This is a genomic window from Bacillus sp. D7-8 (genome assembly GCF_052055895.1).
Classification (GTDB): Bacteria; Bacillota; Bacilli; order Bacillales; family Bacillaceae; genus Bacillus; species Bacillus velezensis.
This window is the reverse complement of sequence record NZ_CP179922.1, coordinates 2024505-2079941: the sequence shown is the minus strand read 5'-3', so window position 1 is coordinate 2079941 and position 55437 is coordinate 2024505. Positions and strand designations below refer to the sequence as shown.

Genomic DNA, 55437 nt, shown 5'->3' with positions numbered 1-55437 from the left:
GGCACGTGCACATAATAAAGTTGGTCGAACAATCAGTTTGGGAATTGGTTACAGTAAAGATGAGCTTGGCGGTGGATTTCACCGATCTAAAACAATTGATCTTCCCACGAATATAACAATGGACATTTATCGATACTGCTTGATTTTGTTTGATAAGTTCTATACAGGAAAAACAGTAAGAAGTATTTCAGTTACTTTATCCAATATTGAAGACGATGTGAATCAGCAATTAAGTCTGTTTGAAAAGGATAATGAGAAGAGAAGGAAGCTTGGATTTGTTATGGACGGGATAAGAAATAAATACGGATCTAAAGCGATCTTACGAGCTGTTTCATATACACCTGGTGGAACAGCATTGCATAGAGCAGGTTTGACTGGTGGACATAAGTCATAAAAAATACCCCATAAGGGGGTACCAAAACATTTATGCGGTTTGCCCTCTACGTTCCACTGAGAAGTCACTATGGTGATCAAGAGCAATTTGGACACTGGCTGTGTGGCCTCTTCGAGCTTCCTTTAAAACCTTGTGGTCGTCAAGAAAGTGATGTCCAACAATGCCAAGTAAGATAACTAAAAAGATAAAAGCTGATGCAAATTTAAATTTCATAAAGACAATCCCCTCTCTGAATTTGTTTTCGGGCATAAAGCACTTTCTCATAAAAGGCGGTAGCTACTTTATGGTCTTCATTTACATTATAATACATTGCTGCATCAGTCGCTAGGTCTTCCACATCTGAAAGCATAGCTTTTGATTCTAAGTAATCTAAGATTTTAAAAAGTCGGTCTTTGTCATTCTCAACGAATAAACCCATAAGAAAATCAAACATTTTTCCTAATACGTCATCGTTCAACGCCTTTGATAGCGTGAGACCTTGTTTACAAACCTGTTTTCCCTCAACCGTGTTGAACAATTTAAAGTGCGTTTTTGCCAACATTAGAAGTATGTCTAGTAGTCGGCTAGAATTGTGAAGAGAATTACTTTGATAAATTGAGACGCCTTCTTTAAAATACTCCAATGCTTTCTCCATATTTCCTGTTGTAAATGAGCATAAACCGAGATTGTACAAAGAAGAACCTATTAACCGTGGCATATCAATTTCTTGTGCTTGTTTTAATGCATTCATGAAATGCGGTATTGCTTTTTCTGGATACTCCATGTCTAAATAATTCAGACCGATGACGAATGAACATTGGATTACTCTTATTGAGTACGTTTCGTGCGCTTTGTAGGTTTCTATTGCTTGAACGATATGATGCATAGACATGTGGGTTTGCTTCATGTGATAGTACACTTCAGCTACCTTATAGTGAAATTCAGCTCGCTCTATTTCATCGGGGACAACGGCTAACTTCTTTTCAGCTCGGTTGTAAAAACTTATTGCCTTAAGATATTCGTATTGTTCAAATTCATACATCCCATGAAAAAAGTTAAAATAATATTCAAGAATTCCTTTTAGATCACTTTGTTTACTTTCGATCTTTTCTAATAAGTCTGAAACTTTTGGGCGTTCTTCATTCATGGTTTTTGGTTCAAGATAATCAAGCATTAATTGATGTCTAAAACACATGAGCGAATAGTACAACAATAAGTCTTGATCTTCTTCCATATGCTCTATTTCTTGTTCAACTTCATCCTTTAGAATTTCTGCATCTGCAACACTGAACAATCTTATGTATTTGTACCATTCATTGATTTTTAAGCCAACTTTTGAAGAAGAGATCAATTGCTCCAAAAAAATCACCCTCCTAGCATTTCGTCTGATTATGTAATATTTTATCATAATGTAATATGTTGGGAAGGGTGTTTTTTCTTAATTTCTCAATTCGGTATGGAATGCGATAGAATCCTCCTTGTTAGAGAAGGGTACGTGATCAGTTTGCTGTTGCTTTTGGTGAAGCTAGCCATTCATCTAATGTTCCTGAGAAAACTTGTTGAAAGCTAACCATTCAAAAGTGATGAATATTCAAGGCGGGAGTAAGGGAAATTAACAAAAAAACTTAGATGAAACGATTTATCTTGGTTATACCGTTATTGTCTGCTGTTATTGCCTCTCCAACTCAAATGAAAGCAAGTCCAATGCCTTGTAGTGCAGTACTCGAACCGGTGAATCAAAAACTGAAAAATGCGAAGGGTGCGGCACTAATCTATAAAGTGCAGTTATACCCGCCAAGTGCTGCAAGAACGAATATGAGTATTCTTGCTGTCCACCTTCCTCAGCCATCTTCTTATGGAAGCTACGACGGTTATGAAGGATTTGCCTCCAAAACAGGAGAGGTCAGTTGGCGATTTAAACTATATCCGACTCCCGAGGAAGAGAGCCCTAATTGGGCTGGAAGGGTTGATTCCATATCAGCTGAAATGACAAATGTTAAAGTGCAAGTGCGCCTTTCAAATTCTAAGACGCAAAAGTTGGGGCCAAGTGTATTAACAAACAATGTTCAATCTTGCTATTAGAAATGTAGAGCTCTTATCAAAGAGAGCAATGCGACTGGATCTTTTGTAAATTGTCAAAAAGGTAATTGATCGAGAAATTCTGGTGAAAAATGAAGAAGAGTCCATTAAGATGGAATGTCTGGAGTCAATTCATCATTTGATAGAAGAGAGCCGGCAAAAGTCGATATTGCGTTTGATTTTGTACATAGAAAGACGGCATAAAAAGAAATGGTTAGCTAAAAAAAGGCAAAGAGTCAACGCTCTTTACCATCAGGTGTTTTCCTTAAGCGGTCTGCAATATGCTTAATTAAATTCAGCGCAGCAGTCACTAATCCAATAACTAAAACAATTTCAAGTAAGAGGATAAATCCAAAATTTAAACCGCGACTTTCAAAGTAATCATCGGTAAAAAAGAGCAATTGATAAATTCCAAGCATTAGCACAATAAAGGAAGCGCCTATAATCGCCAGAGACTTTTTAGAGAACTCCTTAGTATGGTTGAAATTATAAACCAATAAGAACAAAAATAGACAAGCCATGGCGATCTTATGAGTCAATGAATCACTTGCTGAGAACCCTTGCACAAGTAAGGAGATAATTAATCCGGTCATTCCGATTATTTTGTTCAATATATCACCTGCTTTGTATAAGTATGACCTTAGATGTCAGCTTACCAATTAAAGGTGATATTCTCAACATAATGCAGTTTAAACTTAACTTAAAATCGTAATTTTAAGAACAAATTTAGAGTGGATCATGACATGCTGTTTATTATGCTGTAAACAAACGCAACAATAAATAATGGATAAGAGATAACAGCAATTAGTTTTAAAGATTTGCTCTTTTTTTCAAATGTGTATATCAGTGCAAATCCTAAAAAGAATATTGTGACAAACCAAGAAGAATAGGATGGGTACAATGCAATAAGTAAGACAATAAGAGTGGATAACGCAAAAGAAGAGTCAAGTGTTATTTTCTGATTGTTTTTCAAACCCTTACACATATCCCCCCCATATAAAAACACTTAAACATTATATTAAGTCAGCATGATTAAATGATAAACATTTTACGTCAAGAACAAGATAAAGCAATCCGGCATTTCAAGGACAAGCTGAACATGTCTGAAAAACTGTACATACCCTTAGTTAATGTAAACTGCTTATAGATAAGCAAAATGTTTAAGCGGAAAGGCTGTATAGACTTATAGGACCTTATAATATAAACATTAGATCGCTTAAAGAAGGTGATGTGGTTGATCAGTCAATTGAATATTTCATGATGCAATTGTGCGGTTCTATAATGGTGAAGACCTCGCCGTGTTCCATTTGTCTAGGGGGGAATTTGTTTAAATTCATAAACATGAGGCGTTTTAGTCTGTCATTTCCTAAAACAGTGTTTTATTCTTGTTACAAATATGCAAGAAGGGCGGTTTGAACTTGTATAGAGTGTTTATAATGCTGTTAATTTTGTTATGTATAACATTAGGGTGTCAAAACCAACATAACAAACATTTTATGGAGGCTAAGCAAACTATGGTCGGCTATGTCATTTTAAAAAGAGAGAATCAAGCAATTCTCATACCTAATGAAAAAGCTGATGCTAAAGACTTTAAAAATCTTAGTGAAAAAGAGATTATTGAGAAGTATAGATCGGATATAGTTTTACTGGGACTTAGTCAACTTAACAATAAAGATGACTTGAGCAAAGGACAAAAAATTCGTATTTGGTATAAAAAATTAAATGAATCTTCACCGCCAAAAACAAACATCTCAAAGTTTGAAAGTATTTAGTACATATTCTGTAATTCCTAGGAATACCGCTGAAAAAACTGAAGCGGCATATTGAACAGAAATAATGTCTTCTAACCTTACCTCATTCGCGGTGGCTTATTCCTACCCCGGGATTTATTTGACGATTGTTGACTCAGGTGCAGAGAAGGCACATGCCAAGAACACATTTTTGAATTACTGGGCACCTTGAATAAAACCAGCATTCCCGTATTCATATGCGAAGAGATCGGTACTGAACGCTGGATAAAGAAAAAAGTTAACCATACATTTGAACAAGCTTGCGAGGCTTTGATAAAGAAGAACAGTCAAGAGACGAACCATTACATACATATAATACTCCTGTGAAAGCGGGGGTGTAGTTTTGGAACCTTACCAACGTTATGAGGAATTGAAGAAGAAAACAATAAAGGTTGTCCATAAAGATAATTACAGTATCCGCTATATAGAACAGGATGAAGCCAGTAATGACTTAGATGAATTTTATAAACAATTTGCTCAGCATTTATTGGAGGCTGCTTTGGAAAGGAGTGCAGAGTAAGCTTCTTTTTTTGATTTGTTTGTAGTAAGTATCTTAATAAACGGCTTTATCGGTACTGATATTAATCACATGCGTCACCTCTTGCAGCAAAGCGGCTTCTGCGACATTTTGTCCGCCGATAAGGTTGGTTTGAATGGCTTCAAAGGGATTATCCTCACATGTCGGAACCTGCTTCAGCGCAGCTGTGTGAAAGACAATATCAACACCTTTCATCACTTGGTTGACTCTTCTGTAGTCACGAACATCGCCGAGCACAAACGACAGTCTTTGTTCATCCGCGTATTTTTGTTTCATCACATATTGTTTGCTGTCATCTTTGCTGAACACAATGACTTCTTTAGGGGTTAAGAGCAAAAGGCGTTTTACTATTTGGCTTCCGATTGATCCTGTCCCGCCTGTGACGAGAACAGTTTTATCGTGAAAAAACGGTTGTAGCTCTACTGCTTGCTGTTTAGGCATGGCTTATCCTCCAACTCTCGTTTCTCTACCATGCATCATATGTTGAACAATTTCAGCGAGTTAATGAAAGAAACCAATAAATCAAAAATTAGAGAAAAACATTAATCTGATGCGCTTTCATATCGCTTTACCCGATTAATAGAATAGAAATCACAAATAAAACATTGTACTAAATGTTCATTTTAAATATTTGCTCACGTCAATTCTTTCTCTTCATAAATTCTCACATGCGGACAATCTTCACAAAAACTTAACACTGACATTCCTGTATGTATTTTACAATTAAAGTACACTTTCATAAAAGGAGGAAGGAAAATGAATCATTCAAAAACACTTTTGTTAACCGCGGCAGCCGGATTGATGCTCACATGCGGTGCGGTTTCTTCCCAGGCCAAGCATAAGCTGTCTGATCCTTATCATTTTACCGTGAATGCGGCGGCGGAAACGGAACCGGTTGATACAGCAGGTGATGCAGCTGATGATCCTGCGATTTGGCTGGACCCCAAGAATCCTCTGAACAGCAAATTGATCACAACCAATAAAAAATCAGGCTTAGTCGTGTACAGCCTAGAGGGAAAGATGCTTCATTCCTATCCTACCGGGAAGCTGAACAATGTTGATATCCGCTATGATTTTCCGTTGAACGGAAAAAAAGTCGATATTGCGGCGGCATCCAATCGGTCTGAAGGAAAGAATACCATTGAGATTTACGCCATTGACGGGAAAAACGGCACATTACAAAGCATTACGAACCCAGACCGCCCGATTGCGTCAGCAATTGATGAAGTATACGGTTTCAGCTTGTACCACAGTCAAAAAACAGGAAAATATTACGCGATGGTGACAGGGAAAGAAGGCGAACTTGAACAATACGAATTAAATGCTGATAAAAATGGATACATATCCGGCAAAAAGGTAAGGGCGTTTAAAATGAATTCTCAGACAGAAGGGATGGCAGCAGACGATGAATACGGCAGTCTTTATATCGCAGAAGAAGATGAGGCCATCTGGAAGTTCAGCGCTGAGCCGGACGGCGGCAGTAACGGAACGGTTATCGATCGTGCCGACGGCAGGCATTTAACCCCTGATATTGAAGGACTGACGATTTACTACGCTGCTGACGGGAAAGGTTATTTGCTTGCATCAAGCCAGGGTAACAGCAGCTACGCGATTTATGAAAGACAGGGACAGAACAAATATGTTGCGGACTTTCAGATAACAGACGGGCCTGAGACAGACGGCACAAGCGATACAGACGGAATTGACGTTCTGGGTTTCGGGCTGGGACCTGAATATCCGTTCGGCCTTTTTGTCGCACAGGACGGAGAAAATATAGATCACGGCCAAAAGGCCAATCAAAATTTTAAAATGGTGCCTTGGGAAAGAATCGCTGATAAAATCGGCTTTCACCCGCAGGTCAATAAACAGGTTGACCCGAGAAAACTGACTGACAGAAGCGGAAAATAAACATAAAAAAAGCAGCTTATCCAAGCTGCTTTTTGATGTGAAGAGCGTTTCATGAGAAAGTCTTGGAACGGATAGCCGAAAGCACAGCCGGCAGCCGGTCATACGTGTACGCCGGTACTGTCTCTTGGTAATTAAGCGCCGCGATTTGTTTACGTTCACCCGGGTTTGTCATATAAAAATGGATCTTATCCGCAAAATCCGCAAGGCCGCTGTAAGAAACAAAGGATGAAAATGGGGGCGCGGGAGAAAGGTCTGTCAGCTGAAAGGCCTGACAAGCCGCAATGTCTAAGCTTCTCGTATTTAAACTGATATTTTCGATGCCGCGTCCGTTCTGATTGAGCGCAAACCGATAAGAACGGTGAGGGTTTAAGACCACGTCTGCGCTGTTGTAATATAATGCGGCACGTTCGGGTGCAATCCATTCATCCATTACGAGCACATTTTGCTGCCTGGCGATTTTTTTAGGCAGATGTCTGCGCCATCCCTTCCCGATGATACGAAGCGTATACGGAAGCTTCGCCGCTGCTTTCACCAGTTCAACGCGGTTCGGGTACGGGTATCCGATCAGAAGCAGATTTGTGTGAAGAGAAGCTTCAGCAGGTTGTTTCTTAAAAAGCCGCTGATTAACGGGGATCGGGACATAATATACGTGCTGTAAGCCCATTTGCCGGTAAGCATCAAGCGCGTTTTGTTCTATCGTTAAAACGGCATCGGCGAAAGGGGCGATTGACATGCTCACATCGAAATAAAAAGGATCTTCCGTCATCCATAGATAAACGGGAATCTGTTCTGTCTTCAGCCATTGAAGCCATTCAGACGGAATACGGTCTCCCGTCATCATCAGACTGATGTCTGGTTTGAATGCCCGTATACTGCGGATGGTATCTTCCTCAAACTCAGAAACAGAAAAAAAGCGGACGGAAGACTGTAAAAAGCCTTCCTCGATCCAGCGGTCAAAATACGTGTATATGCCTTTATATCCTGAACGGATATATAAAACGTTCATATGCTGTTACGAAGTGAACGTGACACTTTCAACTTTGTCGACGTCAAGCAATGTTGTAGCAGAGCCTGCCGGTGTAACGGAATTTTCCTGCGTAACAAAAACGATTCCGTGAATTTCGTCAAAGGCAACAAATTGAACCGGGCCGATCATGTCTCCTGAATCCATCACAATGCTGATGACAGTGCCGGGCTGAATTCTTGCAAAAATCCATCTCGCCGCTAATGAAATACCGCTTCCCAATACAGATTGTGCGCTGAGACTGTCTTTCACCGCTGCTTCATCTACTTTTGCATCAATTGCCGCTTCCAATAATTCTTTTACGCTGTTTTTCACGTTATCTCCTCCATCTGTACCGCCAGATAAAGCGCTGTTGTCAAATACAGGGGCTAAAAGAGTTTTCAATAAGTTCTTTTTAAGCTCCAAACGATCTTCGCTCATGCGGACATACACCTCCTTTAACAATTTCAACCTCACGTTTATTCATATTCCTGATTGAAGAGATTGGTATAAGTCGAATGCCGTTTTGCTTGTGTTTTTTTCAATATTTAATCAAACAGCTGAATTTTCGAATCAGGCTTTGTTTGCCTATGCGGATTGTAAGAGTATGACATACGTTGTATAGATTAAAAGATGAAGGAGAGGAATACTTTGGATTCAGAAGAAACTGTAAAACACGGGGGTTTTGAGGAGGAATTTCAGCTCGTACTGCTTCTTCTTCTTTTGTTATCCCGTCAGCCGTCCGGAGATCATTCAGATTTGCGGCGTCAGCTTGTAATGGCAAAAGAGCTTGGGGTTCCTGTATCACGCGTCAATCTGATTAACGGCAGCACACTGCAAAACGTAATTGTCAAAGAAGTGCTGTCAGATTTGGCCGTTTTTCAAAATCCGCTCAATCATACGAGATCAAACGTCGCGATTTCAAGCATCGTCAGCTGGGGTGCTTTTTAATAACGGATATCAGGCTCTGTCTCTTTCGGAGCCGTTTTTTATGTTTTACAGAAGGGGTGATGGGATGGAAAAGAAGATCTCAATTATCTTAACGAGTTACAACAAACCGGATCTTGTGAAACAGGCGATTGAAAGTGTTTTGCATCAGACCTACAGAAATTGGGAGCTGTTTGTAATGGATGATCATTCAAATGAAGAAACCTCGGCTGCCATCAGTACGTATATAAAAGATCCTCGCATATATTATGACAACAGTTTTATCAATCCTGCCGAACGGCTGAAGTCGACCCGGTATGCCGTTTTGATTAATGATGCGCTTTCACGGGCTAAAGGCGAATACATCACTTATTTGACAGACGACACCGTATTTCATCCGGATAGGCTCAGCCGCATGGCGGAAGCGCTTAATCAATACAGCGAGTTTGATGCCGTCTATTCCAGCCAGAAGGTGATACATGTAAACGGGCGCGGAACAGAACAATTCCACTTCTATCGTTTTGCTGAAGAGGTGCTAGATCAGGCCGCTTTTCTCGTTGATCACTGTTCAGTGATGCACCGGAGATCATTGCTTGAGCGTGTGAAAGAGAAGTTCGGCAGCTTTTGGGACGAAGATGTTATGCATTGGAATCACGGAGACTCTGTTTTTTGGAGCAGGATCAACACATTTACATCATTTCTGCCGATAAAAGAAGTGTTGGATACGACCTATAAAACACCCCACTCATTTCAGAACACGTATCAATCGCTTCCGTCTGTCCTGATCGACGGATCCTTTGTAAAGGGGACGGATCAGAAAGTATATCAGCTTGACCGAAATAAAAGGAAGCCTGTAAACGAGCGCTGGCATACGTTATATGAAGGGCGAACCGTCGTCATTCCGGATCCGTTTTTATTTCAATATGAGGAAGAGAACTCCGTCAGTATTCCGAATTTTCAGCTCGTCAGGGATCAGTTTCATGTTTATTTTATAGAAGACGGGGAGAAAAGGCTGGTTGATCATAGCGCATTTCGCTTTTACCGATTTAAACGGCATGACATCCCGGCATTAGAACGGGACGAAATACAAGCGCTTCCGGACGGTCCGCCGATCAGCAGGGGGACATCGGGGTGTATTCAACATCTGCCCGGGAGAATGCTGTTTCGCATTGAACAGGAATTTTATGTTTATTTGAGAGGGGTTCTCCATCCGATCAGTCATGACGTAGCGAAACGCTTTTTTGCGAATCAGAAGGCGATACCCATTTCCTTTCAGCAAATTAAACAATTACCAATTGGAATGCCGTTCTATCCGGTGTACGATGAAATTATGAGAAATCTCAATATAACAAAAGGTTGAGAGATGCAGTTGGATGTGTAAGGAAAAGGAGAGCTTTTATGACCGATCAATTTGATAAAACCGAGAAGCAGTATATAGAGCTTACTTCCGGCATTCAGAGGTTCGAGCATTTCAGTGTATATACGGACCCTTTTTTGCCGCAGATTTTTTCGCATAACTTTGTTCAGCTGCACCGTACATTTCCGTTAGACAAACTCCTGCCGTTTTTTTCGTCCGTTCCGGGCATGCTTCAAGCCAATTATATTCATGTGAAAGCGGCTCCGGAGCATGCGTTTCCGCTTCTTCTGAAACAAACTCTGGTAAAGCAGGGCTGCGTAGTGGAAGATGAGCTGTTTTTTGCAAGGAAACTGGAAAATGGGGACCTGCAGGCCGGACACCCGCTCACTGCTTGGGGGACGGAAAAAAGCCTCGCCGACGGGGCGTCTATTATGAACATCTATGATGCCCTTTACATTGGCGAGGCGGCGGCCGAACAAAAGCTTGAGCGGAAATATCCTTTGTATAAGGACGGAACGATTATGCTTGTCGTGTGCTACAGCGACGCCTCGCAAACGATTCCGATCGGCTGCGGAGAGCTTTTCATCAACAAAGCAGATAAAACCGCAAAAATAGAAGAAGTCGCAATTCTGGATCAATTCCAACGAAAAGGCTACGGATCGATATTGATGAATGAGCTGATGGCGGCGGCAAAGCTGAACGGCATGGATACCGTATACCTTGTGACGTCCGGGATGGACGGTGTAAACCGCTTTTATGAAAAACTCGGCTTCAAAAGATTTCGGCGCGTGCATACAATTTTTCATTATTTTCTTACATAGTTGGGCATTCGCATAAACCAATTGGGAGTTGGCCCGCATACAATGCCGTATATCGTAAGAAGAAAGGATGATTTGCGTATGTACGGATACGGATATGGCTACGGTTGCGGCAGTTTTGGCTATGGTTACGGGCACGGCGGCTGCGGAGGCGGAACCAGCACTTTTGTGCTGATCGTGGTATTGTTTATTTTATTAATCATCGTCGGTGCGGCTTTTATTTGTTAGACTGAAAAAAATCCTATAATGAAAATCAGCCTGCAGAGAACATCACTTTCTGCAGGCTTTTTGTTATTTCCATGCTGAAAAATCAGCTTGAAAAACATTTTAATACATACTACCTTTCTGGAGAAGGGGGCGAAAATGTGAACATAACGATTGAAGAATTACCTGAATCAAAAATTGCTTATTTCCGAAACATCGGAGAGTATGGCGGAAAGCAAAACAAAGAACTGATGGAGGTCATTTAAAAACTGGGCGCAATTGAATGGTCTGCTTTGTCATTCTGTCATTTTAGGAATTCCGCAAGATCATCCGAATCGTACTCCTAAAGAGAAATGCCGCTAGGATGTTTGTCTTGTTATCAATCAAGACCATGTGCCTGAACCAGCCCGGATCGGTACATTTTCCGGAGGGAAGTACGCTGTTTTCTTGCTTGATCATACAAAAGAGGCAGTCAGTGGATTTTGGAACACTGTTTTTTCTGAGATCGAAAAAAATAATTTATCAATCAGAGAACAGCCCATTATCGAAAGGTATACTTTACAAAAGGTGAATCATCATTTGTGTGAAAAATTGATTCCCATACAGTAAAGAAGACGGGAATTTTCCGCCTTCTGCTTATACTGATTCAGATCAAAAATGATGTGATGATGAGCTGAGCAAAGAATAAAATCAACAATAGGAATAGAATTCCAGAACGCTCTTCAGGCTGTCGGGACATCTCCGGCAGCCTGTTTTACAGAAAAGTATTTTCTGCAAAAAACTTTCTGAAGGATAAGAATGCGGTTATTCATCTGTTCATACAATGAAGCAAATGGGTTTTAGAGGTGGAAAGATATGGGGAGCTATTTAATCAAACCGGAGCTTGACGGGAATTATCCGTCAGTCAGTCATGGAAAGGGATCATATGTGTATGATCAGGAGGGGAACAAGTATCTTGACGGAGCATCGGGGGCGGTCACTTGCAATATCGGCCACGGCACGGAGGATATTATACAAGCTTTAAAAGAGCAGCTTGACTCCGTTTCGTTTGTGTATCGCTCGCAATTCACCAGTACTCCGGCAGAAGAACTGGCTTTATTTCTGGCCGATCATCTGCCGGGCGGGCTGAATTGGTCATTTTTTGTAAACAGCGGCTCAGAGGCAGTCGAAACAGCGATGAAAATAGCCGTTCAATATTGGCAGGAAAAAGGGCAATACCAAAAATCCGTCTTCCTATCAAGATGGGGCAGTTACCACGGCATTACTTTGGGAGCGCTTTCATTATCGGGGTTTTACGAACGGAGATACCGCTTCACCCAGTTGCTCGAACGGTTTCCGGCCGTTTCAGCTCCTAATATGTATCGTTCAGAGCTGCAGGGAGAGGAATTTGTGAAAGCTGCGGCGGCTGAACTGGAAACGGCTGTTCAACGGATCGGTTCCTCATTTATCGCGGGATTTGTCGCAGAACCGATTGTCGGAGCAGCCGGGGCGGCCATCACTCCGCCGGCAGGTTATTATGAAGCGCTTGAGGATGTCTGCCGCCGGCACGGTATTTTGTTTATCGCGGATGAAGTCATGACGGGGCTCGGGAGAACAGGGCGGATGCTTGCTTCTGAGCATTGGGGGATCGCACCTGATATCGCGGTGCTCGGAAAAGGGTTAGGCGCCGGTTACGCTCCGATTGCGGCAGCCGTTGCGTCTGATGACATCATTGAAACGATCAAGCGGGGCTCCGGGGTCATTATGAGCGGACATACGTACAGTGCCAACCCATACTGTGCAAGAGCGGCGCTTGAAGTGCTTCGCTATGTTAAGAAACACGAGCTGCTCCGGCAGTCAGAGGAGAAAGGCGTAATGCTGAAGCGGAAATTAGAAGAAATCAAAGAGCGCAGCGGGGTGATTGGGGATGTCCGCGGTAAAGGCCTCCTGATCGGGGTTGAATTCGTTAAGGATAAAACGACGAAGGACGTTTTTTCGAAAAAACAGGCCTTCACCGAAAAAATCATTAAAGCGGCAAAAAAACGGGGCCTGCTTATTTACCCTGCAAAGCCCGGCATTGACAGCGGAGAAGGAGACGCCGTCATCATCGCCCCGCCGTTCACGATCTCATATGCCGAGCTGGATGAGCTGTCAGATCTATTTTCCCAGGCCGCAGAAGAAGTTGAAAAAATGATGAAGAAGGATTGAGCTGATATGTCTATTTTTCATAAAAAAATCGATATTCATGAAGCAATTGCCGATGTCAAGGACGAATCTGTCATCATGTTCGGCGGTTTTGGGGGAGTGGGTTCACCTCCGTCATTAATAGAAGCGATTTTGGAAAGCGGCGTTAAAGAGCTGACCGTCATCTGCAATGATGCCGGATTTCCGGAAATCGGCATCGGCCCGCTTATCGTTCATAAACGGGTAAAAAGGCTGATCGCTTCCCATATCGGCTCAAATCCTGTCGCGGGCAGACAAATGACTGACGGAGCGCTTGAGGTGGAATTTTCGCCGCAAGGGACGCTTGCTGAACGGATTCGCGCAGGCGGAGCGGGGCTAGGCGGTATTTTAACTGATATCGGCATTGATAACGCAACCGTTTGTGAAAACAAAGAAACCGTAACGATTGACGGAAAGTCCTATTTAGTTGAAAAAGCGCTGACTGCTGATTTCGCTTTTGTGTCTGCACATACTGCTGATGAATTCGGGAATCTGACGTTTGACAAAACGGCGCGCAACATGAACCCTCTGATGGCTGCGGCGGCCGAAAGAACATTTGCTGAGGCAGCAGAGATTGTGCCTGCCGGCGAACTTGACAGCGAGCATATTGTAACGCCGGGCGTTTTCGTGGAGGGTGTCGTGCAAAGTGAAGGAGTGAAGTGGAGATGGGCTTGGGAATAGCGGAAAGAGAGAGTATCGCGAGGCGGGCCGCCAGTGAAGTTACCTCAGGTATGATTGTCAACCTGGGGATCGGCATTCCTTCTTTAGTGCCGAACTTTCTGCCTGCCGGCATGGAGGTCATGCTGCAGGCGGAAAACGGCGTCCTCGGGATCGGCGGCAGTCCGGAGCGCGGAGAGGAGGATGAGCTTTTATGCAATGCGGCCGGGTTTCCTGTCAGTACAGTTAAGGGTGCTTCCTATTTTGATTCAGCTCTGTCTTTTGCCATGATCAGAAAAGGGCTGATAGATATTACCATTTTAGGCGCGCTCCAAGTCAGCAGGACAGGTGATCTCGCCAATTGGCTCGTGCCGGGAAAAAAAGTGCCCGGAATGGGCGGGGCGATGGAGCTTGCCCAAGGCGCGAAAAAAGTAGTTGTCGTCATGAGCCACACCGATCAGAAAGGCCGGCCGAAGCTGGTCGAAAGCTGTTCATTGCCGCTTACAGCAGCGGGCTGTGCAGATCTCATCATTACAGAGAAAGCCGTCATCAGCATAGATGATGGGGCTTTTGTTCTTGAGGAACTGCTGAATGGCACGACCATAGACGATGTCATTCAAACAACGGATGCCGAAATCAGATTGGGAGAATGTTTTCTTAAAAGGGGGTCTGTCCATGGATCAATTAGAAGAGAAAGTCACTGAGTGGGCGGAAGAAAACACAGCAAAAGCGGTAAGCTTGCTGAAACGGCTGATCGGGGAAAAAAGCACGTTCGGCCATGAATTTAACGCACAGGCAGTCGTTTTAGAAAAACTGAGACAGTTTGACATGGATATTGATGTATGGGAGCCGAGTGTCAAACATTTGAAAGAGCATCCTTATTTCGTATCTGAACGCGAAGACTTCCATGAAAGCCCGAATATCACAGCCGTAAAGAAAGGGGCCGGGGGCGGAAGATCACTGATACTGAACGGACATATTGATGTTGTCCCGGAAGGAAATCCCGCCGCATGGACGTATGAACCGTTTACCGCTGTTGAAAAGGACGGCAAAGTTTACGGCCGCGGGTCAACGGATATGAAAGGCGGCAATACAGCCCTCTTGTTTGCGTTAGAAGCGCTTGAAGCCTGCGGGATTACGTTAAAAGGAGATGTCCTGTTTCAAAGTGTCGTAGATGAAGAGTGCGGCGGCGCGGGAACGCTGTCGGCTGTTATGAGGGGCTACAAGGCTGACGGGGCGCTTATTCCCGAACCGACTAATCTAAAGCTGTTTGTTAAGCAGCAAGGCTCTATGTGGTTCCGCATTACGGTAAGGGGATTGTCCGCACACGGCGGCACCCGCTATGAAGGGGTGAGCGCCATTGAAAAAAGCCTGCATGTCATCACAGCCCTTAAAGAGCTTGAACACGTCCGCAACGCCCGTATCACAGACCCGCTTTATCGGGACGTTCCGATCCCGGTTCCCATTAATATCGGCACCGTCCAAGGGGGAACGTGGCCATCATCGGTAGCTGACCGTGTGGTGATAGAAGGCAGGTGCGGAATAGCTCCGGATGAAACGCCCGAAGCAGTAAAAGAAGAGCTCGCAAGCTGGCTGAAAGATTTGGAGTACCGGGATGAGTGGTTTAAACACCACCCGGCGGAAATAGAATGGTTTGGCGCTCAGTGGCTTCCGAATGATCTCCCGGATGAGCATCCGCTGATTTCCGCTCTGGAATCTTCTTTTGAGAAAATGAAAGGGGCAAAACCGGTTCGTGAAGCGTCCCCGTGGGGAACGGACGGAGGGCTTTTGCAGCACGCGGGACAGACGCCGGTCATCGTCTTCGGGCCGGGAGAAGTCAAGGCGGCGCATCAGGCGAATGAATACATTGAAATCCGGGCGTTAATCGATGCCGTCAAAATCATTTCTCTTTTTATCATGGAATGGTGCGGGGTGGCAGATGGGGGTGACGGAGCTGATAAAGGAACTGAGGGCTGAAAAGGGAGCGGCCGAGATTGATGCAGACCGTTTCAATGAGCGGCTCAGAGTCATTCGTTATGACGGACAGATCACGGCGCTTATTCCGGCCGTTTTGGCAGAAGCAAAGCAAGAAGGAGCCCAAAAGGTAATTTTCTTTGCCAAGCGCGGCGATGAGCCGGAATTTGTCAAGCATCTTTTTATTGTTGAGGGTGTCATAGACGGGTATTACAACGGGCATGAGGCTGTTGTGATGGTGCGCTATTTATCAGAGGAACGGAGACGGTCAGATTCATATGTATCAGAAGATTCGACTGTTGACCGTTTATATGAGACACCGCGGCGGGGACTGACTCAGACAGAAAACACGCTGATGTTCAGAAAAGCGGACGAAGATGATGCAGACCGTTTAACGCACTTATATAAACATGTTTTTCTTACCTATCCGACTCCTGTCTTTAATCCCCTTTATATTAAAAAAACAATGAGAGAAAACACCATCTATTATGCCGCATTCGATCAGGATCTTCTCATTGGGGCGGCAAGCGCAGATATCAATCCGGTATTGGGGCACGCTGAAATGACCGATTGCGCGGTTCTGTCAGATTACAGGGGGAACTCCGTAACGGCACACTTGTTTAAAGCGTTGGAGCAGGAACTCGCGGGCCGGGGAATCATCCATCTTTTTTCCTTGGCCCGTGCAGCGTCTTACGGGATGAATGCCGTTTTGTATCATGCCGGATACGGCTACAGAGGCAGGCTTGTGAACAACTGCCGCATTTCAGAAGGGCTCGAAAATATGAATATATGGTGCAAGACTTTACGTTTGGCCATTCATAAGGAGGAATTCGTTTGACAAACAAATGGTTTCAGCCGAAGCGTCATTGGAAGGAGATTGAATTGTGGAAAGATGTGCCGGAAGACAAGTGGAATGATTGGCTGTGGCAGCTCACCCATACTGTAAGAACCGTCGATGACCTGAAAAAAGTCATTCATTTGACCGAAGAGGAAGAAGAAGGCGTCAGGATGTCTGTAAAAACCATTCCCCTGAACATTACGCCTTATTATGCTTCTTTAATGGATCCCGATAACCCGAGATGTCCGATCCGCATGCAGTCCGTGCCGCTGTCAGAAGAAATGCACAAAACGAAATATGACCTTGAAGATCCGCTGTTTGAAGATGAAGATTCACCGGTTCCCGGTCTTACGCACCGATATCCCGACCGCGTTCTTTTTCTGGTGACAAATCAATGCTCGATGTATTGCCGATATTGCACCAGAAGGCGTTTTTCCGGACAGATCGGAATGGGGGTGCCGAAAAAACAGCTCGATGCGGCAATCGCTTACATCCGGGAAACGCCGGAAATCCGTGACTGCCTGATTTCCGGCGGAGACGGGCTTTTAATCAACGATCAGATTCTGGAATATATTTTGAAAAACCTGCGTGACATTCCCCATCTTGAAATTATCCGGATCGGAACGAGAGCGCCCGTTGTATTTCCGCAGCGGATAACGGATAACCTTTGTGAGATTTTGAAAAAATATCATCCGGTCTGGCTGAACACTCATTTTAATACGAGCATCGAACTGACGGAAGAATCGGTTGCGGCGTGTGAAAAGCTCGTTAACGCAGGTGTTCCGGTCGGTAACCAGGCCGTTATTTTAGCAGGCATTAACGATTCGGTGCCGATTATGAAAAAACTCATGCATGATTTAGTGAAAATCCGTGTGCGTCCGTATTATATTTATCAATGTGATTTGTCAGAGGGAATCGGCCATTTCAGAGCGCCTGTGTCAAAAGGGCTGGAAATCATTGAAGGACTGAGGGGCCACACAACGGGCTTTGCCGTGCCGACCTTTGTCGTCGACGCCCCGGGCGGAGGCGGTAAAATCGCCCTGCAGCCGAACTACTTGCTCTCCCAAAGTCCGGAGAAAGTTGTGATCAGAAACTTCGAAGGGGTGATTACATCTTATCCCGAGCCGGAAAACTATATCCCGAATCAAGCCGACGACTATTTTGAATCTGTTTTTCCGGGAACGATGGCCAAACGCGAGCCGGTCGGACTGAGCGCCATTTTCGCGGACAAAGAGGTTTCGTTCACACCGGAAAATGTATCGAGGATCGACAGGAGGAAAACGTTTACATCAAACCCTGATCATGAAACGCTGAAAGACCGCAGGGAAAAGAGAGATGAATTGAAAGAAAAGAAATTTATTGCACAGCAAAAGAAAGAGCAAAAAGCAGGATCGGAAGTCGGAGGTGAGTCGCCGTGAAGCCATGCGAGTGGTGCGGCAATCAGAAGGCATCAGCTTGTCAGGCGGCTGTGTACTGGGAGCTTCCTGACGGTACGAGGGCCATAGAAATTACAGAAACACCCGCATTCGCCTGTTCCTCCTGCGGCATGACTTATCAGGAGGAAGCGGTCATAGCGGAAATCGAAAATCAGCTTTTTTTAGTCAATGCAAAAAAATTACCGGAAACACTCACATATCAAGAGCTGATGGAGACAGAACGGATCTTGAAACGGAATTATTTTGACTTCTCCTAGTCTTCTTTTGTTGTAATTTCACACTTGAATTGTATAATAGTACAACAAAAGACAGTCATCAGGAGGGGAAACCCATGAAATCCTTTTATCACTATTTGATGAAATACAGGCATCCCAAGCCGCAGGACGCAATCAGCCAGTTTGCGAATCAGGCATACGAAGATCACGGCTTTCCGAAAACGTCAAGCGATTATCACGAGCTCAGTTCTTATTTAGAACTGAGCGCCGACTATTTAGAAACGATGGCGACATTTGATGAAGCTTGGGAAAAATATGAGACCGAGGTGCATCACGCCTGACGAAAAACCGCACATTGTGCGGTTTTTTTCTGTTGAAATGACTCGCTTATGAGGTGCCGTATGATCAAATCCCGCAACGCCGTCCGTTTTGATCAGCACGTAAACACATCTTCCTGACGGCACGTATCATAAGGCAGTAGAATGTATAGCTGCAGAGTTCACCGGATCAGGCCTGCTGCCGGCGGGGTCCCGTGTAAGGAACCGCTTTTCACGGAGAAATAATCAAACATTTAAATGAAGTGAGGGGAATCAAATGATCCATCAGGTAAGCCTGATGAGGCACTGACGTTTGGACGGAAAAGGGGATTTTATGTGACAAGGTTGAAGCGGATTGAAGTTGTGCCTTCATTGAAAGCCGAAACGAGTTTGGTTGTTCATGATAAACAAGCCATTGCAAATATGCAGCCGGAATTGGATCTCCCTACACCTTCGATGATTTGTTTCACGGCAAATCTTGAACATCACGGCGGTGATATTGTCAACATGCCTTCGGGCCGGGTATTTACCTTTGCGTCATAGAGAAAAAAACAAAGACTCATAAAAAATAGAAGCTTTTTGTCTCAGCATTGTTACTGCTCATTCGATCGAGAGCGGAATGTCTTCGGACGCTTCTGTTACGGTAAGTGAAAAAACGCACAAGCATGTTGCGGTTTTTGCCATTTTGAACAGGTACAGAAATAGATATTTCCTGTGGTTTTCATGCCCATGCGAAATGATGGCGGCCGGCATACGATAGCGTATGACAGTCCGCGGCAAGGGGGAGACAGCATGAAGCCAGATAAACCGAAATTTCAAGTGGGAGACATCGTGGTCGTCGTGATGTACGGAACCGTCGGCACCATTACGAAGGTTCATCAAATTGATAAACATTATCTTTACGAAGTCAATCATAATGAAGTGCTTTATTTTGAATCGTCCATCCAGCTTTATAAAGATTATGAGGGCGTGATCGTCGATATGGAAAAATTGGATATTGAATATGAATTTCTGATCGGCGACGTCGTATATGTAAAGGACTACGGAAAGGAATTATTCCGTGTCATCGGCCACAGAACTGAAATATGGAGATATTTAGAGGATGGCTGGGAGGATATTATTTATGAGCTGACTCGGCTGAAAGACGGAGAGTGGCTTGAAACGGAGGAAGAGGATCTCACGCTGGTTCTGAGAAAATATGAAATGGATCAGTTTGTGCATCAGCTGCTGTTTGTCCACTATGTTGGGGAAGCATCTCATGAGATCGGCGAGGATACCGTCGCGTCTGCTCTTCTTCAGTTTGAAGGCGATGCTGATGATCCCGATGCCCTGCATGTGCTGGCGGTATCGATTGTAGATGAGCTGCTTGATATTTATAACGATTATAAGATTCTTTATCATTTGTTCGGTGACGAAGAATATAAAGATATGATGAATTTTGTGCTGGAAAGCCTGCGGGAGCATTTCAGCTAGCCGGCAAAAAAACGGACGGTGACATATAAAAACCAGGGCAGACAGCCGGCAAAGATTACAAACGACATTCCTTTCAGCACTTTTTCCAATACGATATCAAATCCATCTCCGTCCAATAAAGCCATCATTTTCGTCATCATCTTTTCTCCCTCCGGGGCTTGTTTTTTAAAAGTATATGAGCGGACAAAACGTTTAGAACTTTCGGGTATAATTTGAACGGTTTTTTCATAAAACATAAAAAAGGAGGCGGTGTTTGCATGAAAGAAATAGATCTTGTGATTGACACAGAAGAAATAGCTGATTATTTTTACAGTCAGCTTGCTATGCGCGGGTACATACCGAGTGAAGAGGAAATCTTCGAAATAGCCGACATCACCTTTGATTATTTATTAGAAAAATGTATGATAGACGAAGAGCTTGATGAAGACTGAAACTGCGGAACCGAAGTGAAAAAGCTTCGGTTTTTTCAATCAGCTCGGGAGAATGAAACATGGGGGGAAAACGTTGTACAAGCCAGCAAGTCTTTTCGCATTGTTTATTCTGCTCGCAGCAGCGATCCGGATAGAAGCCGTCCGGGTTTTTGATGAGCGTGTCATAGAAGCGGCTGTCAGGATCAGGGCTGCCTGGCTGAATGAATTGATGTTATGGATAACGGAGCTCGGCACGACCGCGGTGCTTTTGCCGCTTCTTCTTTTGACAGGCGCGGCTCTGTATATGTACAAAAAAACGCCGGATGTTGTTTTTTTGCCGCTTCTCTTTCTCATTGAACGGATTGTAAACATAAAAATAAAAGAATTGATTGAAAGAGCCAGACCCGCTTTTGAACCGCTCGTCCATGAAACCTCATACAGTTTTCCGAGCGGCCACTCCATGAATTCGGCAGTGATGTATCCCGTCATCGGTTACTTTTTGATCAAGCATGTTCCGTTTTTCACGAAAAGAAAACGGGCCGTCACCGTCTTTACCGGGGTTCTCGTCATTCTGATCGGATTCAGCAGAATTTATTTGGGCGCGCATTTTCCGACGGATGTGCTTGCCGGATTCAGTCTCGGACTTTGCCTCGTTTCGCTTTTTGCGCTCTTTGACGAAAAGTATCATCCGTTTCGACAAAAATAGAGACAGGAAAAATGAGAAAAAACGCTAATACTATTAAGAAATAAGAGGGAGGGATCTTGATGCTGTTATCGCTGCCCGTGTTTAAAAAAAAGATTTGCGCCTATGATGTGACGATTTTTCAAACACCCCGCTACGGCGAGAAAAAGGGATACAGGGTCGTCTATCGGACAGAGCTGGCCGCTGACAATCATCAAGACGCACTGGAAAGGGCATTTTCTGTTTTTAATGTGCCTGATACGGTCCCAAACGACTATCAAGCCAGATTCATAGCGACCGGAGATGTCATACTCATAGACGAAGGAAGAAAAGGAAAGACCTATTACAGGCTTAACCCTGCGGGATGGAGCAAAATTAACCGGCTGCTCGTCCAGCCGAGGTAAGACGGGGCCGGCTGAATCTTCAGCCGGCTTCCGTATTGTCTGGGAAAGACAGTGTTAAGGCTTCCGTTTAGCGGCGGAATGCTCTTTTCCATGCGCTTCATCAGCTGCAATGACGTCTGAAACGGGCACGTGATTGTTCTTTTTCTGGCCGGTTACCCGGTTGCGCTGTTTTTTGCCCATTATGTTCACTCCTTTTTCTTTAGGCTTGTCATCCCGCATATTCTGCCCAAGATCGCCCCAGTCATGCTGATGATTGTCTCTTACCGTTATTCAGTGTACAATGGGTGGGAGTTTGAATAGGCAGGAGGAAAAGGAAATGAGTGTACATATAAACGCAGAAAAAGGCCAAATTGCGGATACAGTGCTTTTGCCGGGAGATCCGCTCCGAGCGAAATTTATTGCGGAAACTTATCTTGAAAATGTGGAATGCTATAATGAAGTCAGAGGAATGTACGGATTTACGGGTACATATAACGGCAAAAAAGTATCAGTCCAAGGCACCGGCATGGGTGTTCCGTCTATCTCTATTTATGTGAATGAACTGATTCAAAGCTATGATGTTCAAAACTTAATCAGAGTCGGCTCATGCGGAGCCATCCGTAATGACGTGAAGGTGCGTGACGTGATTTTGGCTATGACGTCTTCAACTGATTCACAGATGAACCGTGTCGCCTTCGGCAGTGTAGATTATGCTCCTTGCGCAGACTTCGAACTGCTTAATAAAGCGTACCAGGAAGCGCAAAAAAACAATCTTCCCGTAGCGGTCGGAAGCGTATTCACTGCCGATCAGTTTTACAATGAAGACTCCCAAATCGAAAAGCTTGCCAGATACGGCGTTCTCGGCGTAGAGATGGAAACGACTGCTTTATATACGCTTGCCGCTAAATACGGCAAAAAAGCGCTGTCTATCCTGACTGTAAGCGATCACGTATTAACGGGAGAAGAAACAACGGCAGAAGAGCGTCAAACGACTTTTCATGATATGATTAAACTGGCGCTGCATACTGTATCGTAAACTTGAGATGAGGGTTATGCTGATTAAAGCAGCCCTCTTCTTTATGCATCGCCCTGATTCAAAAAAAGAAAGGTAAGTGTAAAATGAAGAAATCCACTAAATGGTTCTCGCTCGCTGCCGCTCTCAGCGTAACCGCAATCGTGGGAACCGGCTGCAGCATTTCAGGCGGCGACAGCCACAAGGACACAAAAACAGCAGCTGAAACAAAACAATCAGATGACACATCAAGCAAAAAAACAACGAAGGCAGAAAACAGCGATTTTGTATTGGAGAGCAAATATTTTAATGATATTAAAGAAGTGAACGGGCTTGAGACCATTCAAAACCCGACAAATACACTTGCGCTCGTGAATAAGACATACACGCTGCCGGGAGATTATAAACCGAATGATCTCGTGATCCCGAAAGTCGAATTTTCTTTTACTGAGAAAATCGAGAAACGATATATCCGCAAACCTGCCGCCGATGCTTTGGCGGAACTATTCAGCGCCGGGAAAAAAGAAGGTTATGACCTGGTTGCCGTTTCAGGATACCGCTCTTATGACAGACAGAAAGTTATTTTCGATAATGAAGTCAGTCTGAAAGGTGAAAAAAAGGCGAAAGAAGCCGTCGCATATCCGGGGCAAAGCGAACACCAGACGGGGCTTGCCATGGACATTTCCAGCAAAAGCAACGGATATGAGCTGAATGAAGCGTTCGGAAACACGGCGGACGGCAAATGGGTGAAAGACCATGCGTATGAATACGGCTTTATCATCCGCTATCCTAAAGGAAAAGAAAATGTCACAAAGTATGAGTATGAACCATGGCATTTACGCTATGTAGGCAAAAAAGCGGCAAAAGCCATCCATGACCATCAATTAACACTTGAAGAATATTTTAATGAAGTAAAGAAAGTGTAATAAGAAGAAGCCCGCTTGAAAAATAGAAAGCGGGCTTTCTTTATTACCAGAAGAGTAAACCTCCAAGCGCAAATCCGGTAATGAAACCAAGGCCGATACCGTAGGCTGCTCCCCAGCCTCCCCAGCCTCCCCAATAGCCGAACCCGTATCCTCTGTGACGGCCGCCGACAGGGGCGATATACACTTTGCTGTTAGTCACCCGTACGATTCTTCCGACGTGGACTCTGCCGTTTCGTTCTGTAATTCTTGCTACTTTTCCCTGGTGCTGCCGGCAAAGATGATAATAGTTTTGCATCTTTTCTCCTCCTATCCAACCTATCTTTCTATGTCAGCTTATGATAGAGTGCGGTAAAAAGGTTGGACTAAAACAGGAGGACAATCGCCGTTTTACTTGTGAGCGACAAAAGCGCAGTGTCCCATATATTCACGGTACGTCTGCATAAGCTCGTAATGAGCCGTCAGCGTATCGTAGTGAACCGGCTGAATAACGGGCGATAAATCCATTTCTGTAGTCGGCTCCTGCGCATTGTTTTCAAAGGCAGCGGGAATGAAATCCGCTTTCTGAAAGCCTTGCTGAAGCAATCTCTGTTTCCATGCCGTTTCATCCTGCAATACGGTAAAACCGTAGAAGTCTTTTATCTGCGTGATGGCGTTTTCCGGCATGGGCTTTTGTAAAGCAGCTTCAATGCCGATCAGCATACCCCCGGGTTTAAGGACCCGCAGGATTTCAGACAGCGATGAATCAAGATTTGAAAAGGTGAGAACTGATTCGGAAAGAACGGCGGAAAATTGATTTTCAGCAAACGGAAGCCGCTCAAGCTCCGCCAAATAGCCCGGAATGGTTAAGCCTTCAGCGGCAAATCGTTTTGCTGCTTTTTCAAGCATAAGGGGATCCTTATCAACACAGGTGACGGGGTACAGCAGGTGGCCGAGATAAGCGGCCGTCTGTCCCGTTCCGCAGCCGGCGTCAAGAATCGGTTCGCCAGGAGGAGGAGCCGCTTTTGTGAGAACGGCTTTGGAAAAAGCGAGCCCGCCGGGGTGAGCCCCTCCGACTCCGAATAAGGACAGCATTTCTAAATATTTGCTCAAAGGCCGAATCCTCCTTTTTTCCTCAGCATATGTTGAGAGAAAAGCATAGGTTTGGGTAAACGGGAAAGAAGGGCGCCTCACGTTTGAAGTTGACGAATGAGCGTTCGTCTATGATAATAATGTAAGAATAAAAAGGTGGTGTTTTCTTGAAGCGGCAATTTAAACTGTTTTTTATTATATTGATCACTGCGGTCGCAGCCTCGTCGCTTACGCTGTTTATCACGGGCAATACGACCATTTTCGGACAAGGCTCGGCTGCTTTGACGAACAGCAAATTTGAGAAATTCAATAAAGCCTACGAGCAGATTAAAAGTGATTACTATCAAAAAACAGATGACAGCAAATTAGTAGACGGAGCGATAAAAGGCATGATCAGTTCCCTGGATGATCCATATTCTTCTTATATGGACCCGCAGGAAGGAAAGTCTTTTGAAGAAACCATTTCCGCTTCGTTTGAAGGCATCGGCGCACAAGTGGAAGAAAAGGACGGCAGTATCCTGATCGTATCGCCGATTAAAGGGTCACCCGCGGAAAAAGCGGGGGTTAAACCGAATGACCAGATCTTGAAGGTCAACGGCAAAAGCGTTAAAGGCCTTAATGTAAACGAAGCCGTCGCATTAATCCGCGGCAAAAAGGGAACAAACGTCAAGCTTGTGCTGCACAGAGCGGGTGTCGGCGATCTGAACCTGTCGATCAAACGTGACACCATCCCGGTTGAAACGGTGTACTCTGAAATGAAAAAAGGAGACATCGGCGAAATCCAAATCACATCCTTCTCCGAATCGACGGCAAAAGAGCTGAATTCAGCCATTGACAGCCTCGAAAAACAAGGAGCGAAAGGATACATTCTCGATTTAAGGGGCAACCCGGGCGGACTGATGGATGAAGCCATCAAAATGAGCAACATGTTTATCGATAAAGGGAAAAATATCATGCAGGTCGAATACAAAGACGGCACGAAAGAGGTCATGAAAGCGACGAAAGAGCGAAAAGTGACAAAACCGACAGTCGTCCTCGTCAATGACGGCACCGCGAGCGCCGCGGAAATCATGTCGGCTGCGCTGCATGAATCATCGGGCATTCCGCTGATCGGCGAGAAAACGTTCGGAAAAGGAACCGTGCAGACGGCAAAAGATTACAGCGACGGTTCTACCGTTAAACTGACAATCGCTAAATGGCTGACAGCGGACGGAGAGTGGATTCATAAAAAAGGCATCAAACCGCAATATCAGGTTAAGCTTCCTGAATATGCGAACCTGCCGTATTTAGATGCGAAAAAAACATACAAATACGGGGATTCCGGAACCACCGTCACCAATGCGCAAAAAATGCTGAAAGCGCTGGGGTACAGCGTGAAAGTAAACGGCACGTATGATAAAGCATTTGAACAAGCCGTTAAACAATTCCAAGCAAAAGAGAAACTGAAACAAACAGGCATTATAACGGGTGACACAACGGCAAAATTGATGACGGATCTGCAAAAACAGCTTGCGGACAACGATACACAAATGAAAAAAGCCGTTGAAACACTAAATAAGAATATGAAATAGTAAAAAACACCCGATGCGCCGCTCGCGCATTGGGTGTTTTTTGTTTGCGAAAAGCCCATCTTATGTCGTTTCCTGTTCAAAAAGGTGGCTGTTCGCCTGAATGAAAAACTGTGATTGCTCATAGTGATAGGTGACTTTTGAGAAGTCAAACGGCTGGCCGTTGGTTAAATGAAAAATCGTTTCAACGCATAGCTTAGGCGCTCCTGTAAATAGACCTAAGTACTCCGCTTCTTCCTCATTTAACATCCCCGCGTACAGATATAAATCTGAAAAACCGCGCTTTAACCCGAGACCTTCTCGAATATAATCAAATATTGATTCTGCCACGATCTCTTTATTCAAATACGTAATAATCGATTTGTTGTAAAATGACTCTTCGATACACAATGTCAGCCCGTCAATATATCGGATTCGCTTGACATAATACACGTCGCCGTCAGGCGGCATATTCAGATTTTGGGCAGCCTCAGGCGTGGGTTTTCTCACTTCCAGCGCTAATAATTTGGAAGTGACATTAAAATCTTCAAGTGATTCTTTAAATCCCTGATTAGAAAGCAGACTGATATACCCTTTTCTTTTATTCCGTCTGACAAAAATGCCGCTTCCCCTCACTTGAAACACAATCCCCTTTTTTTCTAATAAATCTAAGGACTTGGTGATCGTGCTTTTGCTCACGTTAAACCGGCTCATTAAGGTTTGCAGCACAGGCAGTTTATCCCCTTGCTGCAGCTGATGTTCTTCTATGTATTTTTCAATATCTATCGCGATTTGCTGGTATTTTAACATATACATTCCTCATTCATTTATTGTCCCGCTTCTTTCAGAATTATAGCATAATCGTTTTTAAAAGCCATTTCGTAAATTAACTATAATTGTTTATGTATTGATAAATTATACCGGTACAATTATAATGTAAACGTATAATATGAAAATAAAGGCAGGAATTCTTCTGCACTTGCGAAGCGGATGCTTGTAGCGGCTGCAGTGCATTTATTCGGCATGCAAGCGGCAGTCAAATAAAGGAGGATATAAACGATGGGGACATTGCCAAAAGATTTTTTATGGGGAGGCGCTCTGGCCGCCCACCAATTTGAAGGGGGATGGAATAAAGGCGGCAAGGGGCCGAGTGTAGTGGACGTCATGACGGCAGGCGCGCATGGTGTGCCCCGGAAAATAACAGATACAATTGAAGAGCGGGAATTTTATCCGAATCATGAAGCGATTGATTTTTATCATCGTTATAAAGAGGACATCGCATTATTCAGCGAGCTGGGTCTGAAATGTTTAAGAACGTCCATCGGCTGGAGCAGAATTTTTCCTAAAGGTGATGAAGCCGAGCCCAATGAGGAAGGATTGGCTTTTTACGACCGGGTGTTTGATGAATTGCTGAAACATGGGATTGAACCGGTAATCACGCTGTCACATTTTGAGATGCCGCTGCATTTGGCGAGAGAATACGGCGGTTTCAGAAACAGAAAAACAGTCGGATTTTTTGTAAAATTCGCTGAAGTGTGTTTTGAACGCTATAAACATAAGGTGAAGTATTGGATGACGTTTAACGAAATCAATAATAAGATGGATGTGAATAATCCGATCTTTTTATGGACGAACTCGGGCGTCGCCGTCAAAGAAAACGAAAACGCAAAAGAAGTCATGTATCAGGCCGGCCATCACGAACTGCTGGCAAGCGCATTGGCTGTTTCGAAGGGAAGAGACATCAATCCTGAGTTCAGGATCGGCGCGATGGTATCACATGTTCCGATTTACCCGTACTCATCTCACCCCGACGATGTGATGCTGGCTGAAGAAACGATGAGACAACGTTTTTTCTTCCCGGACGTGCAGGTTCGCGGATATTATCCAAGCTATGCGTTAAAAGAGTTTGAAAGAGAAGGCTATCAGATACACTTTGAAGACGGTGATGAAGAGATTTTGAAAAACGGCCGAGTGGACTACCTCGGATTCAGCTATTACATGTCTACAACCGTAAAAAGTGATGTATCAAACGATAATACCGGGGATGTCGTAAACGGAGGATTGCCAAACGGCGTGGAAAATCCTTATATTACAGCGAGTGATTGGGGCTGGGCGATTGACCCGACCGGTTTACGGTACACATTAAACCGCTTATACGACCGCTACCAGATTCCATTATTTATCGTGGAAAACGGATTCGGCGCCATCGACACATTAGAAGAGGACGGTTCAATTCATGACACTTCAAGAATTGAATATTTATCGTCACATATAAAAGCTTTGAAAAAAGCAATCACATATGATGGTGTGGATGTAATGGGCTATACACCATGGGGAATTATTGATATCGTGTCATTTACAACCGGAGAAATGAAAAAACGCTACGGCATGATTTATGTTGATCGGGATAATGAAGGCAACGGTTCAATGAGGCGGCTTAAGAAAGACTCATTTGAATGGTATAAAAAAGTGATTGAAACAAACGGCTCATATGTATCCTAAAGGTGTAAAAAGGGAAGGCTTCACCGTTGTGTGAAGCCGGCTTTTTATCAGTAATTTTGAAAGCGTATTCATTTAAGCGGGAAGGAGGTGACTGTCCGGCTTTTCATTTAGAATCGCTTATAAAAATAATGAAAGGGATGGTGGTTCATGTTTTTGAAAAAAGGTCTGCACATGACGCTGGTTTTTCTTATGTTTTTCTTTTTCATATCAAGCAGCATGGAAACCGAAGTGTATGCGGCTGATCGGAAGGCTTCAGACAAAAACAAAGTAAGGGTGTGGTTCAGTTCTGAAAAAGATCCGGCTTCCCGTACGTGGTATGACGGGCCGCTAGAAGTGAAATACGCCTTAGACGAACAAACACCGCTTGCATTGACAAAAAAGAAGGCTTCTGACTCCGCCGCTGTGTATATTGATCCGTCGCGCCGCTATCAAAGTGTGTTAGGTGTAGGATCGTCCCTGGAAGAATCCACAATCCATAATTTATCAAAAATGACACCCGCAAAAAGAAAAGAAGTGCTGAAAAAACTGGTTGATCCCAAAGATGGTATCGGAATGGACGTTATGCGCATAACGATCGGGACATCTGATTTTACGGCACAGGAATTTTATACGTATGACGATATGCCTGAAGGCCAAACAGATCCTAAGCTCCATCATTTCTCGATTCAAAAGGATATTGATTTACACATTACAGCAACCATCAAGGAAGCGCTGGCGATAAATCCGGAACTGAAAATCATTGCCTCACCGTGGAGTCCGCCGGCTTGGATGAAAACGAATGAAAACCTCAAGCGGGGAAAGCTGAAAGATAAATATATCGGCGCACTGGCCGTTTACTTCCGCAAATTTATTGAGGCGTACGAAAAGCAGGGAATTCCGATTTATGCGATGACCCTTCAAAATGAACCTTTGCTGGAAATCGACTATCCAAGCATGTATATGCCGCCGTCTCAGCAGCGTAAACTGGCACTGGCCTTAAAAAAAGAAATGAAAAAACATGTAATTGACACGAAAATTTGGATTTATGATCACAATGCGAGCGGGGCGTGGAACTATATTCCGCCGATTTTAGATGATAAAAAAGGAAACCGGGCGGCAGACGGCATCGCTTTTCACGATTATGACGGTGACCTTTCCGTCATGTCAGAAATCGGAAAGAGATATCCTGATAAATCTATTCACTTAACGGAGCGGTCTGTCTGGGGGACGGCAGGGGCGGACCGGATCGCGCAGTATTTCCGCAATGGCGCGTCGAGCTACAATGCGTGGGTGACGATGCTCGACAGTCAAATCAAGACGCATCATTGGATAGGCACCCCAGACCCAACGCTGTTTATTCAGGATGCTAAAAACCCTGACCGCTATTGGAATATCCCGATCTTTCATATGACAGGCAACTTTTCAAAATTTATCGAACGGGGAGCAAAGCGGATAGAAAGTAATTACGGCTCCAAAAACACAGTCTCGAATGTATCGTTCCTTAATCCTGATCAATCCATTGTGACAGTCATAATCAACCAGACATCCGCCGATCAAAAATTCCATGTCGTTTCAGAAAATCGGCAGTTTGAAGCTGTCATCCCGGCTAAAACCGTGGCTACCTACAAATGGAAGTGAAAAAAGTAAAAAACCGGCACATTTACGTGCCGGCTTCTTTCTGTTAAGCGCCTTTTTGGTTCAGTTGATCAGAAGGCGCTTTATTGAATAAACCGTCTTTGACGGCGTTTGAAGCCGCTTTTTTTACAAAAAACGGGTTAAGGATAATAACGGCTGCCATGTTAGCGGTCAAACCCCAAAAGCCTTCATATATACCGTGGGCGGATTGGGTGATATTTACCGTGAATGTCACGATAAGACCGACGAGAAGACCGATAATTGTCGCTTCTTTCGTTTGATTCTTCCAAAACAGACTGACGGCGATAGCCGGAAAGATCTGAACCATGCCGGAAACACCGAGAAGCTGAAGGGTAACGAGCGCAGTCGGGAACAGCATGCCGAATAAAAGCGCGAGTCCGATGACGACAAATACCATTGAACGGGTGATCATCGTCAGCTTGCTTGGTGACACATTCGGGTGAATCAAATCCCGATATAAGTTATTCGCAAATAAGTTTGATGCTCCGATGGCCATGATAGAGCAGGGAATCAATGACGCAAGGGCAATCGTGGAGTAAGCAAAGCCCTGCGCGACTCCGCCGTAAGACGTTTGAATCAGCTTCAATAAAGCAAGCCGCGGATTGGTATCTTCCGGCAGGACAAGAAACGCGATAAAGCCGAGAAAAATAACAAGAATCAAAACAATATTATAAAGCGGCAGAAACATGCTGTTTTTGCGGACGGCATCTGCGCTTTTTGCCGTAAATACGCCGGTTGCCGCATGCGCCCACATAAAGAGCGCCAGCGCAGATACGATGGAAGCTGTGATAAACCAAGGAATTCCTTTCGGCCCCGAGTCCGGTATCGTCAGCATTTGCGGCGCTTTTTCAGCCAAAGTGTGAATCATCGGCGTCCAGCCGTGAAAATGGATCAGCGGGAGTGATACGACCATAAACAGCATAATCACCCACACGAGAATGTCTTTAATAATCGCCGTAAACGTCGGCCCTTTAATTCCGCTGAAAAAAGTATACAGCGCTACAAGAATAAAAGAGATGATGACGACCATATTGACATTAATGACACCCGTTCCGGCCACCTGAAGCGTATCTTGAATTCCGCTCAGCTGGAGACAAATATAAGGAATGAGCATAAGAACGCCGACAATGGCGACAAGACTGGCCAAAAGTTTACTGTCAAAACGCTCACGGGCATAATCGGCAAGCGTCGTTAATTTGTGTATTTTTGCCACTTTCCACAGCTTCGGCAAAAAGAAATAAGCGATAAAATACGCCAAAACAGAATACGGGATTGCAAAAAAAGCAACGCTTCCCCCTGTGTAGGCTGTGCTTGTTAAGCCTAAAAACGTATAAGCCGTATAGAGATCCGCGCCGACTAAAAACCAGACGAGGAGCCCCCCGAACCGTCTGCCGCCGACAGACCATTCCTCAACAGAAGTGCGTGATGATTTGTCTCTCCCGGCTATAAAGCCGATACAGACAACGGTTAAAACGATGACGGCTGTAATGATCAATGCTGTTATATTTGCGGGCATCAGTCCAGTCCTCCTTGTTTCTTCTGCAGCCTATAAATAAGAAACGAACATAATGGAGTGACTGCGATCCATAAAAGCAGCCAGAAATGAAAAAAAGGCAGCCCGATAATGATCGGATGAACCCGATTAGCGACTGACAGCAGGGCCAGCTGGCTGAAAGGGATTAAGATGAGAACGAAAATTAGTGCTTTTCTGACCATTTACTTTCCTCCTGAAACTTGATAATGCTCCTTATCATAGCAGGTGTCAGATAAGATCACAAGATATTTTTCAGAAAAAAAAGAATTCTATTACTTTTTTAACTGAAACACTTTAGTTGCATCTTCATTCATATTAAATTAAAATAGTTAATATCTCGAAATCAAGATATTTAGGAGTGAATACATTGAATACGCAAGGATTGCACCATGTTACCGCATTTGCAAAAGATCCTGCTGAAAATCTTCGGTTTTATACTGAAGTGCTGGGTTTGCGGCTCGTTAAAAAAACCGTTAATTTTGACGACCCGGCCACTTATCACTTTTATTTCGGCAACCAAAACGGAGAGCCGGGCACGATCATTACATTTTTTCCTTTTCAGGGAAGCCGCCCGGGAACCGTGGGAAAAGGGCAGGCCGGAAGAATTTATTTCTCCGTGCCGAAAGGAGCACTCGCGTTTTGGAAGCGCCGGCTTGAAGAAAACGGCTTGTCTGTAAAAGAACAGATCATGCTGTCTGAACAAGTGCTTCTCTTTAATGATACAGAAGACCTGCCGCTTGCCATAATGGAAGATGAAAGAAGCGGACAGAGTGAATGGACGCCTGCGGGCATTACTGAAAAAGATGCGATCACAGGCATGAGAGGTGTTCTTCTGTACTCGTACCGTCCTGAAGCAACCATTAAATTTCTCATAGAACGCTTCGGTTATTCAAAGACAGGAGAAGAACATCAGATTGTCAGGCTGCAATCGGAGGCGCGGATCGGACATATTATAGATGTTGATCTCGCGCCGAAAGAAGCAGGTATCGGCGGTTACGGGACGGTTCATCATGTCGCTTTCCGCACTAGCGAAAAAGAGCAGGCGGAATGGAAGGATATTCTTGCTGATTCTCATCTTGCTTCATCTGATATTCTTGACAGGTCTTACTTTACATCAATCTATTTCAGGGAAAGCGGCGGCATTTTATTTGAAATGGCAACCGATGAACCGGGCTTTATGACGGATGAATCCTTTGAAAATCTCGGAACAGAGCTGAAGCTTCCGGAATGGCTGGAAGAGCATCGCAGCCAGATTACAGCTGTTCTGCCCAAAATGGAGAAAGGAGAATGATGATGAAACATGTGTTTGAACAGGGAACGTCAGAAAATGTTCTGCTGCTTTTGCACGGAACGGGAGGAAATGAACATGATCTTCTGTCGCTCGGACGTTTTATCGATCCGAACGCAAGTCTGCTCGGGGTCAGAGGATCAGTGTCGGAAAACGGCATGCCCCGTTTTTTTAAGCGGCTGAAAGAAGGCGTATTTGACGAGAAAGATTTAATTGAACGGACGGAAGAATTAAAGAATTTTATTGATGAAGCGGCGCAAATGTACGGATTCAGCAGAGAAAACGTGATTGCTGCCGGCTATTCAAACGGCGCCAATATTGCAGCAAGTCTTTTGTTTCATTATAAAGATGTACTGAAAGGAGCGGTTCTGCATCATCCGATGGTGCCGATACGCGGAGTGAAGCTGCCTGATATGGAAGGGATGCCTGTGTTTATCGGTGCGGGAAAACGCGATCCTCTATGTACAAAAGAAGAATCGGAGGAGCTTTATCAGTATCTGACAGATGCCCATGCATCCGTTTCGCTTGTTTGGCAGGAGGGCGGTCATCAGCTCACACAGCAGGAAGCAGAGCAGGCACGAACCTGGTACAGTGAGCGATTCCTATAAAAAACCCTTAGTCTGCTTAAGCGGACTAAGGGTTTCTTTCATCTTACAGCCAAGTTGACACTTTAGATACAGGCAGCCGGTTGCTTTTATGCGCCGGCTTAACGGCTTTACCGATTGAAATCAGCATGACGGGCACGAAACGCTCGCTCACGTCGAATTCCTTAACGAATTGCTCTTTATTGAATCCGCCGATCGCGCAAGTGTCGTAGCCTTTTGCTTTAGCGGCAAGCATCAGCTGCATTGCTGCTAAAGAAGCGTTTGAAAATGCTGAATCACGGGCAAACTGATCATTTTGGTATGCACCGTTAATCTGGCCTAAAAGCGTTTGTTTAATCTCTTCTGTGATATTGCCTTGCTCAGCCAGTTCAGCATAAACGTCTTCACCATTTTCATTTGCTTTTAAGTCGCCTAAAACGGCAATAACTGCTGATGAATCAATAATCTGTTTTTGATTAAAAGCAACCGGAAGCAGGGCAGCTTTTGCTTCATCACTGTGAAAGACTTGAAAATGCCAATGCTGAAGGTTCCAGGCGGAAGGCGCTTGCGTTGTGATTTCAAGGAGTTCTGTTAATTCCTCTTTTGTAATGACCGCGTCTTTATCGTATTCTTTAACAGATGCGCGTTCTTTTAAAACGTCTAATACGGATGTCATCATGTTTCCTCCTTCGGATAAACGTGTTATCATAATAGAAAAGTTAGAAGCTTACTAAATGTAACTCGAAAACTAATTTTAATGGATCACAAAAAACTTGTCAATTCATAGATGAAGGGATGAACTCACGTGGGATATACAATGTGTCCTAAAATGGAATCCGCTTTTTCTCTTTTGGGAAAGCGCTGGAACGGCCTCATTATCCATGTACTGATGGACGGGCCGAAACGATTTAAAGATATGACCGAAACGATACCGACAATCAGCCAAAAAATGCTCGCGGAGCGGCTCAAAGAGCTGGAACAAAATGAAATTGTCGAGCGTCAGGTGCTGCCTGAAACACCTGTCAAAGTCATTTATAAACTGACTGATAAAGGCTTGGCCCTGCAAGCCGTTTTTCAGGAAATGCAAAAATGGGCAGACAGTTTTTGCGAGCCCGGGGGATCTGCCAACGACACATGTGATGAATAACAAAGGCTGCCCAAGGCAGCCTTTTCTTAATGACAATGTTTACTCGTCATAAAAACCATTAATATCAAAATTGTTCAGATTGAGGTTCAAGCCTTTTAATTGCTTTAATAAAGCATCGAATGTAAGGAAATGATCATTTTTACATTCCGCCGGGACATCATTTGGAGAAAATAGTTTCATTCCTCCCTCAATCCACTGTTTCCGGTATAACTGAAATGCCGCTTCAATTAAATGATCAGGCGTTACAATAAACCCTAAGCTTACGTCATGGTCCTCGCTGTAGCCGAATTCAAACCCGCAGCAGGGACAAATATCAAATGTTTTTTGATATTCGCCGTTATAAACGGGACTTGTCTCTAATCCTTTAAATCCGCATATCAAACAAGGGTACAACTCACTAACCAACATACATCCCTCTTTTATTCAGTTTGCAATCATTCAGAACAAGCGGGGAGGCCTTTTACAGTTTCCCGGTTAAAAACTGAGCCTCACCAAGCCCGAAGCTCCAATCGGCGTTCCCGTTTTCTGTAATGGAAATCATGACGTCCTCGGGTGATATGCCGCATTCTGTTTTAAGCTGATCAGCCATCAGTTGATATAACGTTTCTTTTTGATGTTCGGTGCGCGCTTTGCTGACAATGCTGATGATGACAAGATCTTTGCTTCTTTTGAAACCGAGCCCGGTATCTTCAATGATAAGCTCATGAGGCCGATGCTGGTGAACGATCTGATAACGGTCCGTTACAGGGACGTCAAAAGCTTTAACCATGGCGTAATGGGCGGTATCCAGTAATTTTTTTAATGCTGCGTCATCCCGGCCTTCAATAACGTCAAAACGAAGTAATGGCATATTTTATTCCCCCTGATGGTTTTTTATCATGTCGCAACTTGTAAAAAAGTATAACAGTTAATCAAAATGTAATCAAATTATAACCAAAATATTTATACATTAATGCAATATCATAGAAAGGCACATGTTGTTACAATCGCCCAATCAATTTCCTCATTTTATGAATACGCTTAAGAATAGGCAGACATAAAGGAGGAAAAACATGTACCCTCGTCATGCATTGTATCGCGGGAATTTCGGTCCTGCCGGATTTCCGGCGAGAAGTCCTTTTTTGTTCGGCGCTCCTTTATTCGGCGGATTTTTAGGCGGTCTTCTCGGAGGCGTGATTGCCACAGGTTTCACAAGACCCCGCTATCCGTACGGGTTCGCCGGTTACGGATACGGAGGCGTCCCATACGGCGGTTTCGGGCCGGGAGCCGGCGGTTATCCGCCATTTTATTAAAGAAAAAACGGCCTGCATCGCGCGGGCCGTTTTTTTTATCTTAAAATCTCCACTTCCGATAGATTGTAGTCTTCCTGTTTTGAAAACATAACTTCAATCATCCCGTCTTTATAGACTGCTTTTGTTCCTTTCCGTTTGACGAGGCTCGGAAGGACGATTTCTTTTTTTCCTTCTCCCAGACTGCTGTTCTCTACAACGAGGCTGTGTGATGTATGCTTAATCCTGATACGGTCGAGTTCCTCTTGTTCGGCGGGAATTTTCGCAAAAACATGATCGGATGTTTCAAACAGGTCAATTTCCGGCTTGGGCGGTTCCGCTTCGACCGGCTCGGCATTTTTGGACATGGGATCGCGAAAAGGGAATTGTCCGGCATAACCGGCGCCGAATACGCTTTCCATCACTCGGTTGACATATGTCTCGACATCTTTCGGATCAGCATTTTTAAACGTTTCTTTAGAGAACTGATTTTGGAAGGGAAAATATTTGTTCCAATCAAACACGGCATCTCACCCTTTCTTAACGGACAACATAGTATATGCCCGCCGGAAGCTTCCCGTGATATAATATAATCTGTTTACAGAAAGGAAGGGGAAGGCCGTGCAAGGGAATAACGCAAGAAAAGGAATCATTTATACCGCTTGTTCTTTCGCCATGTGGGGGCTGTTTCCGGTCTACTGGAAACTTCTTGAACAAATACCCGCATTGGACATTTTAGCTCACCGGATTTTATGGTCATTTGTTTTCATGTGTGTGCTTTTAACTGTGCTTAAGAAGTGGAAAACCGGATGGCGTGAACTGCGTCTTTTGAAATCGGAAGGGGGCCTGCTGGCGCTTTTTTTCGCTTCCGTTTTAATTTCCGTTAATTGGTTTGTGTACATATGGGCCGTCAATCACGGCTTTTTGCTTGAAGCAAGTCTCGGGTACTACATTAATCCGCTCGTTTCCGTTCTTTTGGGCATCCTATTCTTAAAAGAAAAGCTTAACAAGATGCAAACAGCAGCCGTTTCTATTGCCGGGGCGGCCGTGATCATATCTGCGTTTCAATATGGCGCGGTTCCTTATATCGCATTGCTGCTTGCATTCAGCTTCGGCCTGTACGGCTTATGTAAAAAAAGAACCCGCATGTCCAGCACGATCGGACTGACGCTGGAGACGCTTTTGATTACCCCGGCTGCACTTATTTATTTAGGATATACAGCTGACGGGAGCACTTCCGGGTCCTTGGGGGCAGGAACATGGGCGCTCCTATTTTTCGCAGGCGTATTTACGGCCCTGCCGCTGTTGCTGTTTGCAGAGGGGGCAAAGCGTCTGCCGCTGTATCAAGTCGGCATTTTGCAATATATAGCGCCGACCATTACCCTTATGCTCGGCGTATTTGTGTATCATGAACCGTTTTCCGGGCAAAAAGCGTTTACCTTCATTTGTATATGGGCAGCATTGCTTTTGTTTACCTTTTCACAGATAAAATGGAAGCGGCCGATAAAAAGCCGCTAAGCCTTTCGCTTTCCAGCGATAGCTTAAATTATGTATAATCATTACGAGTATGTAAAGGAGCTGTACAATGGGCACTGATAAAGACATAGCAAAAGCCTATCAGGCACTGTGGAATAACCGCACTCTCCCGGCTTCAACTCTTGAAGAAGCGGAGAAGGCAATTGATCTTGAACTGCTTGATCAAAGAACACATCCGAGGCTCCGGAAGTCACCCGAGGAAAAGTTTGCTCTGGCGGTGCAGCGAATTGTAGATTCCCGGCTGCGGCCGATTGAGAAATATGAATTGGTTGAACTACATACGAAGCGTTTGCAATTTTTAAAAGAAGAAAGAGGGGAGCAGCTATGAAAGCGATCATAAAAGAAGATGTGCAAACTTCTTTAGAGCGATATGCCGATCGTCCTGTATATATCCATTTGGAAACAACGACCGGTTCTTATTCAGCGCATCTGAATGAGAAAAACATGACGGTTGTAGCCTATATACGCAATGCAAAAGTGACGTACCATCAGGCGAAAATCAAAGGAAACGGCCCGTACCGCGTCGGTTTGAAAACGGAAGAAGGCTGGATTTACGCAGAAGGTCTGACTGAGTATACAGTAGATGACGAAGACCGCTTGTTAATGGCAGGGCATCTGCCGGGCGGAAAATTGGCGATTTCGCTTCAAATCAGCGAAAAGCCGTTTACAGTTTAAAGAAAAGGGTGAAAATCATGAAAGAACATGTACTCGTCATCCTGCCTCACCCTGATGATGAATCATACGGAGTGGCAGGGCTGATTGCTTTACACAGACAAAAAGATATTCCCGTTACGTATGCATGCGCAACGCTTGGCGAAATGGGCCGGAACATGGGAGATCCTTTTTTCGCGAACCGTGAAACACTGCCGCTGTTAAGAAAACAAGAGCTGATCGACGCATGCAAAGCAATGGACGTTACTGACCTGAGAATGCTCGGGCTTCGTGATAAAACACTTGAATTTGAAGATGACGAGTGGCTCGCGGATATGATGGAAGAGATTATCGACGATGTAAAACCGAGTCTGATTGTCACATTCTACCCGGAGCACGGCGTCCATCCGGATCATGATGCATGCGGCGAAGCGGTTATCAGAGCGCTTTACAGAAAGAAAAAAGAGGACCGCCCGCGCACGCTTTGCATGGCAATCACCCGCAACAGGGAGGAAGCCGTCGGCAAGCCTGATGTCATTCTTGATATTAAAGAGGTTGCCGATATTAAAATGAATGCCTTAAAAGCGCACCGCACCCAAACGGAAGGCATGCTGAGAGAGCTGGAAGAAAAAATAAAAAATAACGAGCCGGTTCTTCAGACATGGTTTGAAGAAGAAGTGTATTGGACATATCCGTGGAAAGACTGATAAAAAAAGGGATAAGGCTGAAATGCCTTATCCCTTTTTTTGTGTCAGATCGGAAGCGATCGCTTCTGCAAGCGAAGACCTTATTGATAAATTTGAAAAACTCAGTCCCAGCTGCACCGCGGTTTGGGCGATTTCAGGACGGATTCCGGATAATGTCGCTTTCACGCCGAGCATTCCGAGTGATTCAATTAAGGTGAAAAGCTGTTGGGCAACCATCGTATCAATCATGGCTACACCTGATAAATCAATGTACAGCTGCGTGATGCGCTTCTCTGAACACTGGTGCAGCGTATTCTCCAAGATCATTTTTGCTCTTGCCGTGTCAATATCCCCGATCAGCGGCAGCAGTCCGACATTGTCAAAAAGCACAATTACCGGCGAGCTTAGCTCGGTAATCAATTCTTTTTGCGCTTCAAGCTGAATGTTTGTGTTTTTATACATTTCTTCTATGAAAATATGAATGACCACATCAAACGATTTAATCAGCGTATGGAATATATCTTCGGCATCTTCTTCTGTCACGGTGTCCGCATGAAGTCTGGTAAACTGCTTGACATGGCCGACATACAAATCACGAACTCTTATAAACTCGCGAATAATATAATGGATGGGAGTTTTTAAATGTTCTTCATCCCGTGCGGCTTCGAACGCCCACTTTTCCAATGCCGCTGTATATACTTCCTTCTCTTCAGAAAAAATCCGATTGAGCTGATAATTAAACGCCAGATTTTGTTTTTTCAGATTCGTGAGTACAGCCGGGTCAGTAGAAGCATAAACAGAATCAGGATCCGTATCATGAAGGGTATCAAACCATGTCTGACTGATGTCCTCCGCCCGTTCAGTTAAATAATCGTACAGCAGTTTATGTTTTGGCATTGCTGCTCCTCCTTTATGAAATCATTTTTTTCACATAATGTTTTTGCAGTTTCATCAGTCTGAAGAATAAACCGACAGCTCCTGCGGCAAGTCCTGCAATTAACCCGATCCAGTAGCCGTATGCCCCGAGGCCCGTATAAGTGCCGACTGCGTAACCGACCGGAAGCCCGATAATCCAATACGACACAAAAGCCGCGCCGAGTGTATAGTTGACATCCTTATATCCTCTCAGAGCGCCTTGTATCGGAGCTGCTACGGCATCAGAAAGCTGGAAAAACAGCGCATAGATTAAAAAGTGCTGTGTCAACATGAGCACAGCCGGATCTGATGTATACATTCCGGCGATTTGCGGTCTGAACAGTAAAATGAAAGCCGCCGTGCATAAAGAAAAACTAAGCGCCATCACGATCCCGATATAGCTGTATGAGCGGGCATCTCTATAGCGATTTGCGCCTGCTTCAAAGCCGACCAAAATGGTCATGGCCATGGATACGCTGAGCGGCAGCATATACAAGAGAGAAGCAAAATTCATTGCCGCTTGGTGGGCTGCAATCGTCACCGTCTGAAAATGGCTCATAAGCAGTGTGACAGCCGCAAAAATGCTCGTTTCAAAAAATACCGCAAAACCGATAGGCAATCCGATTTTCAAAAGCTTTCTGCATTCAGACGGAGAAAAACGGTACAGTTTCCGAAATACAGAGTACCCGGCAAACGGCTCAAATCTGCAGACGATAAAAAAGCTGATGGCGCAAATACAACAGTAAGTCAGGGCGGAAGCGAGCCCCGCCCCGACTCCTCCCAATGCCGGCATGTTGAATTTCCCGAAAATAAATACATAATTTAAAACAAAATTAATAGGCAATGAGCAAAGCGTAATAAGCATTGTGACTCGCGTTTTGCCGAGTGCATCAATAAACGAGCGCAAAACGGTGTACACAAACAAAGGAAAAATACCGAGGGATAAAAAGCCTAAAAAGTGTTTGGCGATCGTCCGGACACGAGGTTCCAGCCCCCAATGTCCCAAGATCATATCAACGGTGAAAAAGCCGATCAGGATAACCGCCGCACTGAGAACGGCCGCTACATAAACGGCCTGGATGACGGAAAACGGCACTTCCTTTTGTCTGCCGGCTCCAAACAGCTGCGAAACAACGGGCGTAACGGCCATTAATATTCCTGCAAGGCCCGTATAAACCGGCGTCCACAGGCTTGAACCGATTGCAACCCCGGCTAAATCGGCAGCGCTCACTTTCCCTGACATCACCGTATCCAAAAAGGTGATCAGGGAAAGGCCCGCCTGTGTGATTAAAATCGGAATGAAGATATGTAACAGCTGTCTGACCTTTTGGCCGATCGTGTTCGTTTCTCTCAAGTTAGGTTCCCCGTTTCTTTATTTTAACGAGAGAAATTATAACATTTTATGTATAAAAAGCAATGAAAGCCGGCCTACTCTTTTTTATCCGGTTTCGGCTTTTTAAACATCTTGGCATAAATGAATGAAAGTGAAATGACCCCTAAAAAGGTGCAGATATATTGCATCAGTCGTGCGAATTCCATATGATGTGCGCCTCCTTTCATGATTATGGTGCACACAGCGGCGCATATCCATGCGCACGATGCAGAAAATAAGGGAAAGGAGCTGATGTGACATGCGCCACACTCAAATGACGGAAAGCGCGTTTACCGCTGCCGTTCAAACGTATTTGAAACAAATTACGGAGGATGCCGGAATGATACTGCGGACATTGGATGAAAAAGACCAATGCCTTCTTTGCGAATTAGATGAACTGGGACATACGTTTCAGGAAATGCAGGCTGTCGCTTCGTCGTTTTACCTGCAGTCATATATCGAACACTTTACGCCTTCCTATACAGAGCTGGCGAGGGCCGTGCAGCATCTGGCGGAAGAAAAACACGGAGCGCTGATTGTGATTGAACGTGCAGATCCGCTGGACGGAATGATACAAAAAGGGACCAGCCTGCATGCCGAGATCAGTGCAGCTTTAATTGAGAGTATTTTTTATCCCGGCAATCCGCTTCATGACGGAGCCGTATTGGTCAGAGAAAACCGGGTTGTATCAGCAGCCAATGTGCTCCCGCTCACAACAAAACATGTCGATCTCAAATACGGGACGCGCCACAGGGCCGCGATGGGACTTTCGGCCGTGACTGATGCACTCGTGCTCGTTGTTTCAGAAGAAACGGGAAAAATGTCCTTTGCTAAAGACGGCGGACTGTATCCGCTTGTTTCGCCGCGGGCGCTTCATACGAAATAATAAGAAAATGGGAATATTGTACCCATTTAATATTAATAAGGTGAACATCTTTACCTTTTTCTGTATTGATGTTATCGTTTAAATATACATAAAATTTAAAAGAATAGGGAGTGGAAAGATGGCAAATGTATTGATGATCGGCTTTCCGGGAGAAGGCCATATCAATCCGTCTTTAGGCGTCGTAAAAGAACTGAAGGCAAAAGGGGAACATGTCGTATATTACGGCGTGAAGGAATATGAGAACAAAATCGCGTCAAGCGGAGCGGAATTCCGTGAATATGAAGATTTCCGTAAAGATGAATTCGGAAAAAACGCAACGGGTGATGAACAGCGGGACGCTACCGAGTTTTTGCTATTAATGATTGAGACTTCCAAAAAAGCCGCACTCCGTATTCTTGAGGAAGTAAAAGATGAATCCTACGACTACATCCTGTATGATCATCATTTTCTGGCAGGAAGGCTCGTGAGAAACCAGCTGAAACTGCCGGCATATTCACTTTGTACGACATTTGCAATGAATGAAGCATTTATTAAAGAAGTGTTTTCAAATACAAACCTTGTATCAGAGGAATCATCTCATTATCCGGCTTATACCGAAGCGGTCAGCCGGCTCAATGAAGAATTCAGCGCAGACATTAAAACGCCGTATGATATTTTCTCAAATGACGGCAGAAAAACCATCGTATTTACTTCAAGAGCGTTTCAGCCGAAAGAAGAAGAGTTTGGCGATTCTTATCTCTTTGTCGGTCCGTCCATAACCGAAAGGGCGGCGGCTCAAGATTTCCCGTTTGAACAGCTTGAAGGAGAAAAAGTCCTGTTTATTTCAATGGGCACGATTTTTAACAATCAGAAGGAATTGTTTAATAAATGCTTAAAAGCGGTCAGAAACTTTAACGGAAAAGCCGTCATGTCAATCGGCAAACATCTTGATCCTGCGGAGCTTGATGAAATTCCTGAGAATGTCATTGTCAAGCCTTATGTTCCGCAGCTTGAGATCCTGAAGAGAGCGGACTTATTTATCACTCACGGCGGAATGAACAGTACGAGCGAAGGGCTTTACTACAAAACCCCGATGATCGTCATTCCGATGGGCGCAGATCAGTTCGCCGTCGGAAGCCAAGTGGAAAACACGGGCGCGGGCAAAATGTTTAAAAAAGAAGATGTAACAGCGGAACTGCTTACTGAAGCAATAAAAGAATTGAGCGAAAATCCTGAATATCAGACAAAAGCTTCTGAAATCGGAGAATCCCTGAAAGCGGCCGGCGGAGCACAGCGTGCAGCGGAATTGATAGCAGAAGACGTGAAAACTGCCGAGACCCGGGTTCTGTAATCAGCCCTCACCCCCTTCCTTTAAAGGAAGCGGGCTTTTTTTGATTGTTTTTCGGGAGGATTTTTCACGCCGTAAAGAGAATTGTATGAAAAACAGACAAGAAAGGTGGAATGTCGCGGAAAAAAGCCATGTTATGAAAATGATTCCAAAGTCTTTTGTGAAATGTTCTCAATTTATGTAAAATGTGTGGCATTGGTGATGATCTAAGGCCAAATGAATCGGAATTAATGTCGACTTCTGAATGAATCCTGCATAACAGGCGGCGTCCAAAGAAAAGGAACGTCCCTTTCAGCAATGATAAATAGGAGGTTTTTCGTTATATGAAGAAAAAAATCGCAGCCGGACTGGCTGTATCTGCAGTAATGACTTCAACCTTCGCCGTGCATCCCGCTGAAGCAAAAACCATTCAAGTAAAAAGCGGCGACTCTCTTTGGAAGCTTTCCCGGCAATATCATACAAGTATTTCAGCCCTGCAGGCGGAAAATAAACTGAAATCAACGATACTCCACCCAGGACAGCGGCTGCACATTCCCGACGGCAGCGGCACACATAAAACGGGGCAAAAGGGAAAACGAAGCACGGGTGCCTACACAGTTACATACGGAGACTCGTTATGGGTGATCGCAAAAAAATACAAAATGAGCGTTTCTGAGCTGAGAAGCCTGAACCGTTTGAGTTCAGATGTCATCTATCCCGGCCAGAAACTGAAAATTAAAGGGTCTGCCGGCGGCACGGACGGAGGCGGCAGACAGACAAAGCCTGATAAAGGCGCATTAGGGACTTACACTGTGAAGCCGGGTGACTCGCTGTGGAAAATCGCCAATCAAACCGGGATCACCATCGCCGAACTGAAAAAGCTGAATCAATTAACATCAGACATGCTGTATCCGAATCAAGTGTTAAAGATCAAAGGTTCTTCACATAGCGGAAACAGCGGCACAACACCGCCATCTCATTCAAATCCTTCTGAGAAGCCATCCACTTACAAAGTAAAAGCAGGCGATTCCCTCTGGAAAATAGCTAATCGGTTCGGCATCACCGCTCAGCTCATCAGAGAAAAAAATAAATTGACAACTGATGTGCTTCAAATCGGACAAGTTCTGGTGATTAACGGAACGGGAAAAACAGAAGATCCTGTGCGTCAGCCGGATAACAAACCGGTAAAGCCAAACAAGCCGAATACTCCCGAACCTCCGGTGACAGGGTCAAAGATTGACAGAATGATAGGCGAGGCGAAAAAACATGTCGGCGTTCCTTACCGCTGGGGAGGCAATACGCCTGCGGGCTTCGATTGCAGCGGTTACATCTATTACCTTTTAAATAAGGTAAGCTCTGTTTCCCGTCTGAGCACGGCCGGATATTGGAATACGATGAAACATATCAGCCAGCCGTCAGCAGGCGACTTTGTCTTCTTTACGACATATAAAGCGGGCCCTTCTCATATGGGAATGTATTTAGGCGGAGGAGATTTTATTCACGCAAGCTCCTCCGGGGTTGAAGTTTCAAACTTAAGCAATCCGTATTGGAAAAAAGCTTATTTAGGAGCGCGCAGTTATTTTTAAAAAAGCCTTTCGGGGCTTTTTTTGTTTACCATTTTTACGTTTTGACAAGACTGATGGGTAAAAAATAAGGGGGAGGAAGCATGAATCGTCTCTTGCTTTTTCTCATGCTCGTATCAATTACGCTTTGCGGCTGCGGGGGGAGACCCGCTCCTGTTCCGCCCAAAAAACATGGGGAAAGCCGCGCATTGGAAGCATCTGCATACCGTGAGCATGCCGGACTCATCAATCAAAACGGAAAAACGATCGGATATATCGAAGTGAGGGAATCTGATGATGAAGGGTCAGACATTCATATATCAGCGGGGCATCTGCCGCCCGGCACTTCTCTCGGGTTTCATATTTATGAAAAAGGGACATGTCAGGCACCTGATTTCGAATCAGCCGGCGGTCCGTTCAACCCTTTGAACAAAGAACACGGCTTCAACAATCCGATGGGTCATCACGCCGGGGATCTCCCCAATCTTGAAGTGGGGGCTGATGGTAAAGTGGATGTCATTATGAACGCGCCGCAAACTTCATTAAAAGAAGGGAGCAGACTCAGCCTGCTCGACCGGGACGGAAGCGCGTTCGTCATTCATGAACATACGGACGATTATTTGACAAACCCGAGCGGAAATTCCGGAGCCAGAATCGCCTGCGCTCCCCTGACAAAAAGCGCCCGCAGGGAATGAGCCCTTTTGTATTGAGTATACAAGGGCTTTTTTAGTATACTCGGTTATGGAATACAAATGGAAAGGAAACATCACCTATGACTTCAGAATTACAGCACCTATCACTTCCGGAAGATATACAAAACAAACTGCAGGCTTATCAAAATCATCCCGTTTCCCAAGAATTCCGGGATTTAATCGGATCATCAGGCTATGAGGCCGAAGATAAAGCGATTGTATTCGATGCCGTCATTGCTTTGACTATGGGAAAAAATATCTTATTAAAAGGACCGACGGGTTCAGGGAAAACAAAATTGGCGGAAACGCTTTCGAACTATTTTCATAAACCGATGCACAGCGTCAACTGCTCCGTAGACCTCGATGCAGAAGCGCTTGTCGGCTATAAAACGATTGAAAATGAACAGGGACAGGCGACAATTGAATTCGTTCCCGGACCTGTAACAACCGCAATGAACGAGGGACATTTTTTATACATTGACGAAATCAATATGGCAAAGCCTGAAACCCTTCCGATTCTAAACGGCGTGCTAGATTACAGAAAAATGATGACAAATCCCTTTACAGGAGAAGTGATTAAGGCAAGCGAAGGATTCGGTGTTATCGCCGCGATTAATGAAGGATACGTCGGCACCGTTCCGCTGAACGAAGCCCTTAAAAACCGTTTTGTCATCATTGATGTTCCGTATATTAAAGGAAGCCTCCTGAAGCAGGTGCTGACCTCTCAGTCTGTCTTAAAAGATGAGAAATTAATTGAGCGCTTTATGACGCTGTCTTCTGATTTAATCGCACAAGCGCATAACGGACAAGTGTCAGAAGAAGCGGCGTCCATCAGGGCTCTCATTGATACGTGCGACTTGGCTGCGTACATCCCGCCGAAACGGGCGATTGAAAGAGGCATCGTAGAAAAACTTGACGATGACAGGGAAAAAGCCGCTGTCAGAAATATTGCAGAAACGCTGTTCGAATGAGGGATATACAATGAAGTTTATCAAATTTAACGACAGCACGATTGATTCGTTTTTGTTCATGATGCTGACTGATCTGGCCAAAACACTGACCAGAAGCAGTGAAGTTGAAGTGGAATACGGCGTGCAGTCTTACTACAATCCCTTTGAAAAGAAAATTTACATGAGCCACTTTTGGAAAGACCGATCAGCCGGGGATATGGAAGCCGGCCTGAAAAGCGATGTCTATTTGCGCGCTGTCGGAACACGCAGCAGCTCATTTCGGGAATTTGCGGGGTTTTTAAATGACGTTCACCGGCATTTCACCCGCCAAAGCTTTGCCAAGCAGCTGTTTATGCTGCTTGAGGATATCAGAATTGAAGAGCTGATCAAAAAAGAACGGCCGGGAACGAAACGTGTTTTTCAGAAGCGGAGGGAGATGTACAGGAAATATTTCACGACGCAGCTGACATTGAATTTAGAACGGAGCATTTTCACCGACGCTTTGTATTGCGCGATGTTTGTCAAGCTGACGGCTGAGTCTCCGCTTGAAGGCATTCCTTCCATGCATGAACATATTGATATGATGATACCGTATATTGAACGTCAGCTCATCCGGGTGTATGAGGCGGATTCTACGGAACAAATCGCAAAAATAACGGAAGACCTCATGGAAGGCCTTGATGAAGTGCTTGAGAAAGATATGCTGAACACGTACTTTTTTCTGCCGGAACTTGATTACGAAAAAGCGGCTGAAGAGCCTTTATTCGAAAGTGTAAAAAAAGCGCCTTCGTTAAGTGACGATCTCACGCTCCCTGAGTCTTCCGACGGAGATGAAGAAATCCTTGAAGAGAAAATGAATACGTGGCACCGGGAAACCGAAGCGCCGTCAAAAAGTTTCCTTCAATTTGATATTGAGCACGGCGCGAAATCAGATCTTGGGAAAGACGCGGCCAGAGAAGGCGATGACGGTGACCAGGCGCTCGGCTCCGTTCAAGGTTCCGCACGTCAGACGAAAAGAGAGGATTACTCCAAACTGGAAGCGCTTGAATCCATTCAGGATGAACATGAGGGCGCGGGGCTGGCTGACGGAAAAGAAAACAAATTTGCCTTCCCGGTTTATCAAACGCCTCATAAAGCGTCTCCTGAAGAGGAGCAGTCTTATAAAGAACAGGCAAAAACGATAGAATCATATCAAAAACGCCTGAAGCAGATGATACAAAAAACACTTGAGCACAAAAAAACGCTCCCGCGGACCGACCTTCACGCAGGCCGGCTGAATCGCAAACTGATCCGCTATTTTACGGAGCGGAACCCGCGCCTTTTCTTTAAAAAGCAGGACCCGTCTTCAGACATTGACGCCGTTTTTACATTGCTTGTCGATTGTTCGGCCAGCATGTTCGACAAAATGGATGAAACAAAAAGAGGGATCGTTCTTTTTCATGAAGCCTTGAAATCAGTGTCCGTACCGCACCAGATCGTCGGATTTTGGGAGGATACAAACGAAGCGACCGAAACGAGCCAGCCGAATTTCTTCAATACCGTCATTCCGTTTGAAGAGTCGCTGCTGCAGGCGGCGGGTCCGCTGATCATGCAGCTTGCGCCTGAAGAAGATAACAGAGACGGATACGCCATCAGACAAATGACGAAACAGCTGATGCGGCGGAGTGAGGCGCAAAAATTTTTAATCGTGTTTTCAGACGGAGAGCCGGCAGCATTCGGATACGAACAAAACGGCATCGTCGATACGAGCGAGGCTGTCATCGAAGCGAGAAAAAAAGGGATAGAAGTCATAAATGTTTTTCTGTCCAATACTGCAATAGAGGAATCACAGATGAAAACCATTCAGGATATGTACGGAAAGTACAGTATTTTTGTTCCGGATGTCGATCAGCTGCCCGATGTGCTGTATCCGCTCTTGAAAAAACTGCTTCATAAAAGCATAGGATAGGCTTTTTCCTATGCTTTTTCGCTTTTTATTTTAAAATGATTTAATTTTTTCGGTATTGATCTGTTTTTTTTACTATTTTGTGAACAATCAAGGTAGAATCCAAACGCAATCAGTGGTAAAATATCCTTGGAAGCGTTTTTATTACATAATTTTGGGCACAGCGTTCAAAAGTTATTTCAAGATAGTGAATTGATCACTTGATTATCTAGGTTGGGGGTAATATTCAAATGTTTCAAAATAATATGAAACAAAGAATGAATTGGGAAGATTTTTACGGACCGAACCTCGGCTACGCACTGGAGCTGTACGACCAATATGCTGAAGATCCAGACAGCATTGATCCGGATCTGAAAGACATGTTTGACGAACTCGGCGCTCCGCCAAGCCAAATAAAAGAGGCATCGGGAACAAAGGAACAGGGACGCGTCACCGCAGATCTGATTCAAAAGATCGCAGCAGCAGTTAAACTTGCAGAAGATATTCGAACCTATGGCCATCTGAACGCTTCCGTCAATCCGCTCAGAAAGGATCCGAAAAAGAGCGAGCTCTTTCCGTTATCCGATTACGGGCTTACAGAAGAAGAAATGAAAGCAATACCCGCGTCTGTCATCTGTAAAGACGCACCTGCCAATATAACAAACGGCTTAGAAGCCATCCAGCATTTACGCAATACCTATAAAAGAACCATCTCCTTCGAGTTTGACCATGTGCATGATTTCGAAGAGCGCGCATGGATTACAAAAATGGTCGAATCCGGAGAACTGTTCCGGAAAAATTCACCGGAAAAACTGTCAGCCGTTTTAGAAAGACTGACGGAAGTAGAAGGATTTGAACAATTTTTACACCGGACATTCGTCGGTCAGAAGCGTTTCTCAATTGAGGGATTAGACGCGCTTGTGCCGGTTCTTGACGACATTATCGCCCAGTCTGTGAAAGCGGGCACAACCAATGTCAATATCGGGATGGCGCACAGAGGCCGTTTAAATGTGCTTGCGCATGTGCTCGGCAAACCGTATGAGATTATTTTCTCAGAATTCCAGCATGCGCCGAATAAAGACCTTGTGCCGTCTGAAGGATCGACCGGCATCAGCTACGGCTGGACGGGCGATGTAAAATACCACCTCGGTGCAGACAGACAGCTTCAGGATGCTGAAACCAAAAGTGCGCGGATTACGCTTGCAAATAACCCGAGCCACTTGGAATTCATCAATCCGATTGTGGAAGGAAGCACGCGGGCGGCACAGGAAACAAGAACGCAAAAGGGGTACCCGGTTCAAGACGAAACAAAATCGCTCGCCATTTTAATTCACGGTGACGCAGCGTTTCCGGGAGAAGGCATTGTCGCCGAGACGCTGAACTTAAGCTCTCTGAAAGGCTATCAGGTCGGCGGGGCCATTCATATCATCGCCAATAATATGATCGGCTTTACAACTGAAAGCGATGAATCACGATCCACGAAATATGCCAGTGATTTGGCGAAGGGCTATGAAATTCCGATCGTTCACGTCAACGCGGATGATCCGGAAGCATGCCTGTCAGCCGTTAAATTTGCGGTTGAATACCGGAAGCGGTTCAATAAAGATTTCTTAATCGATTTAATCGGGTACAGACGGTACGGCCACAATGAAATGGATGAGCCGTCAACGACACAGCCGATGCTGTATGACGCCGTCAGAAAACACCCGACTGTCAAGCGGATCTTTGCGGAAAAACTCGTAAGTGAAGGTCTGATCAGCGAGGAAAAAGCGCAAAACATCGAAACGGCAGTGACAAAACGAATTGAAGACGCCTATAAAAAGGTGCCCGCCAAAAAAGAAGACGCCGTACGGGAAATTGAATTGCCGGAACCGGTGTCCAACGGTTTTCCAGACGTTGACACAGCCATTGACTTTGATGTTCTCCGCAAGCTGAACGGCGAACTTATCAACTGGCCGGAATCTTTTAACGTGTTCGGCAAGCTGAAAAGAATCCTGGAAAGACGTGCAAAAGCGTTTGATGATGACCGTAAAGTTGAATGGTCATTGGCTGAATCGCTTGCGTTTGCTTCCATTTTGAAAGACGGCACGCCGATCCGGCTGACCGGACAGGATTCAGAGCGCGGAACGTTCGCTCAAAGAAACCTTGTGCTGCATGACAGCGAAACAGGAGAAGAATTTGTTGCCCTCCATCACTTAGACGACTGCGCTGCTTCATTTACGGTGCATAACAGCCCGCTCTCTGAAGGATCGGTTCTCGGCTTTGAATATGGATACAACGTGTATTCGCCTGAAACGCTTGTGATGTGGGAGGCGCAGTACGGGGACTTTGCTAATGCGGCTCAAGTCTATTTTGATCAATTCATATCTGCAGGACGGGCAAAATGGGGACAAAAATCAGGACTGGTCATGCTGCTGCCTCACGGTTACGAAGGGCAGGGCCCTGAACACTCCAGCGGCCGCGTCGAGCGGTTCCTGCAGCTGGCGGCGGAAAACAACTGGACGGTGGCCAACCTGACAAGTGCGGCTCAGTATTTCCACATTTTAAGAAGACAAGCGAAAATGCTGCTTCGTGAGGAAATCCGCCCGCTTGTGATCATGACGCCGAAGAGCCTGCTGCGCAACCCGAATACGGTATCTGAAGTGCAGGAACTGAGCGAAAGCCGATTCAAGCCTGTCTATGAGCAGTCCGGTCTTTCCCATGCTTACGAAAAAGTGACTCGCGTCGTATTATCAAGCGGAAAAGTGTCAATTGATATCAGCGATCACTTCAACAAAATGGAAGGCGATAAGGATTGGCTTCATATTGCCAGAATCGAACAGCTGTATCCGTTCCCGGCAAAAGATACGAAGGAGCTTTTCGCCAAACTGCCGAACCTGCAAGAGATCGTTTGGGTTCAGGAAGAGCCGCAGAACATGGGGGCATGGAGTTATATCAGCCCGTATCTGTCGGAAATCGCGCCAAAAGGAGTAAATGTCCAATACATCGGCCGAAGAAGACGATCCAGTCCCGCAGAAGGAGATCCGACAGTCCACAAAAAAGAACAGGAACGCATTGTATCTGATAGCTTGACTCGCAAAAACTAAGGGGGAAATGAAAAAATGGCGGAAATTAAGGTACCTGAATTAGCAGAATCAATCTCAGAAGGAACGATAGCCCAATGGTTAAAGCAGCCCGGTGATTATGTAGAACAGGGTGAGTACTTGCTTGAACTGGAGACGGACAAAGTAAATGTTGAATTGACAGCAGAAGAATCGGGTGTTCTAAAAGAGGTATTGAAAGATTCGGGTGATACCGTCCAAGTAGGAGAAATTATCGGTACCATTACAGAAGGCGCTGGCGAAAGTTCTGCACCCGCCCCTTCAGAAAGTGCTCCAGCCAATGAACAAACGAAAGAGGAAGCAAAAGCTGAACCTGCTGCACAAGAAGTCAGCCAGGAAGCACAATCAGAAGCGAAATCCAGAACGGTAGCGTCTCCGGCTGCACGCAAGCTGGCAAGGGAAAAAGGAATTGATCTATCACAAATTCCGACGGGGGACCCGCTCGGCCGCGTGCGCAAACAAGATGTGGAAGCTTATGAAAAACCGGCTTCAAAACCTGCGGCACAGCCGAAACAGCAGGCTCAAAAAACACAGCAAAGCTTTGACAAACCTGTCGAAGTGCAAAAAATGTCCCGCCGCAGACAGACGATCGCGAAACGATTGGTTGAAGTGCAGCAGACTTCTGCGATGCTGACTACATTTAACGAAGTTGACATGACGGCCGTTATGAATCTAAGAAAACGCCGCAAAGACCAATTCCTTGAGCAAAACGATGTAAAACTCGGTTTCATGTCGTTCTTTACAAAAGCCGTCGTGGCTGCATTGAAAAAATTCCCGCTCCTTAACGCTGAAATTCAAGGCGATGAGCTGATCGTGAAAAAATTCTATGACATCGGTATTGCTGTCGCGGCTGAAGAAGGGCTTGTCGTCCCAGTCGTGCGTGACGCTGACCGCCTGACGTTTGCCGGCATTGAAAGAGAGATCGGCGAACTTGCGAAGAAAGCGCGAAACAATAAATTAACATTAGGTGAGCTGCAAGGAGGCTCCTTCACGATCACAAACGGAGGTACATTCGGATCGCTTATGTCAACACCGATCCTAAACAGCCCTCAGGTTGGGATCTTAGGTATGCACAAAATTCAGCTGCGCCCAGTAGCGATTGATGCGGAGCGCTCTGAAAACCGTCCGATGATGTACATCGCTTTATCATACGATCACAGAATTGTAGATGGTAAAGAAGCGGTCGGATTCCTTGTCACCATTAAAAACCTGCTTGAAGATCCGGAACAGCTGTTGCTGGAAGGATAATTTGAGACAGACAAAAAGTACACTGCCCTTACAAGCAGTGTACTTTTTTTATTGAGAGAAGGGGAGAATTTATATGAAAAGCTGTCATCCGCTTGAGATCGAATTTGAATATAATGAAGAATTGCATTCTATCACTCCGGTTCTTCTGCAAGACGAACATGACACGATATTAATAGACTGCGGATATCCCGGTTTTACAAACCATCTTCAACATGCCGCTGCCCGGCATGGAATGTCGCTTCATTCATTGACAAAAATCATTGTAACGCATCACGACATAGACCATATCGGCTCACTCGCTGCATTATACCGTTTACATCCGGATGTCAGCGTGACAGTACATGAGCGTGAAGCGCCGTATATTGACGGCTCTAAAAAATCTTTACGGCTTGAGCAGGCTGAATCAACGTTTTGTTCATTGCCGGAGGATGCAAAGCCTTATGCAAAACAGTTCATCCGCTCGCTTCAATCAGTCGAATCGGCTCCAGTTCACCGGACAGTTACTGACGGCGAGCTGCTGCCTTGGTGCGGAGGCATTCGCGTTGTAGCCACGCCGGGTCATACACCCGGCCATATCAGTCTTTATCTGCCTGCCGAAAAAACTATGGTCACAGGTGATGCGGTCGTCATTGAAGACGGAAAGCTGAACCTTGCTAATCCCGGCTATACGTTACATATGGATGATGCGGTCCGTTCTGTGCAGCGGCTGCTCGATTACGATATCCGCCAATTGATTTGTTATCATGGAGGTTTATTTCAGGGGGATGTAAAAAAAGCGCTTTTGCGCCTGTTTCGTGATCTGCAGAATAAACAAGGATAGGAGCGGCAGCAGCCTATCCTATCCTTGTTCAGTTATGAAAACGGAATCTTTGCCGTTTCTTCTTCTTCTTCGGCGCTGTTTTTCTCTTTTTTCTTAGACCAGTAGGTGGCAAGAACAGACCCCGACAGATTGTGCCATATGCTGAAAATTGCGCTCGGCACGGCTGACAAAGGGGAGAAATGCGCTGTCGCAATCGCTGCGCCCAGTCCGGAGTTTTGCATTCCGACTTCGATCGCAATCGCTTTTTGTGAAGCATAATCCATTTTGAACAGCTTTGCAGTCAGGAATCCTAACAAATATCCGATTCCGTTATGTAAGATGACGACAGACACAATCAGCAGTCCTGATTGAAGCAGATGCTCACGATTTACGCTGACGACAGAGGATACAATCGCTACGATGCCGATTACCGACACGAGAGGAAGCGCGTGCACGGCTTGTCCGACCTGTTTTTTGAAGAACAGCTTCACAATCACCCCGAGAACGATCGGCAAAAGCACGGCTTGCATAATGGAAACAAACAGTGAGCCGAAAGAAACGGGGAGCCACTCTTTCGCAAACAGCATAATAAGTGCCGGCGTTACAATAGGAGCAAGCAATGTTGAGATCGTGGTGACCGCAACAGAAAGCGCCGTATTGCCTTTCGCCAAAAACGTCATGACGTTTGATGCCGTACCGCCCGGACAGCATCCGACCAGAATGACGCCCGCGGCGATTTCTGCGGGGAGGCGGAGCCCGATTGATAAACAGAAAGCCGTAAGCGGCATAATCGTAAACTGGGCAGCGACTCCGATTACGACATGCCAAGGCTTTCTGATTAATTCTTTAAAATCGTCTGCTTGAAGAGTAAGCCCCATCCCAAACATAATAATACCAAGGAAAATCGTCATATAAGAACTGATCCAAGAAAACAAATCAGGGCAGGCGAATCCTAAACCGCCAAAGACGATAACCCACAAGCCAAAGGTTTGGCCCGCAAACCCGCTTATTTTTTTCAGCCATTCCATAAACACAGCTCCTTTTACATTCAATCAATCAGTCAGAAAATATGACTGACTTTTCTGTATTCCATTATAAATAATGTTCTGAATAATTCAATATTAAATATAAGTTTTCAATAAAATTATTATGTAAACTAACATCTTCTTGACTATTCAGACATATATTCTTACAATTGATTTTTATACTGAAATGAATTGGGAGTGCTGAAGTGAAAGAAGCTAATCAATGGTCATCTAAGCTGGGATTTATTTTAGCTACGGCCGGCTCTGCAATCGGGCTCGGCGCAATATGGAAGTTCCCTTACGTAGCGGGAACCAGCGGAGGCGGCGCTTTTCTGCTTATTTTTATTTTATTTACTGTTTTAATCGGACTGCCGCTTTTGCTTGCTGAATTTATTATCGGCAGAAAAACACAAAAAAACGCCGTTGAATCCTATAAGGCGCTCGCGCCGGGGAAAAAGTGGCACTGGATCGGATATCTCGGAATCATTACGTGTTTTATTCTATTATCCTTCTACAGCGTAGTGGGGGGATGGATATTAATCTACATTATAAAAGGCTTTACAGGCGGCTTATCGCTTTCTTCGGGATTTGATACGTTATTTATCGATACCATTTCAAATCCTTATGCAGCCGTTTTCGGCCAGCTGCTGTTTATCGTGCTGACGATTTTAGTTGTGGCAAAAGGGGTG

Annotated in this window: 65 protein-coding genes and 3 pseudogenes (2 of these 68 running past the window's edge); 47 read left to right on the top strand and 21 right to left on the bottom strand. The window is 44.9% G+C overall.

Annotation, left to right across the window (positions count from 1 at the left end; genetic code table 11):
• A pseudogene (locus ACKTRM_RS10030) lies at positions 1-394 on the top strand (DinB/UmuC family translesion DNA polymerase) (its annotated part extends 236 nt beyond the left edge of the window); the annotation flags it as partial.
• Between the two features lie 30 nt (positions 395-424).
• On the opposite strand, the gene ACKTRM_RS10025 reads toward ACKTRM_RS10030, so the two are convergent.
• Positions 425-607: a hypothetical protein gene (locus ACKTRM_RS10025; RefSeq protein ID WP_041482200.1), complete on the bottom strand. Its 183-nt coding sequence runs from the start codon at positions 605-607 to the stop codon at positions 425-427.
• The gene (locus ACKTRM_RS10020; protein WP_012117791.1) at positions 597-1733 is read right to left on the bottom strand and encodes a Rap family tetratricopeptide repeat protein; all 1137 of its coding nucleotides are present in this window, start codon (positions 1731-1733) and stop codon (positions 597-599) included. Before ACKTRM_RS10020 ends, ACKTRM_RS10025 begins: the two co-directional genes overlap by 11 nt.
• A 269-nt stretch (positions 1734-2002) precedes the next feature.
• Between ACKTRM_RS10020 and ACKTRM_RS10015 the strand changes: the two genes are divergently transcribed.
• Entirely contained in the window at positions 2003-2455 is a 453-nt protein-coding gene (locus ACKTRM_RS10015) for a hypothetical protein (RefSeq protein WP_012117790.1), read from the top strand.
• 138 nt (positions 2456-2593) lie between these two features.
• Positions 2594-2672 (top strand): annotated as a pseudogene (locus tag ACKTRM_RS10010) (hypothetical protein); the annotation flags it as partial.
• A gap of 16 nt (positions 2673-2688) precedes the next feature.
• Here the strand turns inward: ACKTRM_RS10010 and ACKTRM_RS10005 are convergent.
• Together ACKTRM_RS10005 and ACKTRM_RS10000 are read right to left on the bottom strand one after the other, a co-directional pair.
• Positions 2689-3063 carry a YoqO family protein gene (locus tag ACKTRM_RS10005; protein WP_007407921.1) on the bottom strand — a complete coding sequence of 125 codons (375 nt, stop codon included), beginning with the start codon at positions 3061-3063 and terminating at the stop codon, positions 2689-2691.
• A gap of 125 nt (positions 3064-3188) precedes the next feature.
• Positions 3189-3425, bottom strand: a complete 237-nt coding sequence (locus ACKTRM_RS10000; protein WP_077411073.1) for a hypothetical protein — start codon at positions 3423-3425, stop codon at positions 3189-3191.
• A gap of 541 nt (positions 3426-3966) precedes the next feature.
• Between ACKTRM_RS10000 and ACKTRM_RS09995 the strand changes: the two genes are divergently transcribed.
• Positions 3967-4224: a DUF3221 domain-containing protein gene (locus ACKTRM_RS09995; protein WP_023356967.1), complete on the top strand. Its 258-nt coding sequence runs from the start codon at positions 3967-3969 to the stop codon at positions 4222-4224.
• A 361-nt stretch (positions 4225-4585) separates the two neighbouring features.
• A complete protein-coding gene (gene sprB / locus ACKTRM_RS09990; protein ID WP_003153662.1) occupies positions 4586-4762 on the top strand; it encodes a recombination directionality factor SprB in 177 nt (58 codons plus the stop codon).
• A 33-nt stretch (positions 4763-4795) separates the two neighbouring features.
• Here sprB and ACKTRM_RS09985 read toward each other — a convergent pair whose 3' ends face one another.
• A complete protein-coding gene (locus tag ACKTRM_RS09985) occupies positions 4796-5221 on the bottom strand; it encodes an SDR family NAD(P)-dependent oxidoreductase (RefSeq protein ID WP_003153663.1) in 426 nt (141 codons plus the stop codon).
• Between the two features lie 315 nt (positions 5222-5536).
• On the opposite strand from ACKTRM_RS09985, the gene phyC reads away from it, so the two are divergent.
• Complete coding sequence (gene phyC / locus ACKTRM_RS09980) at positions 5537-6688, top strand: 3-phytase (RefSeq protein WP_012117785.1); 1152 nt, start codon at positions 5537-5539, stop codon at positions 6686-6688.
• Between the two features lie 49 nt (positions 6689-6737).
• On the opposite strand, the gene ACKTRM_RS09975 is transcribed toward phyC, so the two are convergent.
• Together ACKTRM_RS09975 and ACKTRM_RS09970 are read right to left on the bottom strand one after the other, a co-directional pair.
• The gene (locus ACKTRM_RS09975) at positions 6738-7694 is read right to left on the bottom strand and encodes a CgeB family protein (RefSeq protein ID WP_012117784.1); all 957 of its coding nucleotides are present in this window, start codon (positions 7692-7694) and stop codon (positions 6738-6740) included.
• 6 nt (positions 7695-7700) lie between these two features.
• Positions 7701-8132 (bottom strand): hypothetical protein, encoded by a 432-nt coding sequence (locus tag ACKTRM_RS09970; protein WP_012117783.1) that lies wholly within the window; start codon positions 8130-8132, stop codon positions 7701-7703.
• A gap of 210 nt (positions 8133-8342) precedes the next feature.
• Here ACKTRM_RS09970 and cgeC point away from each other — a divergent pair, with 210 nt between their 5' ends.
• The 15 genes and pseudogenes from cgeC to ACKTRM_RS09895 all read left to right on the top strand — a co-directional run bounded on the left by cgeC (position 8343) and on the right by ACKTRM_RS09895 (position 20109).
• Entirely contained in the window at positions 8343-8642 is a 300-nt protein-coding gene (gene cgeC, locus ACKTRM_RS09965; RefSeq protein WP_012117782.1) for a spore maturation protein CgeC, read from the top strand.
• 64 nt (positions 8643-8706) lie between these two features.
• Positions 8707-9978, top strand: a complete 1272-nt coding sequence (locus ACKTRM_RS09960) for a glycosyltransferase family 2 protein (protein WP_012117781.1) — start codon at positions 8707-8709, stop codon at positions 9976-9978.
• 38 nt (positions 9979-10016) lie between these two features.
• Positions 10017-10796 carry a GNAT family N-acetyltransferase gene (locus ACKTRM_RS09955; protein WP_023356965.1) on the top strand — a complete coding sequence of 260 codons (780 nt, stop codon included), beginning with the start codon at positions 10017-10019 and terminating at the stop codon, positions 10794-10796.
• 78 nt (positions 10797-10874) lie between these two features.
• Entirely contained in the window at positions 10875-11021 is a 147-nt protein-coding gene (locus tag ACKTRM_RS09950) for a YjcZ family sporulation protein (protein WP_014418145.1), read from the top strand.
• A gap of 137 nt (positions 11022-11158) precedes the next feature.
• Positions 11159-11606, top strand: a pseudogene (locus tag ACKTRM_RS09945) (AraC family transcriptional regulator).
• 246 nt (positions 11607-11852) lie between these two features.
• Positions 11853-13184, top strand: coding sequence for an aspartate aminotransferase family protein (locus ACKTRM_RS09940; protein ID WP_012117778.1), 1332 nt, complete (start codon positions 11853-11855; stop codon positions 13182-13184).
• A gap of 6 nt (positions 13185-13190) precedes the next feature.
• Entirely contained in the window at positions 13191-13880 is a 690-nt protein-coding gene (locus ACKTRM_RS09935) for a CoA transferase subunit A (protein ID WP_012117777.1), read from the top strand.
• Positions 13865-14560, top strand: a complete 696-nt coding sequence (locus ACKTRM_RS09930) for a 3-oxoacid CoA-transferase subunit B (RefSeq protein ID WP_012117776.1) — start codon at positions 13865-13867, stop codon at positions 14558-14560. The genes ACKTRM_RS09935 and ACKTRM_RS09930 overlap by 16 nt, the downstream gene beginning before the upstream one ends.
• Positions 14532-15833, top strand: a complete 1302-nt coding sequence (locus ACKTRM_RS09925; RefSeq protein WP_012117775.1) for a peptidase — start codon at positions 14532-14534, stop codon at positions 15831-15833. Before ACKTRM_RS09930 ends, ACKTRM_RS09925 begins: the two co-directional genes overlap by 29 nt.
• On the top strand, positions 15796-16668 hold the full coding sequence (ablB, locus tag ACKTRM_RS09920) for a putative beta-lysine N-acetyltransferase (RefSeq protein WP_041482199.1): 873 nt from the start codon (positions 15796-15798) through the stop codon (positions 16666-16668). Before ACKTRM_RS09925 ends, ablB begins: the two co-directional genes overlap by 38 nt.
• Entirely contained in the window at positions 16665-18086 is a 1422-nt protein-coding gene (gene ablA / locus ACKTRM_RS09915; RefSeq protein WP_007407939.1) for a lysine 2,3-aminomutase, read from the top strand. Before ablB ends, ablA begins: the two co-directional genes overlap by 4 nt.
• Positions 18083-18361, top strand: a complete 279-nt coding sequence (locus ACKTRM_RS09910; protein WP_012117773.1) for a YokU family protein — start codon at positions 18083-18085, stop codon at positions 18359-18361. Before ablA ends, ACKTRM_RS09910 begins: the two co-directional genes overlap by 4 nt.
• Positions 18362-18435: 74 nt before the next feature.
• A complete protein-coding gene (locus ACKTRM_RS09905; RefSeq protein WP_007407941.1) occupies positions 18436-18660 on the top strand; it encodes a YozE family protein in 225 nt (74 codons plus the stop codon).
• A gap of 312 nt (positions 18661-18972) precedes the next feature.
• The gene (locus ACKTRM_RS09900) at positions 18973-19179 is read left to right on the top strand and encodes a hypothetical protein (RefSeq protein WP_012117772.1); all 207 of its coding nucleotides are present in this window, start codon (positions 18973-18975) and stop codon (positions 19177-19179) included.
• 249 nt (positions 19180-19428) lie between these two features.
• Positions 19429-20109, top strand: coding sequence for a hypothetical protein (locus tag ACKTRM_RS09895; protein WP_003153690.1), 681 nt, complete (start codon positions 19429-19431; stop codon positions 20107-20109).
• Here the strand turns inward: ACKTRM_RS09895 and ACKTRM_RS09890 are convergent.
• Positions 20106-20249, bottom strand: coding sequence for a hypothetical protein (locus tag ACKTRM_RS09890; protein WP_012117771.1), 144 nt, complete (start codon positions 20247-20249; stop codon positions 20106-20108). The two genes, ACKTRM_RS09895 and ACKTRM_RS09890, sit on opposite strands and share 4 nt — an antisense overlap.
• A 117-nt stretch (positions 20250-20366) precedes the next feature.
• On the opposite strand from ACKTRM_RS09890, the gene ACKTRM_RS09885 reads away from it, so the two are divergent.
• The 3 genes from ACKTRM_RS09885 (at position 20367) to ACKTRM_RS09875 (ending at position 21605) form a co-directional block, all read left to right on the top strand.
• On the top strand, positions 20367-20540 hold the full coding sequence (locus ACKTRM_RS09885) for a YozD family protein (protein ID WP_003153696.1): 174 nt from the start codon (positions 20367-20369) through the stop codon (positions 20538-20540).
• A gap of 73 nt (positions 20541-20613) precedes the next feature.
• Complete coding sequence (locus ACKTRM_RS09880) at positions 20614-21225, top strand: phosphatase PAP2 family protein (RefSeq protein WP_012117770.1); 612 nt, start codon at positions 20614-20616, stop codon at positions 21223-21225.
• Positions 21226-21284: 59 nt separating this feature from the next.
• A complete protein-coding gene (locus tag ACKTRM_RS09875; RefSeq protein WP_012117769.1) occupies positions 21285-21605 on the top strand; it encodes a YodL domain-containing protein in 321 nt (106 codons plus the stop codon).
• A 54-nt stretch (positions 21606-21659) separates the two neighbouring features.
• Here the strand turns inward: ACKTRM_RS09875 and ACKTRM_RS09870 are convergent, their stop codons facing one another.
• The gene (locus ACKTRM_RS09870; protein WP_003153701.1) at positions 21660-21785 is read right to left on the bottom strand and encodes a hypothetical protein; all 126 of its coding nucleotides are present in this window, start codon (positions 21783-21785) and stop codon (positions 21660-21662) included.
• A gap of 136 nt (positions 21786-21921) precedes the next feature.
• Between ACKTRM_RS09870 and deoD the strand changes: the two genes are divergently transcribed.
• Both deoD and ACKTRM_RS09860 read left to right on the top strand, forming a co-directional pair.
• Positions 21922-22620 (top strand): purine-nucleoside phosphorylase, encoded by a 699-nt coding sequence (gene deoD, locus ACKTRM_RS09865; RefSeq protein ID WP_012117768.1) that lies wholly within the window; start codon positions 21922-21924, stop codon positions 22618-22620.
• 83 nt (positions 22621-22703) lie between these two features.
• Complete coding sequence (locus tag ACKTRM_RS09860; RefSeq protein WP_007407945.1) at positions 22704-23522, top strand: M15 family metallopeptidase; 819 nt, start codon at positions 22704-22706, stop codon at positions 23520-23522.
• A 43-nt stretch (positions 23523-23565) separates the two neighbouring features.
• Here ACKTRM_RS09860 and ACKTRM_RS09855 read toward each other — a convergent pair whose 3' ends face one another.
• Both ACKTRM_RS09855 and ACKTRM_RS09850 read right to left on the bottom strand, forming a co-directional pair.
• Positions 23566-23817: a hypothetical protein gene (locus ACKTRM_RS09855; protein WP_007407946.1), complete on the bottom strand. Its 252-nt coding sequence runs from the start codon at positions 23815-23817 to the stop codon at positions 23566-23568.
• A gap of 92 nt (positions 23818-23909) precedes the next feature.
• Positions 23910-24611, bottom strand: coding sequence for a class I SAM-dependent methyltransferase (locus ACKTRM_RS09850; RefSeq protein ID WP_012117767.1), 702 nt, complete (start codon positions 24609-24611; stop codon positions 23910-23912).
• 146 nt (positions 24612-24757) lie between these two features.
• Between ACKTRM_RS09850 and ctpA the strand changes: the two genes are divergently transcribed.
• The gene (gene ctpA, locus ACKTRM_RS09845) at positions 24758-26161 is read left to right on the top strand and encodes a carboxy-terminal processing protease CtpA (protein ID WP_012117766.1); all 1404 of its coding nucleotides are present in this window, start codon (positions 24758-24760) and stop codon (positions 26159-26161) included.
• A 60-nt stretch (positions 26162-26221) separates the two neighbouring features.
• Here the strand turns inward: ctpA and ACKTRM_RS09840 are convergent, their stop codons facing one another.
• The gene (locus ACKTRM_RS09840) at positions 26222-26947 is read right to left on the bottom strand and encodes a GntR family transcriptional regulator (RefSeq protein WP_007407949.1); all 726 of its coding nucleotides are present in this window, start codon (positions 26945-26947) and stop codon (positions 26222-26224) included.
• A 249-nt stretch (positions 26948-27196) separates the two neighbouring features.
• On the opposite strand from ACKTRM_RS09840, the gene bglA reads away from it, so the two are divergent.
• Both bglA and ACKTRM_RS09830 read left to right on the top strand, forming a co-directional pair.
• The gene (bglA, locus tag ACKTRM_RS09835) at positions 27197-28639 is read left to right on the top strand and encodes a 6-phospho-beta-glucosidase BglA (protein WP_012117765.1); all 1443 of its coding nucleotides are present in this window, start codon (positions 27197-27199) and stop codon (positions 28637-28639) included.
• Between the two features lie 147 nt (positions 28640-28786).
• Positions 28787-30256: a glycoside hydrolase family 30 protein gene (locus ACKTRM_RS09830; protein ID WP_012117764.1), complete on the top strand. Its 1470-nt coding sequence runs from the start codon at positions 28787-28789 to the stop codon at positions 30254-30256.
• Positions 30257-30299: 43 nt separating this feature from the next.
• Here the strand turns inward: ACKTRM_RS09830 and ACKTRM_RS09825 are convergent, their stop codons facing one another.
• Positions 30300-31790, bottom strand: a complete 1491-nt coding sequence (locus tag ACKTRM_RS09825; protein ID WP_012117763.1) for a sodium:solute symporter family protein — start codon at positions 31788-31790, stop codon at positions 30300-30302.
• Complete coding sequence (locus tag ACKTRM_RS09820) at positions 31790-31990, bottom strand: DUF3311 domain-containing protein (RefSeq protein WP_003153716.1); 201 nt, start codon at positions 31988-31990, stop codon at positions 31790-31792. Before ACKTRM_RS09820 ends, ACKTRM_RS09825 begins: the two co-directional genes overlap by 1 nt.
• Positions 31991-32175: 185 nt before the next feature.
• On the opposite strand from ACKTRM_RS09820, the gene ACKTRM_RS09815 reads away from it, so the two are divergent.
• Together ACKTRM_RS09815 and ACKTRM_RS09810 are read left to right on the top strand one after the other, a co-directional pair.
• A complete protein-coding gene (locus ACKTRM_RS09815; RefSeq protein WP_012117762.1) occupies positions 32176-33099 on the top strand; it encodes a ring-cleaving dioxygenase in 924 nt (307 codons plus the stop codon).
• A 2-nt stretch (positions 33100-33101) separates the two neighbouring features.
• The gene (locus ACKTRM_RS09810; RefSeq protein WP_023356960.1) at positions 33102-33704 is read left to right on the top strand and encodes an alpha/beta hydrolase; all 603 of its coding nucleotides are present in this window, start codon (positions 33102-33104) and stop codon (positions 33702-33704) included.
• A gap of 43 nt (positions 33705-33747) precedes the next feature.
• On the opposite strand, the gene ACKTRM_RS09805 is transcribed toward ACKTRM_RS09810, so the two are convergent.
• The gene (locus ACKTRM_RS09805) at positions 33748-34356 is read right to left on the bottom strand and encodes a nitroreductase family protein (RefSeq protein ID WP_041482198.1); all 609 of its coding nucleotides are present in this window, start codon (positions 34354-34356) and stop codon (positions 33748-33750) included.
• Positions 34357-34485: 129 nt separating this feature from the next.
• Here ACKTRM_RS09805 and ACKTRM_RS09800 point away from each other — a divergent pair, with 129 nt between their 5' ends.
• Positions 34486-34827, top strand: a complete 342-nt coding sequence (locus ACKTRM_RS09800; protein WP_012117759.1) for a winged helix-turn-helix transcriptional regulator — start codon at positions 34486-34488, stop codon at positions 34825-34827.
• A gap of 39 nt (positions 34828-34866) precedes the next feature.
• Here ACKTRM_RS09800 and ACKTRM_RS09795 read toward each other — a convergent pair whose 3' ends face one another.
• Positions 34867-35235: a hypothetical protein gene (locus tag ACKTRM_RS09795; RefSeq protein WP_012117758.1), complete on the bottom strand. Its 369-nt coding sequence runs from the start codon at positions 35233-35235 to the stop codon at positions 34867-34869.
• A gap of 52 nt (positions 35236-35287) precedes the next feature.
• Positions 35288-35677: a tautomerase family protein gene (locus tag ACKTRM_RS09790; protein ID WP_003153733.1), complete on the bottom strand. Its 390-nt coding sequence runs from the start codon at positions 35675-35677 to the stop codon at positions 35288-35290.
• 202 nt (positions 35678-35879) lie between these two features.
• Between ACKTRM_RS09790 and ACKTRM_RS09785 the strand changes: the two genes are divergently transcribed.
• Entirely contained in the window at positions 35880-36119 is a 240-nt protein-coding gene (locus ACKTRM_RS09785; protein ID WP_003153736.1) for a hypothetical protein, read from the top strand.
• Positions 36120-36154: 35 nt separating this feature from the next.
• Here the strand turns inward: ACKTRM_RS09785 and ACKTRM_RS09780 are convergent, their stop codons facing one another.
• The gene (locus ACKTRM_RS09780) at positions 36155-36619 is read right to left on the bottom strand and encodes a hypothetical protein (protein WP_012117757.1); all 465 of its coding nucleotides are present in this window, start codon (positions 36617-36619) and stop codon (positions 36155-36157) included.
• A gap of 97 nt (positions 36620-36716) precedes the next feature.
• Between ACKTRM_RS09780 and rarD the strand changes: the two genes are divergently transcribed.
• From rarD to bshB2, 4 genes are all read left to right on the top strand, one after another.
• Complete coding sequence (gene rarD / locus ACKTRM_RS09775) at positions 36717-37613, top strand: EamA family transporter RarD (protein ID WP_012117756.1); 897 nt, start codon at positions 36717-36719, stop codon at positions 37611-37613.
• A 67-nt stretch (positions 37614-37680) separates the two neighbouring features.
• Positions 37681-37959, top strand: a complete 279-nt coding sequence (locus ACKTRM_RS09770) for a hypothetical protein (protein WP_003153742.1) — start codon at positions 37681-37683, stop codon at positions 37957-37959.
• Positions 37956-38306 (top strand): YojF family protein, encoded by a 351-nt coding sequence (locus tag ACKTRM_RS09765; RefSeq protein ID WP_007611980.1) that lies wholly within the window; start codon positions 37956-37958, stop codon positions 38304-38306. The genes ACKTRM_RS09770 and ACKTRM_RS09765 overlap by 4 nt, the downstream gene beginning before the upstream one ends.
• 17 nt (positions 38307-38323) lie before the next feature.
• The gene (gene bshB2, locus ACKTRM_RS09760) at positions 38324-38989 is read left to right on the top strand and encodes a bacillithiol biosynthesis deacetylase BshB2 (protein ID WP_007407961.1); all 666 of its coding nucleotides are present in this window, start codon (positions 38324-38326) and stop codon (positions 38987-38989) included.
• 27 nt (positions 38990-39016) lie between these two features.
• Here bshB2 and ACKTRM_RS09755 read toward each other — a convergent pair whose 3' ends face one another.
• Positions 39017-39865 (bottom strand): STAS domain-containing protein, encoded by an 849-nt coding sequence (locus tag ACKTRM_RS09755; RefSeq protein WP_012117755.1) that lies wholly within the window; start codon positions 39863-39865, stop codon positions 39017-39019.
• 13 nt (positions 39866-39878) lie between these two features.
• Complete coding sequence (locus tag ACKTRM_RS09750; RefSeq protein ID WP_012117754.1) at positions 39879-41237, bottom strand: MATE family efflux transporter; 1359 nt, start codon at positions 41235-41237, stop codon at positions 39879-39881.
• Positions 41238-41514: 277 nt separating this feature from the next.
• Here ACKTRM_RS09750 and cdaS point away from each other — a divergent pair, with 277 nt between their 5' ends.
• The 9 genes from cdaS (at position 41515) to ACKTRM_RS09705 (ending at position 53744) form a co-directional block, all read left to right on the top strand.
• Positions 41515-42141 (top strand): sporulation-specific diadenylate cyclase CdaS, encoded by a 627-nt coding sequence (cdaS, locus tag ACKTRM_RS09745; protein WP_007407964.1) that lies wholly within the window; start codon positions 41515-41517, stop codon positions 42139-42141.
• Between the two features lie 118 nt (positions 42142-42259).
• Positions 42260-43471 (top strand): macrolide family glycosyltransferase, encoded by a 1212-nt coding sequence (locus tag ACKTRM_RS09740; RefSeq protein WP_007407965.1) that lies wholly within the window; start codon positions 42260-42262, stop codon positions 43469-43471.
• A 320-nt stretch (positions 43472-43791) separates the two neighbouring features.
• Entirely contained in the window at positions 43792-45033 is a 1242-nt protein-coding gene (locus ACKTRM_RS09735; RefSeq protein WP_012117753.1) for a C40 family peptidase, read from the top strand.
• Positions 45034-45113: 80 nt separating this feature from the next.
• Positions 45114-45704, top strand: a complete 591-nt coding sequence (locus ACKTRM_RS09730; RefSeq protein WP_012117752.1) for a superoxide dismutase family protein — start codon at positions 45114-45116, stop codon at positions 45702-45704.
• Positions 45705-45781: 77 nt separating this feature from the next.
• Complete coding sequence (locus ACKTRM_RS09725; RefSeq protein ID WP_003153758.1) at positions 45782-46672, top strand: AAA family ATPase; 891 nt, start codon at positions 45782-45784, stop codon at positions 46670-46672.
• A 10-nt stretch (positions 46673-46682) separates the two neighbouring features.
• A complete protein-coding gene (locus ACKTRM_RS09720; RefSeq protein ID WP_012117751.1) occupies positions 46683-48599 on the top strand; it encodes a vWA domain-containing protein in 1917 nt (638 codons plus the stop codon).
• A 227-nt stretch (positions 48600-48826) separates the two neighbouring features.
• Positions 48827-51661 (top strand): 2-oxoglutarate dehydrogenase E1 component, encoded by a 2835-nt coding sequence (gene sucA / locus ACKTRM_RS09715; protein ID WP_012117750.1) that lies wholly within the window; start codon positions 48827-48829, stop codon positions 51659-51661.
• Between the two features lie 15 nt (positions 51662-51676).
• Positions 51677-52924: a 2-oxoglutarate dehydrogenase complex dihydrolipoyllysine-residue succinyltransferase gene (odhB, locus tag ACKTRM_RS09710; RefSeq protein ID WP_003153764.1), complete on the top strand. Its 1248-nt coding sequence runs from the start codon at positions 51677-51679 to the stop codon at positions 52922-52924.
• A gap of 73 nt (positions 52925-52997) precedes the next feature.
• Entirely contained in the window at positions 52998-53744 is a 747-nt protein-coding gene (locus ACKTRM_RS09705; protein ID WP_012117749.1) for an MBL fold metallo-hydrolase, read from the top strand.
• A 32-nt stretch (positions 53745-53776) separates the two neighbouring features.
• On the opposite strand, the gene ACKTRM_RS09700 is transcribed toward ACKTRM_RS09705, so the two are convergent.
• Positions 53777-54751, bottom strand: coding sequence for a bile acid:sodium symporter family transporter (locus tag ACKTRM_RS09700; RefSeq protein ID WP_012117748.1), 975 nt, complete (start codon positions 54749-54751; stop codon positions 53777-53779).
• 203 nt (positions 54752-54954) lie between these two features.
• Here ACKTRM_RS09700 and ACKTRM_RS09695 point away from each other — a divergent pair, with 203 nt between their 5' ends.
• Positions 54955-55437 carry the start of a sodium-dependent transporter gene (locus ACKTRM_RS09695; RefSeq protein ID WP_012117747.1) on the top strand. 855 nt of this gene lie beyond the right edge of the window, so the window shows 483 of its 1338 coding nt (coding positions 1-483); its start codon is at positions 54955-54957; its stop codon lies off the right edge, out of view.

What these genes read in the sequence shown, in the direction of transcription:
- ACKTRM_RS09730 (WP_012117752.1), top strand. Translation starts at nt 45,114, where the DNA reads ATGAATCGTCTCTTGCTTTTTCTCATGCTCGTATCAATTACGCTTTGC.
- bshB2 (WP_007407961.1), top strand. Translation starts at nt 38,324, where the DNA reads ATGAAAGAACATGTACTCGTCATCCTGCCTCACCCTGATGATGAATCA.
- ACKTRM_RS09975 (WP_012117784.1), bottom strand. Translation starts at nt 7,694, where the DNA reads ATGAACGTTTTATATATCCGTTCAGGATATAAAGGCATATACACGTAT.
- ACKTRM_RS09740 (WP_007407965.1), top strand. Translation starts at nt 42,260, where the DNA reads ATGGCAAATGTATTGATGATCGGCTTTCCGGGAGAAGGCCATATCAAT.
- ACKTRM_RS09700 (WP_012117748.1), bottom strand. Translation starts at nt 54,751, where the DNA reads ATGGAATGGCTGAAAAAAATAAGCGGGTTTGCGGGCCAAACCTTTGGC.
- ACKTRM_RS09825 (WP_012117763.1), bottom strand. Translation starts at nt 31,790, where the DNA reads ATGCCCGCAAATATAACAGCATTGATCATTACAGCCGTCATCGTTTTA.
- ACKTRM_RS09810 (WP_023356960.1), top strand. Translation starts at nt 33,102, where the DNA reads ATGAAACATGTGTTTGAACAGGGAACGTCAGAAAATGTTCTGCTGCTT.
- ACKTRM_RS09955 (WP_023356965.1), top strand. Translation starts at nt 10,017, where the DNA reads ATGACCGATCAATTTGATAAAACCGAGAAGCAGTATATAGAGCTTACT.
- ACKTRM_RS09895 (WP_003153690.1), top strand. Translation starts at nt 19,429, where the DNA reads ATGAAGCCAGATAAACCGAAATTTCAAGTGGGAGACATCGTGGTCGTC.
- ACKTRM_RS09995 (WP_023356967.1), top strand. Translation starts at nt 3,967, where the DNA reads ATGGTCGGCTATGTCATTTTAAAAAGAGAGAATCAAGCAATTCTCATA.
- ACKTRM_RS09960 (WP_012117781.1), top strand. Translation starts at nt 8,707, where the DNA reads ATGGAAAAGAAGATCTCAATTATCTTAACGAGTTACAACAAACCGGAT.
- ACKTRM_RS09970 (WP_012117783.1), bottom strand. Translation starts at nt 8,132, where the DNA reads ATGAGCGAAGATCGTTTGGAGCTTAAAAAGAACTTATTGAAAACTCTT.
- ACKTRM_RS09985 (WP_003153663.1), bottom strand. Translation starts at nt 5,221, where the DNA reads ATGCCTAAACAGCAAGCAGTAGAGCTACAACCGTTTTTTCACGATAAA.
- ACKTRM_RS09790 (WP_003153733.1), bottom strand. Translation starts at nt 35,677, where the DNA reads ATGCCATTACTTCGTTTTGACGTTATTGAAGGCCGGGATGACGCAGCA.
- ACKTRM_RS09820 (WP_003153716.1), bottom strand. Translation starts at nt 31,990, where the DNA reads ATGGTCAGAAAAGCACTAATTTTCGTTCTCATCTTAATCCCTTTCAGC.
- ACKTRM_RS09860 (WP_007407945.1), top strand. Translation starts at nt 22,704, where the DNA reads ATGAAGAAATCCACTAAATGGTTCTCGCTCGCTGCCGCTCTCAGCGTA.
- ACKTRM_RS09705 (WP_012117749.1), top strand. Translation starts at nt 52,998, where the DNA reads ATGAAAAGCTGTCATCCGCTTGAGATCGAATTTGAATATAATGAAGAA.
- ACKTRM_RS09890 (WP_012117771.1), bottom strand. Translation starts at nt 20,249, where the DNA reads ATGATGACGAAAATGATGGCTTTATTGGACGGAGATGGATTTGATATC.
- ACKTRM_RS09950 (WP_014418145.1), top strand. Translation starts at nt 10,875, where the DNA reads ATGTACGGATACGGATATGGCTACGGTTGCGGCAGTTTTGGCTATGGT.
- ACKTRM_RS09725 (WP_003153758.1), top strand. Translation starts at nt 45,782, where the DNA reads ATGACTTCAGAATTACAGCACCTATCACTTCCGGAAGATATACAAAAC.
- odhB (WP_003153764.1), top strand. Translation starts at nt 51,677, where the DNA reads ATGGCGGAAATTAAGGTACCTGAATTAGCAGAATCAATCTCAGAAGGA.
- bglA (WP_012117765.1), top strand. Translation starts at nt 27,197, where the DNA reads ATGGGGACATTGCCAAAAGATTTTTTATGGGGAGGCGCTCTGGCCGCC.
- ACKTRM_RS09925 (WP_012117775.1), top strand. Translation starts at nt 14,532, where the DNA reads ATGGATCAATTAGAAGAGAAAGTCACTGAGTGGGCGGAAGAAAACACA.
- ACKTRM_RS09805 (WP_041482198.1), bottom strand. Translation starts at nt 34,356, where the DNA reads ATGACATCCGTATTAGACGTTTTAAAAGAACGCGCATCTGTTAAAGAA.
- ACKTRM_RS10015 (WP_012117790.1), top strand. Translation starts at nt 2,003, where the DNA reads ATGAAACGATTTATCTTGGTTATACCGTTATTGTCTGCTGTTATTGCC.
- ACKTRM_RS09735 (WP_012117753.1), top strand. Translation starts at nt 43,792, where the DNA reads ATGAAGAAAAAAATCGCAGCCGGACTGGCTGTATCTGCAGTAATGACT.
- ACKTRM_RS09870 (WP_003153701.1), bottom strand. Translation starts at nt 21,785, where the DNA reads ATGGGCAAAAAACAGCGCAACCGGGTAACCGGCCAGAAAAAGAACAAT.
- cdaS (WP_007407964.1), top strand. Translation starts at nt 41,515, where the DNA reads ATGCGCCACACTCAAATGACGGAAAGCGCGTTTACCGCTGCCGTTCAA.
- ACKTRM_RS09875 (WP_012117769.1), top strand. Translation starts at nt 21,285, where the DNA reads ATGCTGTTATCGCTGCCCGTGTTTAAAAAAAAGATTTGCGCCTATGAT.
- ablB (WP_041482199.1), top strand. Translation starts at nt 15,796, where the DNA reads ATGGGGGTGACGGAGCTGATAAAGGAACTGAGGGCTGAAAAGGGAGCG.
- ACKTRM_RS10025 (WP_041482200.1), bottom strand. Translation starts at nt 607, where the DNA reads ATGAAATTTAAATTTGCATCAGCTTTTATCTTTTTAGTTATCTTACTT.
- ACKTRM_RS09795 (WP_012117758.1), bottom strand. Translation starts at nt 35,235, where the DNA reads ATGTTGGTTAGTGAGTTGTACCCTTGTTTGATATGCGGATTTAAAGGA.
- sucA (WP_012117750.1), top strand. Translation starts at nt 48,827, where the DNA reads ATGTTTCAAAATAATATGAAACAAAGAATGAATTGGGAAGATTTTTAC.
- ACKTRM_RS09885 (WP_003153696.1), top strand. Translation starts at nt 20,367, where the DNA reads ATGAAAGAAATAGATCTTGTGATTGACACAGAAGAAATAGCTGATTAT.
- ACKTRM_RS09935 (WP_012117777.1), top strand. Translation starts at nt 13,191, where the DNA reads ATGTCTATTTTTCATAAAAAAATCGATATTCATGAAGCAATTGCCGAT.
- ACKTRM_RS09855 (WP_007407946.1), bottom strand. Translation starts at nt 23,817, where the DNA reads ATGCAAAACTATTATCATCTTTGCCGGCAGCACCAGGGAAAAGTAGCA.
- ACKTRM_RS09905 (WP_007407941.1), top strand. Translation starts at nt 18,436, where the DNA reads ATGAAATCCTTTTATCACTATTTGATGAAATACAGGCATCCCAAGCCG.
- phyC (WP_012117785.1), top strand. Translation starts at nt 5,537, where the DNA reads ATGAATCATTCAAAAACACTTTTGTTAACCGCGGCAGCCGGATTGATG.
- ACKTRM_RS09785 (WP_003153736.1), top strand. Translation starts at nt 35,880, where the DNA reads ATGTACCCTCGTCATGCATTGTATCGCGGGAATTTCGGTCCTGCCGGA.
- ACKTRM_RS09830 (WP_012117764.1), top strand. Translation starts at nt 28,787, where the DNA reads ATGTTTTTGAAAAAAGGTCTGCACATGACGCTGGTTTTTCTTATGTTT.
- ACKTRM_RS09765 (WP_007611980.1), top strand. Translation starts at nt 37,956, where the DNA reads ATGAAAGCGATCATAAAAGAAGATGTGCAAACTTCTTTAGAGCGATAT.
- ACKTRM_RS09930 (WP_012117776.1), top strand. Translation starts at nt 13,865, where the DNA reads ATGGGCTTGGGAATAGCGGAAAGAGAGAGTATCGCGAGGCGGGCCGCC.
- deoD (WP_012117768.1), top strand. Translation starts at nt 21,922, where the DNA reads ATGAGTGTACATATAAACGCAGAAAAAGGCCAAATTGCGGATACAGTG.
- ACKTRM_RS09940 (WP_012117778.1), top strand. Translation starts at nt 11,853, where the DNA reads ATGGGGAGCTATTTAATCAAACCGGAGCTTGACGGGAATTATCCGTCA.
- ACKTRM_RS09770 (WP_003153742.1), top strand. Translation starts at nt 37,681, where the DNA reads ATGGGCACTGATAAAGACATAGCAAAAGCCTATCAGGCACTGTGGAAT.
- ACKTRM_RS09755 (WP_012117755.1), bottom strand. Translation starts at nt 39,865, where the DNA reads ATGCCAAAACATAAACTGCTGTACGATTATTTAACTGAACGGGCGGAG.
- ACKTRM_RS09840 (WP_007407949.1), bottom strand. Translation starts at nt 26,947, where the DNA reads ATGTTAAAATACCAGCAAATCGCGATAGATATTGAAAAATACATAGAA.
- ACKTRM_RS09720 (WP_012117751.1), top strand. Translation starts at nt 46,683, where the DNA reads ATGAAGTTTATCAAATTTAACGACAGCACGATTGATTCGTTTTTGTTC.